Source organism: Mesorhizobium sp. CA6 (assembly GCF_020165035.1).
GTDB lineage: Bacteria > Pseudomonadota > Alphaproteobacteria > Rhizobiales > Rhizobiaceae > Mesorhizobium.
This window is the reverse complement of record NZ_JAIUHI010000023.1, coordinates 1-55,829: the sequence shown is the minus strand read 5'-3', so window position 1 is coordinate 55,829 and position 55,829 is coordinate 1. Positions and strand designations below refer to the sequence as shown.

Here is a 55,829-nt window from a genome sequence, read left to right as displayed (position 1 = left end):
GCCGAGGCGCTCGCCCTTCTCAGGGCCGGCAATGTCGATCTGTCCGGTGTCGGCGAGACCTTCGCCTCCACCGGCACGGCGTTGATCCTGGTCGGCGGCGACGGCGAAAACGTCATCGCCGTCGTGCCGGGCGCCAATGATTCGGTTGTGCCGGGCGATGTCGCCAAGGCCTATCTCAGGAAAGGCGACGTCGTGCTCCTGCAGCACGAGATCCCGTTGCAGACCGTCGAGGCCACGCTCGACGCGGCGCGCGCGGCGGGCGCCGTCAGCGTGCTCAACACCGCCCCCTTCCGTGCCGAAGCCGCCGACCTCCTCGGCAAGGCCGACTATGCCGTCGCCAACGAAACCGAGTTCGATCTCTATGGCGAGGCGCTCGCGCTTTCGGGGCGCGACCGCCCGGCCCGCATGCGCGACTATGCCAAAAAGATAGGCCGCATCATCGTCGTCACGCTCGGAGGCGACGGGGTGCTGGCCGCCACACCGGGCGATTTCCTTGCCGTTCCGGCGCTGAAGATCACCCCGGTCGACACGGTGGGCGCCGGCGATACGTTTTGCGGCTATTTCGGCGCCGGCCTGTCGTCCGGTCTCTCACTTCAGGATGCGCTCACCCGCGCCGCCGCGGCCGGGTCGCTCGCCTGCCTGAAGCCAGGCGCGCAACCGGCGATCCCACTGGCCAAGGATGTCGACGCGACTTTGGCGGGCACCCGTTGAGCGATGCGCCCCGTCACAAAACATGCCGTGCCGCCGGCCGGCGATATCTGCCGCCTCTCCGCCGTTGAGCTCGCTGAAGGCATCAGACGGCGTCGCTTTTCGGTTCGCGAGGTGGTCGGCGCGTTCCTCGACCGCATCGAGGCCGTGAACCCACAGGTCAATGCCATCGTCTCGCTGCGCGAGCACGCCGACATCCTTGCCGAGGCCGACAGGGCCGATGCTCATCTCGCCCGTGGCGGCGAGGCCGGATCGCTGTACGGCCTGCCGATCGCCATCAAGGACCTTGCCCAGACCAAGGGGCTCAGAACCACCTTCGGCTCGCCGATCTTTGCCGATTTCATTCCCGACACGGACGACTTCTTCGTCGAGCGCGTCCGCGAGGCCGGGGCCATCATCATCGGCAAGACCAATGTTCCGGAATTCGGCCTCGGCTCCAACACCTACAATCCGGTTTTCGGGCCGACGCTCAACGCCTTCGACCCGGCGCTGACCGCCGGCGGCTCGAGCGGCGGCGCGGCCGTGGCGCTGGCGCTCGACATGGTGCCGATCGCCGACGGCAGCGACTTCGGCGGTTCGCTGCGCAATCCGGCGGCCTACAACAATGTCTACGGCTTCCGTCCCTCGCAGGGCTTGGTGCCTGCTGGCCCGGACGTCGATGTCTTCCATTCGCAGATGGGCGTCGAGGGCCCGATGGGCCGCAGCGTGCGCGACATCGCGCTGCTCCTCGACGAACAGGCCGGCTATCACCCGTATGCACCGCTTTCGCACGACAAGACGGGCTCGTTCCTTGACGGTTTGCGGACCAAAGCGTCAGGCGGCCGCATCGCCTGGCTGGGCGACCTCGGCGGTCGCTTGCCGACGGAGCCGGGCGTGCTCGATCTTTGCGAGGCTGCGCTTGCCCGCTTCGCCGATGCTTCCTTCCACAGCGAGGCCTTGGTGCCGGATGTTGACTTCGAGGCGCTGTGGCAGGCTTTTGTCACCTTGCGCCAGGCGAGCAGCGGCTGCGGGCTGAAGGTGCATTATGACGATCCGGCAAAACGTGGGCTTCTGAAGCCGGAGGCTGTCTGGGAAGTGGAGCAGGCGATGCGCCTGACCGCGGCGCAGATCCATGCCGCGACCGTCCGGCGCACCTCGTGGCACCGCACGCTGCTGTCGCTGTTCGAGCGCTTCGACCTCATCGCCCTGCCGACCGCGCAGGTCTTTCCGTTCGACGTGACCACCCATTGGCCGCGCGAGGTCGCGGGGCGGACCATGGACAGCTATCATCGCTGGATGCAGGTCTCGGCCTTCGCCACGCTGGGCGGCTGCCCGGCGCTCAACGTGCCGGCCGGTTTCGACGGCAAGGGCCGGCCGATGGGCATGCAACTGATCGGCTGCCCGCGCGGCGACCTCGCCGTGCTCAAGGCCGGCGCCTCCTACGAGGCAACCCTGCCATGGGCGGCGGGAGCTGCATGACGGGCCGCCCTGCCCGGCCAGCTTGCGCCAGCGTCAATCCCGTGCATTGATCGCGCTCCGCCCAAGTCGGCGCTGTCCTGTTCGAGAGAAATCATGTCGTTGGAACTCTACGCCACCTATGTCATCGCCTGCATCGTCATCATCCTGGTGCCGGGACCCACGGTCACGCTGATCATCGCCAACAGCATCCGCCACGGCTCGCGCTCCGGCTTGGCCAACGTCGCCGGCACGCAGGCCGGGCTCGCCATCATGATTGCCATCGTCGGCATCGGCCTCAACACGCTGATCGCCGGCATGGGCCACTGGTTCGAATGGGTGCGGCTGCTCGGCGCCGCTTATCTCATCTGGATGGGCGTGCAGATGTTTCGCACCAAAGGCGCGCTGAACCCCGACGGCTCGGCCAAAAAGCCGCGCGGCGGCTTCTTCCTGCAGGGTTTTCTGGTGGCGATCTCAAATCCGAAGACTTTGGTGTTTTTCGGCGCCTTCTTCCCGCAGTTCATCGCCCCGCAGGGCAATTATACGCTGCAGATTGTCGTCATGGGCCTGACAGCGATGATCTTCGCCGCCATGTCGGATTCGACCTATGCCCTTGCCGCGGGCCGCGCCGGGCGCGTTCTGTCGGCCAGCCGCGTCAAGCTGATGTCGCGCATCAGCGGCAGCTTCCTAGTCGGCGGCGGACTGTGGCTGGCGTTCTCGAAGGCGAAGTAGCACCTCACCTTCTCCCCTTGTGGGAGAAGGTGTCGCCGAAGGCGACGGATGAGGGGTGTTCCAGGGAATGCCGACGTCTCACTCCGCTGGAGCACCCCTCATCCGTCTCGGCGCTTCGCGCCGATCCACCTTCCCCCACAAGGGGGGAAGGAAGAAGCGGCCCTTATAGCCGCCCGAGCCGCTCCACCAGCAGCGCGAAGAAGCCGTCATGATCGATGTCGCGCATCACCATCGCGTTCTTTTTGCGCTTGGCGACGCCCCACCAGTCGATCACCGTCATGCCCATGGTGAGCTCGGAGGTCGTCTCGACGCTGACATTGCAGTGGCGGCCCTTGAACAGCTCCGGCTTGACGAGATAGGCGATCACGCACGGGTCGTGCAGCGGCCCGCCATCAGTGCCGTATTTTTCCTCGTCATAGCGCTCGAAGAACTCCAGCATCTCGGCGGTCGCGGTGCCGACCTTGGTGCCGAGCTTGCGGAAGGCCTGGATGCGCTCGGACGTGGTCAGCGCCTTGTGGGTGACGTCGAGCGGCATCATCACGATCGGAATGCCCGATTTGAACACCAGATCGGCGGCCTGCGGGTCGACATAGAAATTGAATTCGGCTGCCGGCGTGACATTGCCGCCCTCGAAGAAGCCGCCGCCCATCAGGACGATTTCCTTGATCCGCGGCGCGATCCTGGGCTCGCGGATCAGCGCCAGCGCGATGTTGGTGAGCGGTCCGAGCGGGCAGAGCGTGATGGTGCCGCTTTCCTCGCGCATCAGCGTCTCGACGATGAAATCGACGGCATATTGTTCCTGCAACGGCATGGTCGGCTCGGGCAGCTGCGGGCCGTTCAGGCCGGTCTTGCCATGCACCTCCTCGGCGGTGACGAGTTCACGCGCCAGCGGCCGGATGGCGCCGGCATAGACCTTGATGTCGGGCCGGCCGGCCAGCTCGCATATCTTGCGGGCGTTGTTCTGGGTCAGATTCAGCGGCACGTTGCCGGCTACCGCGGTGATGCCGACGATCTCCAGCTCGGAACTGCCGAGCGCCAGCAATATGGCGACGGCATCGTCCTGGCCGGGATCCGTGTCGATGATGATCTTTCTGGACTGGGGCATTTCAATTCCTTTTGGGAAGTCTTTTTGGGCGGGTTTTAGAGCATGGTTCCCGGAAGGTGGGAACCGGTTTTCGGACGAAATCATGCTCCAATGAAAGGCTGGATGAAGATGACGGTTCGACGAAACGTCATCCTGATTTGGCGGCTTGAACTTGATCGCGCGACGGACCATATCAAGACCATCGGGAAAAATGCCATCCGGGTTTTTCCAGTTTGTGTCGCTCTTCAGAGGACAGTGTAACAATGAGTCGAATGACGCCTTTCTCCAGCCCGCTTCTCCTGGGTTTTGATGCCATGGAAAAGACGCTTGAGCGTCTGGCGAAGTCCGGCGACAGCTACCCTCCGTACAATATCGAGCGCCTCAATGCCGCCGACGGCAAGGCCGAAAGGCTGCGCATCACGCTGGCCGTTGCCGGTTTTGCAGAAAGCGACCTCGATGTCACCACGGAGGAAAACCAGCTGATCGTGCGCGGTCGTCAGACCGACGACACCGAGCGCGAATTCCTGCACCGCGGCATCGCCGCGCGCCAGTTCCAGCGCTGCTTCGTGCTGGCCGACGGCATGCGGGTGATCGCGGCGGAACTGAAGAACGGTCTGCTGTCGATCGATCTCGATCGGCCGGAGTCCGAGCGGATGGTACGGAAAATAAACATATCGGTGAAAGACTGACCTTTGCCGATGGCTCTATGCGAGGCGGCCGATCCTGGCGTCCTCGCGCCAAGGAGGCTTGAAATGACCAGAACTGACGAAACGATCACCATGACCAGCGGCGAACTCGCTCATCTCGGCGAAGGTTCGGTCGCTTATCTCAGGAAAGTGTCGAGCGACGACCTGCGCGGCCGCTTCCCCGGCCTCGGCGAGATCGCGCCCGGCCTGGAGCTGTGGGCGCTGTTTGCCGCCAACGGCCAGCCGATTCTGCTTTCCGACGCCCGTGACCGGGCACTGGCGGGTGCGTTGGAGAACGACCTGACCACTGTCGCCATTCACTAAGGCGATTGCTGGCAGCCTGAAATGGAAAGGGCCGCTCCCGGCGGCCCCTCTAGGGTTTCATCCCAAAACCAGGTTCGATCCCAAAACGTCAGGCCGCGTGCGAGGCCTGCGTATCAGACAAGAGCGCGTGGATCGCCACCGCGTCGCGCGTTCCCCTGATCTTGGCCACCGTGTCGGCATCGCGCAGCACGCGCGCGATGCGCGACAGCGCCTTGAGATGGTCGGCGCCGGCGCCTTCCGGCGCAAGCAGCAAAAACACCAGGTCGACCGGCTGGTCGTCCAGCGCCTCGAAATCGACCGGCGTTTCCAGCCGGGCGAAGACGCCGGCGATTCGCTTCACGCCGGCGAGCTTGCCGTGCGGAATGGCGATGCCGTTGCCGACGCCGGTCGAGCCCAGCCGCTCGCGCTGCAGGATGGTGTCGAACACCTCTCGCTCCGGAATCCCCGAAATCGCCGCCGCCCTCTCCGACAGCAATTGCAGAAGCTGCTTTTTGGAATTCGCCTTCAACGCCGGCATGATCGCCGGAACGCTGATGAGATCGCTGAGATCCATGCTTGAAAAATCCCTTGCTCGCCTGCCGCGCCAGTCGTCGCCCCCTTGCGCGGCTGGCTTTTTATCCTTGCGCGACTTTGGTCGTCGACGGATCGATCCAGCCGATGTTGCCATCCGGCCGGCGGTAGACGATGTTGAGATGGTCGGTTCCGGCGTTGCGGAACAGGAAGACCGGGCTGTCGCTGTTGTCGAGTTCGATGACCGCCGAAGCCACCGACATGGTCCGCAGCGTCAAGCTTGATTCGGCGACGATGACCGGAGCGAAGTCCTCCGGAATGTCTTCCTCGTCGTCGGCGAGGGGAGCCATCACGGTGTAGGCGATGTCGGTCGGCTCTTCGCCATTGCCGTTGCCGGTGTTGCGCGACTTCAGCCGGCGCTTGTAGCGCCGCAGCCGCGTTTCCAGGCGGTCGGCCGCCGCCTCGAAGGCAAGCGTCGGGTCCTGGGCATCGCCGGTCGCCTGCAAAGAAGCGCCGGAATCGAGCCGGACCATGCAGTCGGCGGAGAAACGCGACCCCGATTTGATGACCGTGACATGTCCTGAAAAACCCCGATCGAAATATTTCTCGATCGCCTCGCCGACCCGGTCGTTGATGCGCGTGCGGAACGCATCGCCGATGTCCATGTGTTTTCCCGAAATGCGTAGATTCATCTGAAAACTGACCTTCCTTGCTCAGGCTTCAAACTGTTCCCGAGTTTATACCCGTGGTGCGCGCGCACAAGCTTTGCAGCGGCATGCGCGCCGATTTTAGACCCGAACTTTCCGGTTGATCACAAGTCGCCTTCTTGGCCGTCCATGGCCGTGTCTGACGGACCCATTCGCTAGCGGGCATCACCGCCCTGCTCCATGCGGGCGGGCTTCTAGACACTTCATTGCGGCTTGTCAATGAAACTCGGGAATTGTGGGAAATCAGCACCGTCTCGCACCGGCCAGGGCTTGTCGAGATTCGCATCGGCCTAGCGGCCGGCGTTCGCGAGCGCCCGCTTCTCCCGCCGCCGCTGCACCGACGAGGGAATGTTCATGCCTTCGCGATATTTCGCGACGGTGCGGCGCGCGATGTCGACCCCACTTTCCTTGAGCATGTCGACGATGGCGTCGTCGGAAAGCACGTCGATGGGCTTTTCCTCGTCGATCATCTGCTTGATGCGGTCGCGCACGGCCTCGGAAGAATGCGCTTCGCCGCCTTCCGCGGAGGCAATCGACGCGGTGAAGAAATAGCGCAGCTCGAAGACGCCGCGCGGCGTCAGCATATATTTGTTGGCGGTGACGCGGCTGACCGTCGATTCATGCATGCCGATGGCGTCGGCCACCGTACGCAGGTTGAGCGGCTTGAGATGACGCACGCCATGGACGAGGAAAGCGTCCTGTTGCCGCACGATCTCGGACGCCACCTTGAGAATGGTCTTGGCCCGTTGATCGAGACTGCGCGTCAGCCAGTTGGCGTTCTGCAGGCATTCGGCGAGAAACTCTTTTTCCGCCTGGTCCTTGGCATGGCTCGAAATGCGGGCGAAATAGACATTGTCCACCAGCACGCGAGGCAGCGTATCGGCATTGAGCTCCACCGCCCAGCTGCCGTCATTGGCGGCGCGCACCTCGACATCGGCGACGATCGCGTCGCTCGCGCCGCCCGAAAACGCCAGGCCGGGCCGCGGATCGAGCGCGCGGATCTCGGCCAGCATGTCGAGCAGGTCTTCCTCGTCGACGCCGCAGATGCGTTTCAGCGACTGGAAATCCCGCCGCGCCAGAAGCTCGAGGTTGGCGACCAGCGCCTTCATCGCCGGATCGAGCCGGTCGCGCACCGCCAGTTGCAGCGACAGGCACTCGGCAAGGTCGCGCGCGAAAAGTCCTGCTGGCTCGAAGGTCTGGCACACGCCAAGCACCCGCGCCACCGCCGCGCCGTCCGTGCCGAGCCGAACCGCGATCTCGTCGAGTTCGGTGCGCAGGTACCCGGCTTCGTCGAGCCCTTCGGCCAGCTCACCCGCGATAAGGCGTTCGCCGGGGCTCAAGGAGGCAAGCGCGATTTGCTCGCCGACATGTTCGCGCAGCGTGATGGCGGCCGCGGCCATGTCGCCGACGTCGAACCCCTCGGACGATGCTGCGCCCGCGCCGCCCCCGGCGGCCGACTTCCATTGCGCCGTGAGATCCGGCCCCAGCCTCTCGCTGGTGCCTGGATCGTCGGGAAACAGGTTCTCCAGGGAAGAATCGAGCTTTTGCGAGATCGCTTCCGCGCTCCACTCCATCTCGCCCTCGAACCAGTCGCCGTCGGTGCCCTTTTCCGGCGATGTCTCGCTTTTCTGGGATAGATCGCCGGCGGCATCGTCCTGCGGCTCGGCCCGTTCCAGCAGCGGGTTGCGCTCGATCTCCTCGTCGATGAAGCGCTCGAGCTCGACATGGGTGAGCTGCAGCAGCCTAATCGACTGCATCAGCTGCGGCGTCATCACCAGCGACTGGGATTGTCTGAGCTGCAGTTTGGCTGCCAGCGCCATGATGGACTTCAAACGCCTCGTCTACGCGTCGACTGTTTTCGGTCGGGCATAGAAACTGGCCCGGCTTTTGCTTGTCAAGCAAAACGCTAGCAGTTGCGGCTTACCGGAGCGTTATCGAGCGCTAAAATGACCGAAAGCCGTGACGCGGCCATCCAAACCGCGTCGAAACCCGCGGTCAGAGCGTGAAACCCTCGCCGAGATAGAGACGCCGCACATCGGCGTTGGCGACGATCTCGTCGGCGCGGCCATGCGTCAGCACCTGACCGGCATGGATGATGTAGGCGCGGTCGATCAGGCCGAGCGTCTCGCGCACATTGTGGTCGGTGATCAAGACGCCGATGCCGCGCGCCGTGAGGTGGCGAACGAGTTGCTGGATGTCGGCGACGGCGATCGGATCGATGCCGGCGAAGGGCTCGTCGAGCAACATATAGGCAGGCCGCGTCGCCAGCGCCCGCGCGATTTCGAGGCGACGCCGTTCGCCGCCCGACAGCGACATGGACGGCGCTTTGCGCAGATGGCTGATGTGAAACTCCTCGAGCAGCTCGTCGAGCGTGCGCTCGCGTTCCTTGCGGCTCTTTTCCACCACCTCCAGCACGGCCCGGATGTTCTGCTCGACATTCAGGCCGCGGAAGATCGACGCTTCCTGCGGCAGATAGCCGATGCCGAGGCGGGCCCGCCGGTACATCGGCATCGAGGTGACATCGAAGCCGTCGATCTCGATCGAACCTTCGTCGACGGGAACAAGGCCGGTGACCATGTAGAAACAGGTGGTCTTGCCAGCGCCGTTGGGGCCGAGCAGGCCGACGGCCTCACCGGCGCGCACGCCGAGCGTCACCCCGCTCACCACCTTGCGGCCCTTGTAGCTCTTGGTCAGCCCCTTGGCGATCAGGGTGCCCTTGAACTTTGCCTTGTCGGCGCCGACCGTCGCCGGCGCAGCGGGTTGTGCGGCTGCCCGTCCCGGGAGACGGGCCAGCAGCGAAGTCACGCCGGCCATTACTTGCTCGACGCTCCCTGCTGCGCGTCCTGTTTCTGCGGCTTGAACATCATGATGACGCGAGGACAGCCTTCGACATTGCCGAGGCCGCTCTTCATCTGCACGGTGAGCTTGCAGCCCTTGAGCACATTGTCGCCCTGCGACAGCACCACTTCCTTGCCGGAAAGCACCAGCACCTGCGTCTTCATGTCGAATTTGCCGGTGTCGCCGGTGGCGATCTGGTCGTTCGATTTGATGTAGACTTTGTTCTCGACCTCGAGATGGTCGATATTGGCGGCGCCCGTCATCGCCGATGCGCCTGCTGCGGCACTTTTGCCGGCATTGGCATCCTTGACATAGTAGACCGTCATCTTGCCGGCCTTGAGCAGGGTCGGCCCCTGATTAACCGTCACATTGCCGCTGAACACGGCCATGCTTTCGGCCTGGCGGACCTCGAGCTTGTCGCTTTCGATCTGGATCGGCTGGTCACCCGACAGCTTGAGCCCGGGAATCTGGCTGGTCGCGCTCGACTGCGCGAACGAATGCGCCGTTGCCAAAAACAGCAATGCGGAAGCAGCGCCCGGAAGCCATGCGGATTTACTGCGACGCATTCTGTTCTCCACCGTTTACCCCCGCTGCCTTCAACGCAGTTGGATCTATGTTGACGCGAACCCGGTTCTCGAAGACCACGAGCCTGCCATTGTCCTCGACCGACATCGAATCCGCGGTGATGCGCGACCCGCCACGGCTGACGTCGACCGGATTGCTCGTCTTCATAGAGCCTTTGCCCATGTCTAGGAAGATCGATTTGAACTTCGCCATCAGGCCGTCCGTCGTCGTCACGCTGACGTCGCTGGTCAGATCCATCGTGTTGGCGTCGCGATTGTAGATACCGTGCGCGGCATCGACCGACACGATGTTGTCGGTGGCGACGGGCAGTTTGGCGTTGATGCCTTCGAGGTCGATGACGGCTTGCTGGCCGACATCCTGCGTCGCCCTGCTCGCCGTCAGCGAATATGGCAGCTTCTGCTTGGTGAAGCCGTTGAGCTTCGGATTGGCCATCACCAGCTTGCCGTCGGAAAACGCCGTGCCGTCGGCCTGCACCGATACCGACAGCGGCGCTTTGAGGTAGGAATAGACCGGAAAGGCGACGGCGATCGCGACCGCTAGCAGCGGCACCGCAAATTTCAGCACGCGGACGCGGCGCGAGTGCCGCCGGGCGCGGTTGAACGCATCGCCACGCGTGCCGCCTTGGTTCGCGGGAGCCGATGCCTCGCCGGCATCGCTCGTTTCGTCAGATCGCGCCAACATCACTTTTCTAATGGACCTTTGCCCGCCCAAACACCGCCTATAGGTGGTATGCCGGCACCTACAAGCAAGCACAAGCGGAGGAAAACTGCAAAAATGTGACAGCTGCCGCCCGCAAAATCGAAAGGAATTCGGCGAAATGGCCTGTACTTCATAGCAGATACGGACTGCTTGCGTTAATTTTTCGTGAGCCCGGCGTCACCGCCGGAGGCCGAAGCCGGGCCTTTCGGAACAGTTCCGGGAAAGCTGCGAGCGGTTTCCGACAGGAATTGCATCAGGACAAGAAAGTAGAGGGGTCACCGTTCTGTGAAGCGGATGACCCGCGCCAGGAAACGGTAGCCGTGCGTAGAAGCTTGCTTTAAAAGCGTGCTTTCCCACCACCCACGAGGCTGACAATGGCAATGAGAGCCGACGACTTGATCGACCGCCGCCGCTTGCGCCGCAAGCTGACGTTCTGGCGCGTGGTCGCGTTTCTGGTTCTGGCGGCAGCGATCATCGCTTTCTCGACCTGGGTCTATGACGACAATTTTACCGGCCGGGCGGTCCCCCACATCGCCAAGGTCAAGATTGAAGGCACCATCACCGAGGACGAGGAACTGCTCAAAAGGCTGGAATCGATCCGCAAGTCGCCGGAGGTGAAGGGCGTCATCCTGTCGATCGATTCGCCCGGAGGCACCACGGTCGGCGGCGAGTCCACATTCGACGCCGTGCGCAAGCTTGCCGGCGACAAGCCGGTGGTGGCCGAAGTCGGCACGCTGGCGGCATCGGCCGGCTATATGATCGCGAGTGCTGCCGACCACATCGTCGCCCGCAAGACATCGATCGTCGGCTCGATCGGCGTGCTGATCCAATACCCTGATGTCAGCGGTCTCATGGACAAGCTCGGCATCAAGCTGGAGGAGGTGAAATCGTCGCCGCTCAAGGCTTCGCCCTCGCCCTTCAAGCCGACCAATGACGACGAGCGCGCCATGGTGCGCAAGCTGATCCTCGACAGCTACGACTGGTTCGTCGGCATCGTCGCCGATCGCCGCAAGATGTCGCATGAGCAGGCGCTGGCGCTTGCCGACGGTTCGATCTTCACCGGCCGCCAGGCTTTGGCCAACCACCTGGTCGACGCCGTCGGCGGCGAGCAGGAGGCGATCGACTGGCTGGCGACGAAGGGCGTGGACAGCAAGCTCAAGGTCGTCGAGTGGAAGGACAAGGACAGGCGTGGCGGTTTCCTGTTTTCCCAGTCGATGGCAAAAGTGGCGGCCAAGGCGCTCGGCCTGCCGGATGCCGGCGGCGATATCATTCACGAACTTGGCGCCGACCGCTTGTTTCTTGACGGTCTCGTTTCGGTCTGGCACCCTTAAGGTGCCGTTGGGACGAGCCGAAAAAGCAATAAAATCATCCTGATAATCGGTTGCAGTGGTTTTACGGGGAATGTTCTATGATCAAATCCGAACTTGTGCAGATCATTGCTGCACGCAACCCGCACCTTTTCCTGCGCGACGTCGAAAACATCGTCGGCGCGATCTTTGACGAGATCACCGACGCGCTTGCGGAGGGCAACCGGGTCGAACTGCGCGGTTTCGGCGCCTTTTCGGTGAAGAACCGTCCGGCCCGCACCGGCCGCAACCCGCGCACCGGCGAATCCGTCGAGGTCGAGGAAAAATGGGTGCCGTTCTTCAAGACCGGCAAGGAGTTGCGCGAAAGGCTGAACGGCGGCAAATAGGCGCCGGGCCGGCGGGTCGAAACGGCATCTTGGCGCCTAAAGGCATGTCTCCCGAAAGTGGAGACCGGTTTCAGGACAAGGACATGCGCGATTCAAGAAGCCTCTCCATGGAGATTTGATGTTCAATCGCTTCATCCTCGTCGTGGTCTTCGTACCGCTGGCCGTCATCCTGATCGCGCTCGCCGTCGCCAACCGCGGTGCCGTCGCCTTCACGCTTGATCCATTTCATCCCGGCAATCCTGCGCTGACGCTGAGCCTGCCGCTTTTCATCTTCCTGTTCCTGGCTTTGGCCATCGGCATGGTCGTCGGAAGCCTGGCCACCTGGGTGAAGCAGGGACGCTATCGCAAGCTCGCGCGCCAGCGCGGCCTCGAGGCGGAAAACCTGCGCCAGGCGGTGAGCCGCACGCCCGTGGCGCCCAAGGGACCGGCGCTGCCCAACCCGACGAACTAATGCATGTCGCCCAGAAGTGCGCAGCGGTTCTGGGACAACGACATGCATCGAACAAAGACTTAAAGCGCGCCGCCTGATTCTGTTTCAGCGCGACGCGCTTTAGCAATTCCAGGCAAAGTGCGTAGCGGTTTTCCGTCGGAATTGCGTAGAAGACAGTCGAGCGTCCTTTCGACACCACGGAGCTTTCAATGTTGACCATTTCGGCCGCCGAGGTCGACCGCGCGCTGACCTTTCCCGGCCTTGTCGAGACATTGCGCACGGCTTTTCGCGATGGCGCCGTGCAGCCGGTTCGCCACCATCATGGCATCGAGCGGCCGGACGGCACCGCCTCGACCTTGCTTTTGATGCCGGCCTGGACCGACTTCAACGCCGCGGGCACCTCCGAGGGAGGCCATATCGGCGTCAAGATCGTCACCGTGTCGCCGGACAACAATGCCATCGGCAAGCCGGCGGTCATGGGCCTTTATCTTTTGCTCGACGGCGTCACCGGCGAGCCGCAAGCGCTGATCGACGGCCAGCGGCTGACGCAGTGGCGCACGACCTGCGCCTCCGCGCTCGCTGCCTCCTATCTCGCCCGCAAGGATGCCTCGCGGCTTCTGGTGATCGGTGCCGGCGCGCTGTCGCCCTTCCTTGCCAAGGCGCATTCGGCGGTCAGGCCGATCACATCCATCCGCATCTGGAACCGCACGCCGGCCAATGCCGAAAAAGTGGTGGCGGCCTTGCGCGCCGAAGGCCTTCCGGCAAGTGCCGCCAGCGATCTCGATGCGGAGCTTGCCGAGGCCGACATCGTCGCCTCCGCAACCATCTCGAACACGCCGCTGGTCAAGGGCGCGCTGCTGAAGCCGGGCGCCCATGTCGATCTCGTCGGCGGCTTCACGCCGACGATGCGCGAGAGCGATGACGATGCGATCAAGCGCGCCCGGGTCTATGTCGACACCCGCGCCGGCGCCACCAAGGAGGCAGGCGACATCGTCCAGCCGCTGGCCTCCGGCGTGTTGAAGCCGGAAGCGATTGTCGCCGACCTGCACGAGCTCGCGCGCGGCGAGAAACAGGGCCGGCAAACCGATGACGAGATCACGCTGTTCAAGTCGGTCGGCGCGGCGCTAGAGGATCTCGCCGCCGGCGTGGCCGTCTACAACGCGCTCAAATAGGCAGTAGGGATTGGGCAGTAGGCAATAGGGAAGATAGACCTACTGCCTACTGCCTACTGCCTACTGCCTACTGCCTACTGCCTACTGCCTACTGCCTACTGCCTACTGCCTACTGCCCATTCGGCCAATAGACGCGCAGGCGATGATTGTCAGGATCGAGGGCGACGAAGGTGCGGCCGAAATCGAGATCTAGTGGCGCCTGAAGTACCTTAAGGCCTCTGCCAGCCCAATCCGCATGGGTGGCGTCGACCGCTGCCGCGTTCTCGACTGCCATCACGAGCTCGCCGCCACCGCCCGCTGCCGCCGCAGCCGGTTCCACCGTGTGGCGCGACCAGAGGCCGAGCTTGAACCCCTTGTCGAGCACGAACATGACGAAGGTCGGCGAGGATTCGACCGGCTCGCGTCCGAGCAGCGAAGCGTAGAACGCGCCGCTCTTTTCCGGGCTGTCGACATAGAGGATGACGAAATTCGGCGTGGTCATATCTGATCTCCAAAGTGTCTGAACCTTGGAGACGATATGCGAACCTGCTGTCAGATTCTGGCAGCAGCGATCAGCCGGAAGCGTCTTTCGCGCCGTTCCGGCCGGGCGCGTCAAGGCTCGCCCGCCACTCCTTCAGCATCGCCTGGCGGCGGCGCGGATAGCGGATGTCTGTCGCTGTCAGGCCGGACATCCGGTCGGCGCGGAAATGCCGGAAATCCTGGCGCGTTTCGCACCACGCCACCATCACCCGCACCTTGTCGAAGAAGGCGAGCGCGAACGGCCAGACCAGACGCTTCGATGCCGCTCCCCCCGCGTCACGGTAGAGGAAGCCAAGCTTGCGCTCGTCCCGGATCGCCTGCCGCACCATGCCGAGGTCGATCGCTTCGGCATTTTCCGAGCGCGGCCCGACGAGCAGTGTCGTCGCGCCGAGATCGTCGCGCAGATCATCCGGCAGCACCGCCGCGATCTTGGCCAGCGCATCCGCCGCGGCGGCCGCCAGCCTTTTGTCCGGCTGCTTCGCCACCCAGCGCGAGCCGAGCACGATTGCCTCGATCTCCTCGTCGCTGAACATCAGCGGCGGCAGCATGAAGCCGGGCTTCAGCACATAGCCAAGCCCCGCCTCGCCTTCGATCGGCGCGCCCTGCCCCTGCAGCGTCGCGATGTCGCGATAGAGGGTGCGGATCGACACGCCGATTGCGTCCGCAAGCGTGCGGCCGCTCACCGGCCGGCGGTGGCGGCGAAGGATCTGGACGAGGTCGAGCAGGCGGGCTGAACGGGACATGAATGGCTAACCGGCGTGCCGGACAATAGGGCTGGCCTGCACATCGCGGCAAGCGACCTTCTGCCACGGAACGCCCGCGTCCCGTTCCCGTTCTCCCCACAATGGAGATGCGCGGGACCCTGCTGTTCTGGTCGGTGCTGACCGCTTTCGTCGCGGCGCTCAGCCTTGGGCCGTCCTTTGCCCATGTGCTGGAATCGCTGCCCAGGCTGACGAAATGGTCGCCGGCGCTCTGGCGAGAGGCGACGGTCTTCAACGGTCAGTTCCTGCTCTTTGCCGTCATTGGAGCGCCGCTCGATATCGCTGCGATCCTCTGCCCGGCGCTGCTTGCCTGGATGCTGCGCGGCCAAGCGACAGCCTTCTGGCTCGTGCTCGCCGCCACACTGCTTTATGCCGTCTCGCTGGCGCTCTGGTTCGGACTGGTCAAGCCGGCCAACGACATTCTTGCGACCTGGGCGCCCGGACCGATCCCGGACAATTTCGAGGCCGTCCGGCTGCGTTGGGAGACCGGCCACATGGCGGTGGCCGCGGCGAAGGCGCTTGGCTTCGTTTCGCTTTGTTTCGGCCTGCTCGGCATCCGGCATAGTTGATTACAGCACCATTGAATGAGCCAGGCTTTGTTGCGCCGGTGGGCTGAGCTGTGGCAGAAGCGGGCCGAACCGCCGGAGATGACCTTTCTTGAAATCTTTTCGCGACAAACGCCGCGATGGCCGACCGCATCCCGCAAGGGCGGAACAGTCCCGCCCGCGTGATGCGTTCGCGGCCGGACGGCAGCAGGCCGCACCTGCCGAGCGCCGTGAAACGAAACCGGCGGAGCGGCAGGAAGCCAAGCCGGCGCCGCGCGTGCTCGCGCGCCGCGAAGGCGCGTTGCCTGCCGAGCGCCTGCCGTTGATCCTCGAAGTCGCGCCAAACGCCGATTACGCCCTGCTTGACAGCGGCGCCGGTGAGAAGCTCGAGCAATACGGCCCGTACCGCATCGTGCGCCCCGAGGGCCAGGCAATCTGGCAGCGGGCCCTGCCGGCGAAGGAATGGGAGCGCGCCGACGCCATCTTCACCGGCGACACCGACGAAGAAGGCATCGGCCGCTGGCGGTTTCCCAAAACGCCGCTCGGCGAAACCTGGCCGATGAAGCATGACGGCATCGATTATCTCGGCCGCTTCACCTCGTTTCGCCATGTCGGCGTCTTTCCGGAGCAGGCCTCGCATTGGGACCATATGGCGGGATTGATTGCGTCGGCGAGACGCCCGGTCAAGGTGCTTAACCTGTTCGGCTATACCGGCCTCGCTTCGCTGGTGGCGGCTCGCGCCGGCGCCGAGGTCACCCATGTCGATGCCTCGAAGAAGGCGATCGGCTGGGCGCGCGAGAACCAGGAGATGGCCGGCCTTGCCGACAAGCCGATCCGCTGGATCGTCGAGGACGCGATGAAATTCGCCGAGCGCGAGGAACGCCGCGGCAGCCGCTACGACATCGTGCTGTTCGATCCGCCGGCCTATGGCCGCGGACCCAAGGGCGAGGTCTGGCAATTGTTCGAGGACCTGCCGGGCCTCACCGAGCTTTGCCGCTCGATCCTGACGCCGAAACCGCTGGCCGTCGTCCTCACCGCTTATTCGATCCGCGCTTCCTTCTTCGCCATCCATGCGCTGATGCGCGATACCTTCGCCGGTATGGGCGGCACGGTCGAATCCGGCGAGCTGATCATTCGCGAGAAATCCGCCGGCCGCGCGCTGTCGACTTCGCTGTTCTCGCGCTGGGTGGCTTGAATGACGGCACATGACGGCGCTCGCCCGGTCGGGCAGGTCAAGGAAGTCACCAGCCTTGCCAATCCCCTGGTCAAGGACATCAAGGCGCTGGCGCTCAAGAAATTCCGCGACCAGCAGAACGCCTTCATGGCCGAGGGCCTGAAGCTGGTCATCGATGCCCTCGACCTCGGCTGGTCGATCAGGACCTTGGTCTTCGCCAAGGCCGGACGCGGCAACCCGGCCGTCGAAAAAGTCGCAGCGCGGACCGTTGCCGCCGGCGGCATGGTGCTCGAAGTTTCCGAAAAGGTGCTCGCTGCCATCACCCGCCGTGAGAACCCGCAAATGGTGGTCGGCGTCTTTGCGCAGCAGACGGTGCCGCTGAAGGACATCCGCGCCAGGGACGGCGATGTCTGGGTGGCGCTCGACCGGGTGCGCGACCCCGGCAATCTCGGCACCGTGATCCGCACCGTCGACGCCGTCGGCGCCAAGGGCGTCATCCTGGTCGGCGACACCACCGACCCGTTCTCGCTGGAGACGGTGCGCGCCACCATGGGCTCGATCTTCGCCGTGCCGGTCGCCAGGGCGACCGAGCAGGCCTTCCTCGCCTGGCGCCGCGATTTCTCCGGCCTTGTCGCCGGAACCCATCTCAAGGGCGCGGTCGACTATCGCTCGGTCGATTTCTCCAGGGGACCGGTCCTGCTGCTGATGGGCAACGAGCAGCAGGGCCTGCCGAACAGTCTCGCCGAAAGCTGCGACCGGCTGCTCAGAATTCCCCAGGCAGGCCGGGCCGATTCGCTCAATCTGGCGGTCGCCACCGGCGTGATGTTGTTCGAGATCCGGCGCGGCGCGTTGAAGCTCGAGCCTGCCAATGACATCCGATGAGAACCGCCAAATGAAATACTGGTCGCCTTACGTCGTGCTGGTCGTCATCGCCATTGCGCTCGACCAGTGGATCAAGCAGCTGGTCGAGAACGGTCTCGCCTTTCAGGAGAAGGTCGATCTGCTGCCATTCCTGGCGCTGTTTCGCACCTACAACACCGGCATCGCCTTCTCGATGTTCCAGTCCTTCGGCGATACCGGCCTGGTGGTCATCGCCGTGCTCGTCGTCGCCTTCGTGCTCTATCTCGCCACGCGCACGTCGGCCGGCCATGTCGTCGCTCGTATCGGCTTTGCGCTGATCATCGGCGGCGCGCTCGGCAACCTCATCGACCGCGCCGTCTACGGTCACGTCATCGACTACATCCTGTTCCACACGCCCGTCTGGTCCTTCGCGGTCTTCAATCTCGCCGACACCTTCATCTCGGTCGGCGCAGCGCTTGTCGTCTTCGACGAACTGATCGGCTGGCGGCGCGAAGCCAAGTCCCAGGACCTTGGCAATTGACCTCACGCTGTTGAAACCGCAGACTTCCTCATCAGACAGAGGCGAGGAGAAAATCATGCCCGACACCTTCAAAGCCATCCTCGTCTCGCGCGATGCGGACAAGAAACAGTCCGTCGATGTCGTCGACCTCACCGAGGCCGACCTGATGGAAGGCGATGTCACCGTCGCCGTCGAGGCGACGACGGTGAACTACAAGGACGGGCTCGCCATCACCGGCAAGGCCCCGGTCGTGCGCCGCTGGCCGCTGGTTCCAGGCATCGATTTCGCCGGCACCGTGATCTCCTCCTCGCATGCCGACTGGCGCAAGGGAGACAAGGTGATCCTCAACGGCTGGGGCGTCGGCGAGACGCATTACGGCGCCTATGCCGGCCGCGTCCGCGTCAAGGGCGACTGGCTGGTGCCGCTGCCCGAGGGCATGAGCGCGCATGATGCGATGGCTGTCGGCACGGCGGGCTACACGGCAATGCTCTCGGTCATGGCGCTGGAGCGGCACGGAATCGTGCCGGACCGCGGTCCCGTGGTGGTGACGGGCGCTGCCGGCGGCGTCGGCTCGGTCGCCATCTCGATCCTGTCGAGCCTCGGCTACCATGTCATCGCCTCGACCGGCCGCAACGCCGAGAGCCCCTATCTGATCGACCTTGGTGCGGCCGAGGTGATCTCGCGCGAAGAGCTCAGCCAGCCCGCGAAACCGCTCGCCAAGGAGCGCTGGGCAGGCGGCGTCGACTCGGTCGGCAGCCATACCTTGGCCAATGTGCTGTCGATGACCTCCTATGGCGGCGCGATCGCCGCCTGCGGCCTGGCCGGCGGCATGGACCTGCCGGGAAGCGTCGCGCCCTTCATTCTGCGCGGTGTCTCGCTGCTCGGCATCGATTCGGTGATGGCGCCGAAGCCGGTACGCCTGGAAGCATGGCGCCGCATCGGCACCGGCCTCGACTCCAAGAAGCTGTCGACATTGTCCCGCACGATCGGTTTCGACGGCATTGTCGCCGCCGCGCGCGATATCGTCGAAGGCAAGGTCAGGGGGCGCGTCGTTGTCGATATGTAGCTCGCAACGACCTCGCGAAGCTCGGTTTCGCCCGCGCGTGCGGACAGCCGGAATCCGCTCAAATAGCTAAAATTCGAACGATCCCTCCCAGCCTTCCATAATTTCTGTCTGGCATGATCTGCGCATGGTCGCGGACTCCCACATCAGACAGGACAGCAAAGCCGCCGGCGCTCACAGGCTCATCGCCGATGCGCCGAAGCGGCAGGTGCTCGTCGCGCCGCCGTTGGCTCCCGAATTGCCCGCGGCCAGCCACCAAGGCTTGCCGTTCCTGACGATCGTTGCCATCGCCATCATGGCGGGGCTCGCGCATCTCACCGGAGCGCCGCTCATCATCACCGCCGGTCTCGCCGCCATAGCCTTTGCGGGCTTGGCCATGCATCTGCGCAGCCGTCGCGATGAGCGCCGCACCGCAGCGCTTCTCGACGAGACCGCCGCGCGCAGCCGCGCCGAGATCGAAACCCTCGCCGACCGCATGTGGGAGATGCAGGAGAGCGAGGAGCGCTTCCGCGGCCTGATCGACGCGCTGGGCGACCTCGTCGTCCATCGTGATCGCGACGGCCACATCGTTTATGCCAACAGCGTCTTTGCCTCGCTTGTCGAGCTCGATGCGCGCGATCTTGCCGGCAAGACCTTGTCCGAGCTTGGCATCGATGTCGGCATCGTTCCCGACGCCGCCTTCTCCGATCATGAATGCCTGAGCTCGACGGATGTCGCGATCCGCACCCCGAACGGACCACGCTGGTTCTCCTGGATCGAATTGTCGGTGCGCGACAAGGACACGGGCGCGGTCTCGCACCGGGCGATCGCCCGCGACATCACCGCCCGCAAGCGCGCCGAATCCTCGTTGATCACCGCGCGCGAACGGGCCGAATATGCCAGCCAGGCCAAGTCACGCTTCCTCGCCACCGTCAGCCATGAGATCCGCACGCCGATGAACGGCATCATGGGCATGGCGAAGCTGCTTGCCGATACCGACCTCTCGCCCGAACAGCGCACCTATGTCGGCGCCGTTTCCACCTCGGCCAGCGCGCTGCTCGCGCTCATCGAGGACCTGCTCGACTATTCCAAGATCGAGGCCGGCCGCTTCGAACCCGAGCCCCAACCGACCTCGCTGCGCGAGATCGCCGACAACATCATCGAACTTCTGGCCGCAAAGGCTTTCGCCAAGAACATCGGCCTCGGCTGCCATGTCGAGCCCGATGTGCCGCAGATGATCACCGCCGATCCAGGCCGCGTGCGCCAGGTGCTGCTCAACCTCATCGGCAATGCGGTGAAGTTCACCGACACGGGCGGGGTGCTGCTCACCGTGGCGCGCGCCCGCAGCGAAACCACCGACCGTATCTGCTTCACCATCGCCGACACCGGCCCGGGCCTGCGCGAAGAGGACATGGAGCGCATTTTCGAGGAATTCGAGCAGTCCGACGGCACCTCGACCAGGGTGCATGGCGGCGCCGGCCTCGGGCTTGCCATCTCGAAGCGGCTGGCGACGGCGATGGGCGGCTCGATCTCGGTTTCGAGCCGGCTCGGCGAAGGATCCGAATTCGTCCTGGAGCTTCCGGCGGTCGCCGCGACCGAGCCGCCGCCGCATCGCCACAACATCCTTGCCGACCGGCGGGCCGTAATCGTGTCGAAAAACGCCATCGAGGCCGATGCCATCGCCCGCGCGATCAAGGCCCATGGCGGCATCGTCGAGGTTGCCGCGACACCGGGCCAGGCCGCCACCTTTGCTGCGGGCTGCAACGTCCTTTTGATCGATGCCGCGCTCGAAAACAGCGACGGGAGGCTGCTCAAGCGGCTGCGCGATTCTGGCTTTGCCGACTGCGAGGCCATCACCCTGATTGCGCCGACGGATCGCGGCATGCTCGGCGAATTCCGGGCCAGCGGCTATGCCACCTTCCTGGCCCGGCCGGTACGGGGCGAGACCCTGCTGCGCGTGCTGTTGACCAGCCATGGCTCGGCGCTAGCCAAGCCGCTGCCGAAGCCGCGCGGCGCCCCCTCGGTGCGCAAGCGCGACCAGGGCCTGTCGGTGCTGATCGCGGAAGACAACGACATCAACGCCATGCTCGCCCGCGCCACGCTGCTCAAGGCCGGACACCGCGTCAAGATCGTCGGCAACGGCAAGGCCGCGGTCGATGCCGTTACCGATGCCGGCCTCAAGTTCCGCTTCGATGTGGTGCTGATGGACCTGCATATGCCTGTCATGGACGGGCTGGACGCGATCGCCGCCATACGTCGCCATGAAGAGTCCCTGGCCATGCCCCCGATTCCGATCATGGTGCTTTCGGCCGACAGCCAGGAAAAGACCCGGCATGCTGTGCTTGCCCATGGCGCCAGCGGTTTCGTGACCAAGCCGCTTGACCCGGACGCGCTCGTCCAGGCGGTCGAGGGCCAGGTTGCCGCCTGAGGAAATTTCTAACCGTTGAACGCCTTGGCTTGCTTGGCTTTCGCGATCACAAGATAGCCGGTTGAGTGTATTGCCCAGCCGACAAAGTATTGCCCGCCACGTCGTATCACGGTACTGTCACAATCCTGTTGCACCTACACCGTATCCCCGTGCCAAGAGGGATGGCTCGAAGGAGAATCACTCGTGCATACAGTCGTGCCTGAATGTGACACTCGGCCGAATGCCGGCGGCGCCCTGCTCGCCGCTCGTACCGCCGACGCCGTCGCAAGCGGCGCTCCGCTGGGCCGCATCGGCAATCTCGAAGTGCGGCTCGCGCGCAACGAGGCCGAGATCGCCGCCGCCCAGGAAGTGCGCTACCGGGTATTCTACGACGAGCTTGGCGCGAGGAAGGACCTGTTCCAGGCGCAGGACCGGCGCGACGCCGACCGGTTCGACCCGCTCTGCGATCACCTTCTGGTGTTGGACAATTCCCTTCCCGGCCCTGAGCACCGCCGCATCGTCGGCACCTACCGCCTGCTGCGGCAGGAAATCGCCGCGACGGCCGGCGGCTTCTATTCCGAGGGCGAGTTCGAGCTTACCAAGCTGATTGCGCGGCATCCCGGCCAGCGCTTCCTCGAACTCGGCCGTTCCTGCGTTCTGCCGGAATACCGCTCCAAACGCACCATCGAGGCGCTCTGGCAAGGCATCTGGGCCTATATCAACCACTACGACATCGGCGTGATGACCGGCTGCGCCTCGTTCCATGGCATCGTGCCGGCGGCGCATGCCGAGGCGCTGACCTATCTCGCCCATCATTGCCGCACCAACTCCGCCTGGGATGTTCGCGCGGTTCCGGGACGCTACTGTTCGATGGACCTGATGCCGATCGAGGCGGTGAACGCCAAGGCGGCGATCGCCGCCATGCCGCCGCTGGTCAAGGGCTATCTGCGCGTCGGTGCCCGCATCGGCGACGGCTGCGTCATCGACCACGAATTCTCGACCGTCGACGTCTTCGTCGTCATGCCGGTCAAGGAGATCGGCGCCCGCTACGTCAACTACTATGGCGGTGAAGGGCAGCGTTTCGCGGCATAGCGAATAGCGAATAGCGAATAGCGAATAGCGAATAGCGAATAGAAGAAAGTGGCGGGATCTGTTCCGTTCAACCCCTATTCGCTACTCCCTATTCGCTACTCGCTCCCTCAGGGAAGATCCTCCGGCCTTCGCCCCGGCCGGCTTTTATAGGCCGGAAATGACCAGCCGAATTTAAGCGCTCCGCCGCGCACCGCGAATGCGCCCGCGAAGCCGAGCAGGCTGGACGCCAGCGCCGGCAGGCCGGCAAGATCGCCAAGGGTGAAGATGGCGGCGCCGGCAAGCGCGGCCGTGACATAGACCTCGGGCCTGAGCAGCACCGATGGCTCGCCGGCAAGCAGGTCGCGCAGAATACCGCCGAAGGTCGCCGTCAAGACGCCGGTGATGACCGACACGACGGGCGAGCCGGTGATCGCCAGCCCCTTGGCCGCGCCCATCACCGAAAAAGCGGCAAGGCCGACGGCATCGAGCCACAGCAGCAGCTTGTAGCGGGATTCGAACCGGTGGGCGCTGAAGAAGACCAGCACCGCGACGACGGCGCAGATCAGTACATAACCGCTGTTGGCGACCCAGAACACCGGCAGGTTGAGGATGACGTCGCGCAGCGTCCCGCCGCCGATGCCGGTGACGCTGGCCAGGAACAGAAAGCCGATGATGTCGAGTTCTTTGCGCGATGCGGCAAGCGCACCCGTCGCCGCGAACACGGCGACGCCGGCATAGTCGAGCAACGCGATGGGATTCATGGGCGAGCGACTAGTAAGTAGCGAATAGTAAGTAGGGAAATAGCACGAAGCCGCGGATAAATATCAGCCCCTACTCACTACTCCCTATTCGCTACTCCCTCTCACGCATCCTTCTCGGCCTGCTCGTTCACCGGGCCTGGCTCGACCTTGGCCTCGGCGGCCGCCTTCGGGCCGCCCTTGGCGACGCCGACCATCGCTGGCCGCAGCACGCGCTCTCCGATCGAATAGCCTGGCTGCACAACCTGGACGACAGTGCCTGCGGGAACATCCGGATTGGGGACCTCGAACATGGCCTGGTGGAAGTTCGGATCGAACTTCTCGCCTTCGGGCGCGAGTCTCTTCACCCCATGGCGCTCCAGCGCCGAAAGCATGGCGCGCTCGGTAAGGTCGACCCCTTCGATCAGCGATTTGAAGCCGGCGTCGCCGCTGGCCTTCGCCTCGGCGGGAATCGCGTCCAGCGCGCGGCGCAGATTGTCGGACACCGACAGCATGTCGCGCGCGAAGTTGGCGACGGCATAGGCGCGGGCGTCCTGGACGTCGCGCGCGGTGCGCCGCCGCAAATTCTCCATTTCGGCCGCCGCGCGCAGCGCACGGTCCTTCAGTTCCTCGTTTTCCTTCAGCAGCCGCACCAACGCTTCGTAGTCGCCGTCGACGCCGCCCTCGGCACGCTCGCCGGAAGCCTCGGCGGCTTCGATCTCTTCGGGCGTGCGTTCGTCTTTTGCCTGGTCGCTCATCGCGTTTCCCGTCATTTCGAATTGCTCTGGATTTGCGCCCGATATCGAGGTTTGGAGGGCAAAAATCAAGGGGCAAGCGCAGGCGGCTGGTGGCAGGCTGCCGTTCCAAATTAATTCAAACTTTACCGTATCACGCAGCTTTGCTTGCTCTCGAGCACTGCCACGGGAACCATGAACTGCCTGCGGGAGTTTCGAAGCCGACACAGGATTTTGGGACGATGAACGGCAACAACGGCAACAGGCGCGCCGAATTGGCCAACGATATCAGGCGGCAGGCGGGCAGCGAAGCGACGAAGCGCTTTCTGCGCACCTTGCCGGTATTTCGCCTGGAAAGGGAGATGCCCCGGCAGTTGACCGACCTGCTTGACCGCCTCGACGGCGCCGAGGCGGAGAACGCGGACGACCCGCGGCGTCAGTAGCCGCGCGCCGCAACTGACAAGTTTCAGGCCGCCTTCCTGTCGTCGCGCATCAGCACTTCGCCGTGACGGATCTCGGTGCCGAGCACCTTCAGGCATTCCCGCATGAAGGCGGCTAGGCCCGGCCAGCCCTTGGCTGAAACCAGATTGCCGTCGACATGCGCGCCGGTCGGCGCGACATCGATATAGATGCCGCCGGCAAGCGTCACTTCCGGCTCGCAATAATGCAGCGCCGCCACTTCCTTGCCGCGCACCACGCCATCGACCGCGATCAGGATCTGCGCGCCGTGACAGATGGTGAAGATCGGCTTGCCGGTTTCATGGAAATGCCTGACCAGCGCCTGCACGCGCTTGTCGATGCGGATATATTCCGGCCCGCGGCCGCCCGCCGCATAGACAGCATCGTAGTCGGCTGGGTTCACTTCGGCGAAGGTCTTGTTGAGGATGTAATCGTGGCCGGGTTTTTCGGTATAGGTCTGGTGGCCCTCGAAGTCGTGCAATGAGGTCTTGAGCACGTCGCCGGCCTTCTTGTCCGGGCACACGACGTGGACGGTGTGGCCGACCGCGTGCATGGCCTGTTCAAAGACGAAAATCTCGTATTCCTCGCTGAACTCGCCAACGAGCATCAATATCTTCTTGCCCGCCATGCTGCTTCCTCCCTTAGCTGGCCGTTATTTCGTGGTACGAAGTAATCGCCCCTATCCTAAGGGCAGGTCGGCCGAAGCGGAAGCCCGAATCGCCAATGTGGTCTGACCAGACCAGCGCAGCGAGCTTTCCAAACCTATCTTGAGCTGAGCTGACCAACAAAATGCGTGACGCTGGTCGGACCACAGCGATTTCATTTGCCCTATGAAATGCCGCGTCAGCTGGGGCGCTTGCGCCGCCAGGAATATTTTGGACCCTTGGCCTCCGGTTCGACCGCCGGCTGGTAGTAAAGCGGCAATCCGCCGGTGCGGCCTTCCTCCAGCCGCTTCAAGAGCACCGGATTGGAGACCTCAAACTCGTCGAAGCCGAGCCGCAGCATATGCGGCAGCTGGTCGACCAGCACCTGTCCGGTGGCGCGCACCGCGCCCTTGAATTGATGCCGGGCGCGCAGCAATTCGCCCTTGGAAAAAGAGCGGCCGTCATTGAAGGCCGGGAAGGCCAGCGCCACCAACGACAGCTGGTCGAGCAGGCCAGTTATCTTGTCCAGTTCGTCGCCGGGCTGCAGCAGGACGCCGAGACGCTCCTTGGCCGATTTGCGAACGTCTTCATCCAGCCCGAGAAAAGCCTGCAGAGGCAGGATGAAACGGCCGTTGCCGGCAAGCGCCTCGGCGCTTTCGGCGTGGGTCCACTCATCCTCGCGAAAACCGTCACGGGTCCAGAGGCGGGTCCCCGCTGTCGTCGATCCAGTCATCAAAATTCCTAAAGTTCCAAAGAGTCCCAAGGATATGTCGAGATTCAGGTCAGGCCGAGCCGAAAATGGTGGCTTCCGAGAACCGGAGCGGAGCGTACTTGAAGTACGTGAGCACCGGAAGCGCAGGAAGTCGCCATTTGCAGGCCGGCATCACCTGAATATCGGCGTATCCTAAAGTGAGGCGTCGGTCAGCGACTTTTCCAGCCCCGACAAATGAATGCCGCACTCGGTCTTGGCGTGCCCCGCCCAGCGGCCGCTGCGCGCATCCTCGCCCGGCTGCACCGGCTGCGTGCAGGGAAAGCAGCCGATCGAGAGATAGCCATAGGCGACCAGCGGATTTTCGCGCAGCGCATGCGCCCGCATATAGTCGGCCTGGTCCGATGTCGTCCAATGCGCCAGCGGATTGATGCGGATGCGCGAGCCGACGGCCTCGAAGACGGGCAAAGCCGTGCGCGTCGAAGCCTGGAAGCGCTTGCGCCCCGTGAACCAGGCGCGGAACGGCTCGACGCCGCGCGCCAGCGGCTCGACCTTGCGCACATTGCAGCAGGAATCGGTGTCGGTCTCGTGCAGCCTGCCGGTCGGATCGACGCGTTGGAGCGCGGTCTCTTCCGGCTTGATCACCCTGATGTCGGTGAGGCCGAAATCGGCGACCAACGCGTCGCGATAGCCGAGCGTCTCCTCGAAATGCTTGCCGGTGTCGAGAAAGATGACCGGCAGCGCGCGGTCGATCTCCGAAATCATGTGCAGCAGCACGGCGGAGTCCGCGCCGAAGGAAGACACCGCGGCGACCGCGCCGCGGAATTCGTGCGCCGACCGTTCGATGATCTCGATCGGCTTCAGATAGCCTAACAGCGCGTCGAGCCCCGCTGCCTCGGCGGCAACGCCGGTCTCGACTTCGCCTGTCCGGTCAAGCGGCCTTGGTTTCGCCAGCATAGAGCGCCTCCTTGAACGGCGCGGGACCGACACGGCGGTAGGCGTCGATGAAACGTTCGTCAGGACTGAGCCGAAGGCCGAGATAGGTATCGACGATCTGCTCGATGGCATCGGTGATCTCATCGGAGGAGAAGCCGCGGCCGATGATCTCGCCGACGGATGTGTTTTCGTCGGCCGAACCGCCGAGCGTCACCTGATAGAGCTCGGTGCCTTTCTTCTCCACGCCCAGAATGCCGATATGGCCGACATGGTGGTGGCCGCAGGCATTGATGCAGCCGGAGATCTTCAGCTTCAACTCGCCGATTTCGCGCTGCCGCTCCAGCGAGGCGAAGCGGCGCGAGATTTCCTGCGCTACCGGGATCGAGCGCGCCGTGGCCAGCGCGCAATAATCGAGGCCCGGGCACGAGATGATGTCGCTGATCAGATTGGAATTGGCTGTCGCCAGGCCGATCTCGACCAGCGCGTCGTAGACGGCCTTGAGGTCGGCGCGCGCTACATGCGGCAGGATCAGGTTCTGTTCGTGGCTGACGCGCAATTCGTCGAAGGCGTATTTCTCGGCGATGTCGGCAACCGCTTCCATCTGGCTGTCCGTTGCGTCGCCGGGCACCTCGCCGATGCCCTTGAGCGAGATAGTCACCGCCGCATAGTCGGGATGGCGATGCGTCACGACATTCTGGTCGAGCCATTCCGAAAAGCTCTTCGAATCGAGCCTGGCCTGTTTCACCGCATCATCGCCTTCCGGACGGGAAACCAGCGCCGGCGGCGCGAAATAAGCATTGATCGCCTGGATATCGGCTTCCGGCAGCTTGAGCTCGGCATCCTTTAGCGCCTGCCACTCGGCCTCGACCTGGCGGGTGATCTCCTCCACGCCGGTCTCGTGCACCAGGATCTTGATGCGCGCTTTGAACTTGTTGTCGCGACGGCCGTAGAGGTTGTACACGCGCAGGATGGCCGTGCAGTAGGACAGCAACTCCGCCTCCGGCAGGAAGTCGCGGATCTTTCTCGCCACCATCGGCGTGCGGCCCTGGCCGCCGCCTATGTAGACGGCAAAGCCCAGCTCGCCGGCGGCGTTCTTTTTCAGATGCAGACCGATGTCATGCGTCTGGATGGCGGCGCGGTCGCGCTCGGCACCGGTCACCGCGATCTTGAACTTGCGCGGCAGGTACGAGAACTCGGGATGCACCGACGACCATTGGCGCAGGATTTCCGCATAGGGACGCGGATCGGCGACCTCGTCGGCGGCGGCTCCCGCGAAATGGTCGGCGGTGACGTTGCGGATGCAGTTGCCGCTGGTCTGGATGGCGTGCATCTCGACGCTCGCCAGATCGGCGAGGATCGCAGGGATGTCCGACAGCGCCGGCCAGTTGAACTGGATGTTCTGGCGCGTGGTGAAATGGCCGTAGCCCTTGTCGTATTTGCGCGCGATGTGGCCGAGCATGCGCAATTGCCTGCTGTTCAGCGTGCCGTAGGGCACGGCGATGCGCAGCATATAGGCGTGCAGCTGCAGATAGACGCCGTTCATCAGCCTGAGCGGCCGGAACTGGTCCTCGGTGATCTCGCCGGCAAGCCGGCGCTGCACCTGGTCGCTGAACTCGGCGACACGGGCGTGAACGAAATCCTGGTCGAACTCGTCGTAACGGTACATGCTTCGTCTTTCAGGGCGCGTCCGCCCGCTGCTTTTCTTGGGTTTAAGCCGCCCGCGCCGCTTCCGGGCTTGCCTGCTTGCCGAGATCGGTGCGGATGGTCGGGCCCGCGGCGCGGATCTTTTCGCGCAGCCGCACCGGCTCGACCAGGCCATCGACCACCGTGACGTCGATCAGGTTGACGTCGACCACCTCATTGTTGGCGCCAGCCGCGGCACCGATCGCTTCCAGCCGGTCCTCCGCCGTCTTGTCATGCGCGATATCGGCGTGACTAACCGTCTCCGCCCAGCCGCCGGCGGCGTACCAGACGGCGATGCCGTCGGAGAGCCTGTTCGCGGTGAGAACCTTCATTGCTCAACTCCTTCGGCGACGGTTGAAGCCGCGCCCTCATGCCTATGTGCCGCGAGCGGCTCGGATTGTCCGAAATTGGCGCCGGCGACGGCGTCGCCGATGATCGTCATCACCGGTCCGGTGAGATCGGCGCGCGCCTCCAGCGACGGCAGGTCGGCAAGCGTGCCGTGGAAACGGCGGCGGTTGACGAGGCTGGCATTCTCGACGACGGCAACGGCAGTATCCGGCGACAGTCCCGCTTCGATAAGCCGGCCGGCGACTTCGGCAGCGACCGAACGGCCCATATAGACCGCAACGGTCGCGCCCGAAATGGCAAGCTTGGCCCAGTCGGGCAGCGAGTTGCCCTTGAGGTCGTGGCCTGTGGTGAACACCATCGAGGACGAAACGCCGCGCAGCGTCAGCGGCAGCTCGAAATCAGCGGCGGCGGCAAAGGCGGCGGTGACGCCCGGAACCACCTCATAGGCGATCCCGGCCTCGCGCAGCGCCGCCATCTCCTCGCCGGCACGGCCGAACACCAGCGGATCGCCGGACTTCAGCCGCACCACGCGCTTGCCGGCGCGGCCCAGCTCGATGAGCAGCGCGTTGATCTCTTCCTGGCTCTTGGAATGGCAGCCCTTGCGTTTTCCCACCGGCAGGCGCTCGGCGTCGCGGCGGCCCATGGCGACGATCGCCTCCGGCACCAGCGCGTCGTAGACGATGGCGTCGGCCTCCAACAGCAGGCGATGCGCGCGCAAGGTCAAAAGGTCCTCCGCACCCGGACCGGCGCCGACCAGCGCGATATGTCCCTCGACCGGAGCATCGTGAGCCAAAAGCTCGAGCGCCGCGCCATGCGCCTCGGCGAGGTCGCCGGCTTCGATGGCCTTGGCCGGCGAACCGGCGAAGAAATCGCTCCAGAAGCGGCGGCGGCGATTGCCTTTCGGCAGCGTCTCGGCGGCGGCGCGGAAAGACGCGGCAAGTGAAGCCAGCCGGCCGAGCGACGGCGACAGCATGCGGTCGATGCGCCCGCGCAGCATCTGCGCCAGAACCGGTCCGGCGCCCTCTGTGCCGATGGCGATCGCCACCGGCGCCCGGTTGACCAATGCGGGCGTGAAGAAATCGCACAGCTCCGGACGATCCACGGCGTTGACCGCAATGCCCAGCCGCCGCGCGTCTTCGACGACGCGGCGATCGAGCGCCTCGTCGCCGCTGGCGGCGAACACCAGGGCGGCTCCTTGGAGATGCGCGGCCTGATAGGCTGCGTTGATGTGAACAGCGCCGGCCGACGCGATGAAATCCAGCAGGCCGTCGCTGGCATCGTCGGCAACGATGCGCAACACCGCGCTCGATTGCGAAAGCAGCCGCGCCTTGGCGAGCGCCTCCTCGCCATTGCCGATGATGGCTACGGCTTCGCCGTCGACCCGCATGAAGACGGGAAAGGCATTGAGCTTGGCGTTGGCTGACGACATGGCAATGAGCAATATTGGAATAGTTTGGCAGTTTTACGCGGCCACGCCCAAAATCAGAAGGCAAGCACTCGCGCGTCGCCGAACGGCAGGCAATCGCTTTTTCGCAACTGCGAAGGCCAAGAGAAAAAAATTCTACTTTGACGGTGAGACGGCCGGAGCGGCATAAGAAACAGCCTTGATCCGTCGTAATTTTTAGCGCCTGACCGAGAAAGCCGCAAAACAGTTTATTCTAAATTCTACTAAGTTAGTAGATTAAAGCTGACCCTGCGGGATAGGCGCTCGACCGAGTCTGCCGGAAGCGATCGAGACGCCATCGCCGGATCGGAACAATCATGCCTCGCGGCTCGTTTGCCTAGCAATCCATTTGCGGATCCCAAGCTCCATCTATCGGCAAGCAGCAAGCAAGGAGGAACGCCATGAGCATCAAGCTGAAACACGGACTGTGGGTCATCGTGGCTGATGGCGAAAAGGCGCTTTTCCTGCGCAACCAGGGCGACGCCAAGTTCCCGAACCTCGAAGTGGTGCAGGAGATGGAGCAGGAGAACCCCGCCACGCGTGAGCAAGGCAGCGACAAGCCGGGCCGCCAGAGCAACGAGGGTCCCCGCAGCGCCGTCGAGGAAACCGACTGGCACCGTCTCGGCAAGGAGCGCTTCGCCGTCGAGATTGCCGACCGGCTCTACAAGCTGGCGCATCGCGGCGCGTTCGACGCGGTCGTGCTGATCGCGCCGCCGCAGGTGCTTGGCGAGATGCGCCAGAAGCTGCACAAGGAGGTTTGCGAGAAGGTGCAGGCGGAAATCCCGAAGACACTCACGAACCATACGATTCCCGACATCGAGAACCTGTTGCAAGCGGCATAAGGCGCCGAAAAAAAGCGGCTTCGAGGCTGGGTCGCGTCCCGAAGCCGCCTCTTTGTCGGCGCGGCGCCGATTTCCGGTGCGCGCCGCCTTCAGCGTCGAATTCTGCGCGGCGGCGGTTGCATCATCGCCGCTGCGTCCATCATATTGCCGAAGGCGACGGCCTCGGCGGGCGCCCATCCGACATCGTGAATTTTCGAAAGGCGCGCAAAAGACAATGCCGCATGACACGCCCCTTATCGCCACCATCGTCGCCGGTCTGGGGCTTGCATTCGTCTTCGGGGCGTTAACCAACCGTTTCCGCATCCCGCCGCTCGTCGGCTATCTTGTCGCTGGCGTCCTTGTCGGTCCCAACACGCCCGGCTTCGTCGCCGACGCCAGCCTTGCCAATGAACTCGCGGAAATCGGCGTCATCCTTTTGATGTTCGGCGTCGGCCTGCATTTTTCGCTGAAGGACCTTCTGTCCGTCCGCGCCATCGCCGTGCCGAGCGCCATCGTGCAGATCGGCTTTGCGACCTTGCTCGGCGTCGGACTTGCCTGGCTGCTCGGCTGGTCGCTGGGCGCCGGCCTGGTCTTCGGCCTGGCGCTTTCGGTCGCCTCGACCGTGGTGCTTTTGCGCGCCTTGCAGGAGCGGCGGCTGATCGAGACCGAGCGCGGCCGCATCGCCGTCGGCTGGCTGATCGTCGAGGATCTCGCCATGGTGCTGGCGCTGGTGCTCTTGCCAGCGCTCGCCGGCGTGCTCGGCGGCCAGCCTCAGGTCAACGACCATGCGAGCCTGCTTTCGCTGCCCGCCAGCTATGGTATTTGGGGCGTGGTCGGCGTCACGCTCGCCAAGGTCGCCGCCTTCGTCGTGGTCATGCTGGTGGTCGGCCGCAGGGTCATTCCGTGGATCCTGCATTACGTCGCCCATACCGGCTCCCGGGAATTGTTCCGGCTCGCGGTGCTGGCCATCGCGCTCGGCGTCGCCTTCGGCGCGGCGAAGCTGTTCGGCGTCTCGCTGGCGCTCGGCGCCTTCTTCGCCGGCATGATCATGAGCGAATCCGAGCTCAGCCACCGCGCGGCGGAAGAATCGCTGCCGCTGCGCGACGCCTTCTCGGTGCTGTTCTTCGTCTCGGTCGGCATGCTGTTCGACCCGTTCAGCCTGATCAGCAACGGCCTGCCGATTCTCGCCACCTTGGCCATCATCATTATCGGCAAGTCGATCGCGGCTTTCGTTATCGTGATCGCCTTTCGTTATCCGATCGCGACCGCGCTGATGATTTCGGCGAGCCTTGCCCAGATCGGCGAATTTTCCTTCATCCTGGCCGAGCTTGGCGTCGGCCTGAAGCTGTTGCCCGAGCAGGGCCGCGACCTGATCCTGGCTGGCGCGATCCTCTCGATCCTGCTCAATCCGCTGATGTTCCTCGTTGTCGACTGGATGAAGCCGTGGCTGGAAAAGCGCGCCGGCAAGGCCGCGCCGGTCGACGAGCAAAGGCCGATCGGCCCGGCGACCGAGCCCGGCCAGGTCGCGTCGGTCCAGGCGGCTCCCGGCAAGGAAGATGGCCCGCCGCCGAAGACGACCCTCGCCGGCCATTCCATCCTCATCGGCTATGGTCGAGTCGGCAGCCTTGTGGGCGCTGCGCTGAAAGAAGCCGCCCTGCCCTTCCTGGTGATCGAGGACGCCGACAAGGCGCTGGCCAAGCTGCGCGACGACGGCGTCGAGACCATCGCCGGCAACGCCGCCAATGCGGACGTCTTCGCGGCCGCCAACCCGGAAGACGCCAAGCGGCTGATCTTCGCCATCCCCAATGCCTTCGAGGCCGGCCAGATCGTGCTTCGGGCCCGAGCCGCCAATCCGGCGATCAGCATCATTGCCCGCGCTCATTCCGACGCCGAGGTCGAGCATCTGAAAGGGCTCGGCGCAGACATCGTGATCATGGGCGAGCGCGAGATCGCCCGCGGCATCGTCGAGGTGGTGACCGGCAAGACCACCGATTGGGCCGGGCCTGCCGTGGAGATCAACCCGCAGCCTGCTTGATGGATGTCAGGCCAGGAACGCGGAGCCGCCATTCTGCGCGATATCGCTGAGGTATTTTGCCGGCGGCTTGCCCAGCGCCTTTTTGAACATGGTGATGAAAGCGGTCACGGATTCATAGCCGAGATCGCCCGACACCTGCTGCACGCTGGCGCCGGCGGACAGTTCCCTGAGCGCTACGATCAGATGCAGCTGCTGGCGCCAGCGTCCGAAACTTAAGCCCGTCTCCTTCACAACGAGCCGCGCCAGGCTGCTCTCGCTGAGCGCGACGCGGCCGGCCCATTGCGCCGCCGTGCTGCGATCGGCGGGGTCGTCGGCCAGCGCTTCGGCGATCCGCCGCAGCCGCGGCTCGGCCGAGATCGGCAAATGCAATTGCTGCACAGGCATACGCGGCAGTTCCGCGAGCAGCATGCTTCCCAGGAAGTTGCCGCGCGCATCGTTCGGCGCGCATTCCGACAGTTCGATGATCAGCTCGCGCAGCAGCGGCGAGATCGAAAGCGTGCAGCACCGGTTCGGCAGGTCGGCGGCGCCGGGCTCGATATAGACGAAGAAAATCCGCGCGTTCGCCGTCGCGATGTTGCTGTGTTCCATGCGGCTCGGCAGCCACACCCCGCAATGCGGCGGCACCATCCAAAGCCCGCTCGGAACGCGGCAGGTGACGCCGCCGCCGAGCGCGAAGACGAGCTGCCCCTTGCGATGCCAGTGCTCGCGCACCTCGGCCCTGGTCTCAGTGACATCGACGCCAACAGCGATCGCCGGCGCGGCCACGTCGTCCACGTCGAAATCCAGCCAGGGCCAACGGAGTGGCTGTCTCATACTTGACGCCTTTTAGCGATCATATGGATTTATCCCTAAATTCTTCGATGGCGAAAGTCGATAGGCTCCAGCCGTTTCGTCAATCGGTCGCGACTCCTAGCCAATTTCAAAAGGAGAGGCCTGTGCTCGCTCTCGCCATCTCTTCCGACAACCCCGACCGGCTGAAGCTCACTGAGGTCGATCACCCAAACTGCAATGGAAATGAAGCATTGGTGGAAGTTCATGCAACATCGTTGAATCGTGGCGAGTTGCGCCTGCTCGGCATACGACCCGGCGGGTGGATACCTGGCCAGGACATCGTCGGCATTGTCGAGCGCGCGGCGGCCGATGGCTCAGGCCCGACCGCGGGCACGCGCGTTGCCGCCTTGGTCGACCAGGCCGGCTGGGCTGAACGGGTCGCCGTTCCGACCGACCGCCTCGCCGTCATACCCGACGGAGTCAGCTTCGCCGCTGCCGCCACGCTTCCGGTGGCGGGCACGACGGCGCTGAGGACCTTGCGCCACGGCGGCGATCTCGCCGGACAGCGGGTCCTGATCACCGGCGCGAGCGGCGCGGTCGGTCGTTTCCAGGTCCAGATCGCCCGCGAGCAAGGCGCTTCGGTGACAGCGGTCGCTTCGGCCCGGCACCACGATGATCTTCGCGATCTGGGCGCCGGGCAGGTCGTCGAGTCGATCGAACTGGCCGAGGGACCTTTTTCGCTGATCACCGAGTCGGTCGGCGGCAAAAGCCTCGCCGGTGCGATCGAACGCATCGCGCCCGGCGGGACCATCGTCATATTCGGTTCGAGCAGCGGCGACCTCACGCCGATCGGCTTCCGCCAATTCGTTCCCGGCCACGAAGGCGCGCGGCTACAGACCTTCGCCTATTACACGTCCGGTTCAGCCATCGGCGCCGACATCGCCGTGCTGCTCGATCTTGTCGCGGCCGGCCGGCTGGAGACCCGCGTGGCCATGACCGTGCCGTGGGCGGACATCGGCCAGGCCCTGGACGCGCTGCGGCAGCGCAGCTTCAGCGGCAAGGCCGTTGTCACCATGACCTGAAGTCAGCCAATCAAACGTGCTGGCCGCCATTGATGTGGATTTCGGAGCCGGTGACGTAGGACGCCTGGCCCGAGCACAGGAAGAAGATGATGTCGGCAACTTCCGAAGTGGCGCCCAGTCGTCTCAGCGGGATCGTCTCGACTATTCTGTCGGTGCCGGGCGAAAGGATCGCCGTGTCGATCTCGCCCGGCGCGATCGCGTTGACGCGGATGCCGTGCGGGCCGAAGTCATGTGCCATCTCGCGCGTCAGCGAGCCGAGCGCCGCTTTCGATGTGGCATAGGCCGTGCCGGCGAACGGATGCACACGTGTGCCGGCGATCGAGGTGACATTGACGATCGAGCCCTTGGCGGCGGCGAGTTCCTTGAACAGCCCCCTTGCCAGCATGATCGGCGCGAAGAAATTGACCTGGAACACGTCGCGCCAGACATGCATCGGCGTCTCGATCGAGTCCATGCGCCTGCCGTCTTTCAGCTTCGGCGAAATGCCGGCGTTGTTGACCAGGGCGTGCAGCTGTCCGCCATGCGCCTCAAGCCGGTGACGGATTTCCGAAACGGCGATGCCGACATCCTCCTGGTCGGCGAGGTCGACCTTGATGTGGTCCTCGGGACCGGCCGGCCATGGACAGTCCTCGGCGAAGGCCTGGCGCGAGCAGGTGATGACGCGCCAGCCCTCGCGCGAAAAGCGCTTCACCGTCGCATGGCCGATGCCGCGGCTGGCGCCGGTGAGCACGATTGTTTTTCTGCTGTCGGTCTCGGCCATGGCTTGATCTCCGGCCGGACATGTAGCCGAAGGCGCTTGCCATTGCGAGAGGCGAAGTTGCCGCTCTAACCCCCGCCCAGAATATCGAGGATCGAAGTCTGGCGCTTTTTCGTCGGGCCGCCGACATTGCCGGGCGGCACCGGATGCTTGATCGAGGCGGTTTCGCCGCTGTCGCTCGGCATGCCGAAGCCGGCGGCATCGACGGTCTCGGCAGGTCGCGCGGTCCGCACCGGACGCGCGGGCGCCTGGGCGACAGGCTGCGATCGAGCAGCAGGCTGTGACTGGCCGACAGCCGCGGGCGGCGCAGGCGGCGGCTGCGAGGCATCGGCCGAGGGGATCTCGTCCGGCACGATCGTATCGGACGGCGTCGACTTCCAGGTGCCGGGCAGCGGCCGCACCGGCACGCCCTCATGCGCGGCCACCATGAATTCATGCCAGGCCTGCGCCGGCAAGGCGCCGCCGGTGACCTTCTTCATCGGGCTGCCGTCGTCATTGCCGAACCACACGCCGGTGGTGAGATTGGCGGTGTAGCCGACGAACCAAGCATCGCGCGAGTTCTGGCTGGTGCCGGTCTTGCCGGCCGACGGCCAATTGAAGGCCGCCTTCTTGGCGGTGCCGATCTCGACCGTGCCGGTCATCATCGAATTCATCATGCCGACGGTGTCGGCCTTGACCACGCGCGGCGCGCTGCCGCCGCTGTTCTCGTAAAGCACCTTGCCCTCGCCGGTGGTGATGCGCCGGATGAAATGGACGTCCGGCTTGTAGCCGCCATTGGCGAACGGAACGTAGGCGGAAGTCAGCTCCAGCGGCGTCACCTCCGAGGTGCCGAGCGCGATCGAGGTGTTGGCCTGCAGGTCGGACTGGATGCCCATGCGATGCGCGGCTTCCACCACCGCGTCGGGCCCGACTTCCATGGTGAGCTGCGCCGCCACCGAGTTCAGCGACTTGGCCAGCGCCGTCGCCAGCGTCACCTTGCCGTAGTATTTGCCGCCGTAATTGTCCGGCGTCCATTTGCCGATTTTGATCGGCGCGTCGTTGCGGATGCTGTCCGGCGTGCGGCCGGCCTCCAGCGCCGCCATGTAGACGAACGGCTTGAAGGCCGAGCCGGGCTGGCGCCGCGCCTCCGAGGCGCGGTCGAACTGGCTGGTCGAATAATCATAGCCGCCGACCATGGCGCGCACCGCGCCGGAATCGTCGATCGACACGAGTGCCCCTTGGCTGACGTTGAGCTTCTTGCCGCTTTCGTCGATCAGCCGGCGGATCGACTGTTCGGCAAGCTTCTGCAGAGTCAAGTCGACAGTGGTGTCGACGATGATGTCGCCGCGCACCTCGCCGATGAGATCGGGAAGCTCCTCCATCACCGTGTCGGCGACATAGTTCTCGGAGCCGGTCCAGTAGGACGGCGCGCGCGTCGCCGGCGCGCTCAGCGCCACCTTGTATTCCTTGTCGCTGATCTTGCCCTCCGCGCGCATGGCCGCGAGCACGAGCTGCGCCCGCTCCTCGGCCGCCTTCGGGTCGCGCGCCGGCGAAAGCTTGGACGGCGCCTTGAGCAGCCCGGCCAGCAACGCGGCCTCCGAAAGGCTCACGTCGCGCGCGCTCTTGCCGAAATAGCGCCGCGAAGCCGCTTCCACGCCATAGGCGCCGGATCCGAAATAGACCCGGTTGAGGTACATTTCGAGGATCTGGTCCTTGCTGTGCTTGTGTTCGAGCCACAGCGCGAGCAGCACTTCCTGCACCTTGCGCTCCAGCGTGCGGTCCGGCGTCAGGAACAGGTTCTTGGCCAGCTGCTGCGTCAGCGTCGAGCCGCCTTGCGAGAAATGACCGCCGAGAACGTTGGTGACCATGGCGCGTGAAAGCCCGATCGGGTCGATGCCGAAATGCGAATAGAAGCGGCGGTCCTCGATGGCGACGACGGCTTGCGGGATATAAGGCGACATTTCGTGCAGGCCGACGGCCTCGCCGCCCGACATGCCGCGATTGGCGATCAGCCCGCCATCGACCGACACGATCTTGATGTTGGGCGCGCGGTCGGGGATCGACCAGGTGGTCGCCGCCGGCATCTTAGCACCGTAATAGACGACGATGCCGGCCGCCGCGATGCCGCCCCAAATACAAAGCACGAAGCACCAGTAGACCAGGCGGGTTGCGATGCCGAGCAAGCCCCGCCGGCTGCGGTCGCGGCCGCGACCGCGTGATTTCTTTGCGGATCTGCCCTTTGCAGTGGATTTACGGCTGCGCGGCACGACGCGATCCTCCTCGCTCACCGAAAAGCCTTCGGAGGATTTCGCGCGCGGCGCCTCCTCGAAGCTCGGTTCGATGCGACTGTCTCTGCGGTTCGCCATGCGCTCTTGCTAGCCTGCCCCCGGGTGCCGATGGCGTTCGGGTTGAAGACTAGATGCGGCGATTTAAGGGCGGGTTAAAGCAGGGTTTATGCAGCCTTTTGAAAACCCTTAGGATTTTCTGAATCCAACGGTCTCGCGGTGTCGTTCGCAGCCAGGTCGACGGCCCTGCGGCAGTCTCATTGCGACGTTGCTCAAAGTCCCGCTGCCTTGGCCAGATAGGGCGCCAGCGCCAGCGCGTAGGTTGCCGTGAGATGATGGTTGTCGCGCAGCACGACGATGTTGCCGACCACCGCCGGGCAGCTGTCCTTGCTGCATAGCGCATCGTTCATGTCGACCAAGGTCACCCCGGCCACGGACCGGGCGGCGAGCGCGTAGATGTTTTCCCGTTCGACCTCGGCGCGCGGATTGATGCATTTGGCCGGGTCCGTGCCCAGGCAGGTGCGCGGGTCGAACAGGCTGAAAGGTGTGTTGCGGATGGCGACGACGCGCACGCCCTGACTTGTGAGCTCGCTCCAGACGCTGCGCAATCCCTCAATCATCGCACCCTGGGCAACGCTGGTATAGTTGCTCTGGCTGGTGATCACGAAATCGGGCTTCAATTTGGCGATTTCGGCGAGAACTTTCTCCCGCCACAGCGCGCATTGCTGATACGGCTTGCCGTCTTCAAGGATGGTGACCCGGGTTACCGGGCATGCCGCCTTGGTGAAGGTGACGAGCCTCCATTTTCTGTCTTTGGCGATTTTGTCGACAGCCGGCACCCATTGCGCCGCGTGGGAATCGCCCATCACGACAATGGTCCTCGTCCCCGCCGGGTCGCCGAGCTGGCAATCGGTCGCGTCGGTTCCCTTCTGCTGCTGATGACACTTCATCCTGTAGATGACGGGCACGTCGCTGCCGATCTTGCTCAAGGGCGGCAATGGCTTGACAGCGTCGGGAACGGCAGCATTCGCCAGCAAGGCAGCAGGTCCCGGATAATTCAGCGTTCCGATCAGTCCGGTGTCGATGGGCTGCCGGTCGATCGCGTAGACGAGTCCGCCGGCCACCGCTACGCACAACCCCACCGCCACCGTGCCGTCGAGCAGTGGCCGCCATGCCGGGGACGAGCGCGAATGGCGATAGGGCTGTTCGACGAAGCGGTAGGAGAGTTCGGAAACCATCAGGGTGACGACGATCAGCAGAACACCATCAACAAGGTCGATGGCGCCGCGCTGCGCGGCGTAAAAAATAATCAGCGGCCAATGCCACAGGTAGATCGAATAGGAGCGATCGCCGATATAGCGCAGCATGGCGATGTCGAGGCCGCGGAAGCGGCCCATGCGTACGCTGCCGGCCGCAATGATCAAGGTCGTGCCGAGTGTCGGCAGCAGCGCCTTGAAACCCGGAAAATCGGTCGACCTTGAAAACAGCATCGCCGATGCGAGCGCCGCCAAGATGCCGGCGACAACCATCGCTGTCCGCACGCGGCCGTTTGGCCTGAAGCGGTCGGAGGTCAGCGCCAGCAGCCCGCCGAGGGCCAGCTCCCAGACCCGCGTATGGGTGACGAAATAGGCCCAAGCCGGATCGGATCGGGTGAGAGCGACGGAAGCCGCGAGCGAGCCCGCCATGACCACGCCGAGCACGAAGACGAGCGTCTGCTTCGGTGAATGTCCGCGACGCCTGGCCCACCACAGCGCCGCCATCATCAGCAGCGGCCAGACGATGTAGAACTGCTCCTCGATCGACAGCGACCAGAAATGCTGCACGGGGCTCGGCGCGTCCTCGGCGCCGAGATAATCCACGGCCTGCTCGGCAAGCCGCCAGTTCTGCATGTAGAGCGCGCTTGCGATCACCTGTTTGGCGGTTTCTTCCCACCATGCGTCCGACACGAACAGCAGCGTTCCCGCGAGCGTGACCAAGAGGGCGACGATCGCCGCCGGCAGCAGCCGCCTGACCCGGCGCGTGTAAAAGCCGATAAGCGAGATGCCGTCCTCGCTCAGCGCCATGCGGGTGAGCAGGCCGGTGATCAGGAAGCCGGAGATGACGAAGAAGATGTCGACCCCGACATAGCCGCCGGGAAGCGCTGCCGGCCAGATGTGGAAAATCACCACAAAGGCGACGGCAAGCCCGCGCAGCCCCTGTATCTCCGGCCGAAATCCCCCCGGCGCAATGTCGTCTCGCAAAGCCGGTCTAGCCCCCCACCGCGCCGGTTTCCCGGCTGGCCACCATGGTCAATTCTGCTGGATCGAAATGCCTTTGTCGTCGATCTTGAGCTCGACGCCTTTCGGCCTGGTCTGCTCGCGATAGACATAGATGCCGAGCGCGATGACAATCGCGACCAGTGCCCCGATGATGAGATAGAGCGTGTTCTGTCTCATTGCGCCCCCTTGTTGCGGCCAAGCCTCGCACCCGCCCTGAAAATTGGCAGGTGAGGATCACCTACTGGCCGTCATCCCCATCATCGGTTGCCGGCCGCCAGCTCGTCGGTTCGACTTTCTTCTGCGTGTCGCTGTCGGTGTAGACCCACCAGCCGCCGTCGCGATATTGCCCGACGGATTCGTTGATGACGCCCTCTCGGTCCTTCCACATGATCGTGACTTTGGAGCCGTCCTTGGGCGCGCTCGCGATCGGTTTGCGCTCTGCCATTTCACTTCTCCACGGGCTGGGTCGACGGACCTTCGTCCCTCAACTATGCGCGAAAATATCTTCCTCAGCCCAGCCCATAAGGTCGAGCTTGGCGCGCGTCGGCAGGAAACGGAAGCAGGCATCCGCCTCCTTGGTGCGGTTCTCGCGCGCCAGGCGCGCGCCCAGCACCTCGCGCAACCTGTGCAGGTAGAGCACGTCCGAGGCGGCATATTCGAGCTGTTCGGGCGAGAGCGTTTCGGCCGCCCAGTCGGAGGATTGCTGCACCTTGGACAGGCCGATGCCGAGCAGTTCGCCGCAGAGATCCTTCAGCCCGTGGCGGTCGGTATAGGTGCGGGTGAGCCGTGAGGCGATCTTGGTGCAGAACACCGGCTCGGCCATCACGCCGAAGGCATGGTAGAGCACGGCGATGTCGAAGCGGCCGTAGTGAAACAGCTTGGTGATCGTGCTGTTTCGCAGCAGGCTGGCGAGGTTCGGCGCCTCCTTCTGGCCTGGTGCGATCTGGATGACATCGGCGCTGCCGTCGCCGGGCGAGATCTGCACTACGCAGAGCCGGTCGCGATGCGGGTTGAGCCCCAGCGTTTCCGTGTCGATGGCCACCGCCCCGACATTGTATCGCGACAGGTCGGGCAGATCGTTTTTGTGGAAACGGATATCGGTCATTCTCTTCTCCCGGTCGCGGCTGCGGCGTTGCGCATCCTCGCAACGCCGCGGCACTTCGCGCTAGCTAATTCGTCCTCGCCGCGATCCGAAGAAAAATCAACAGAAAGTTGAATTTCAAGGTTTTCGTGATTTTCGCTCAGCGGGTCAGCGCGTCGAGAATGCGCGCCCAGGACCGCTGCCCCTTATGGAACGAGGTCAGCTCATACTTCTCGTTCGGCGAATGAATGCGGTCGTCGTCGAGGCCGAAGCCGACCAGCAGCGATTCCATGCCGAGATAGGTCTGGAAATCGCCGACCACGGGAATGGAGCCGCCGCCGCCGGTGGTGACCGCCTGCTTCTCCCATTCATCGGACAGCGCATCCTTGGCCTTGGCCAGGAATGGAGAGTCGTAGGAAAGCTGGATCGCCGGCGAGCCGCCATGCGGGTGGAATTCGACCGAGCAGTCGCCGGGGATACGTTCGCGTACGAAGGCCTGGAAGGCGGCGCGGATCTTCTTCGGGTCCTGCTTGTGAACAAGCCGGAACGACACTTTCGCCGACGCTTGCGCCGCGATCACCGTCTTGAAACCCTTGCCGGTATAACCGCCGATGATGCCGTTGAATTCCGCGGTCGGCCGCGCCCAGGTGAGCTCGAGCACCGAGCGGCCCTTCTCGCCGGCGGGAATGGAAAGGCCGACCGGTCCGAGGAAGGTCTCGGCCGTCTCGCCAAGTCCCTCCCAGGATTTCAGCACCTGCGAAGGCGTCTCCTCGACGCCGTCATAGAAGCCCGCAATGGTGACGCGGCCGTCCTTGTCGTGGATGTCGGCCAACACCTTGGCCAGGATCCGGATCGGATTGGCGGCGGGACCGCCATAGAGGCCCGAATGCAGGTCGCGGTTGGCCGCCTTGACGGTGATCTCCTCGCCAACCATGCCGCGCAGCGACACGCAGATCGACGGCGTCTCGCGGTTCCACATGCTGGTGTCGCAGACCAGCGCGAAATCCGCCTTCAGCTCGGCCGCGTTGGCTTCCAGGAACGGCTTCAGCGACGGCGAGCCGGATTCCTCCTCGCCTTCGAACAGGATGGTGACGCGGCAAGGCAGGTTGCCATGCACCTGCTTCCACGCGCGGCAGGCCTCGACGAAGGTCATCAGCTGGCCCTTATCATCGGCCGAGCCGCGGCCGGTGATCACTTTGCGGCCGTGCTCGATCTCCTTGATCGAAGGCGCGAACGGATCGGTTTCCCACAATTCGATCGGATCGACCGGCTGGACGTCATAGTGGCCGTAGAACAGCACATGCGGCGCGCCCGCCGGTCCCTCATGATGCGCCACCACCATCGGATGTCCGGGCGTATCGCGCACACTGGCGTCGAAGCCGATCCGCTTGAGCTCGGCGACCAGCCATTCGGCGCCCGCGCGGCAATCGGCGGCAAAGGCCGGATCGGTGGAGATTGACTTGATGCCGAGCAGGCCGAACAGCCGCTCCAGGCTCTGGTCGAGATTCTGGTCGAGACGGTCGAGGACGGGGGAAATTCTGGACATGCTTTTTGCCTTTCGATTTTGGGCAGACCCTAAAGGGCCATGCCGAAAACGAAAAGCCCGCGATCATTGGACCAAGCGGCAAAGGCTTGCCTGAAGGCAAAAAAGAACCGCCGTGGTGGAGGGGGAACCACGGCGGTCTCTACTCGAAACGTTGCGGCAGCCCGGAGAGGGGGGATAGGCTGCCGCAGTTTGCCCGGGATAGGCGGGGGACGGGCCTTACTCCGGACTTCGGCGAAAAACTGCCGATGACGTGTATTTGGGTCTGTGAACATGGCGATTCAAGGGCACGAAAATTACACTTTTGTAACATACCCGTGAGCGGCAAATTTCCAGCCGGACAGGATGTGTCAGGGGTGTTGCCCGAACCGGTGGGTTCCACAGCCTTAGCCATGGACCGCGAAGCCGGGCCGCGCTATCCCTGCCGGCATGAAAAAAGGCGATCACCTCTTCCTCGTCGACGGCTCCGGCTACATTTTCCGCGCCTATCACGCGCTGCCGCCGCTCAACCGCAAATCCGACGGCCTGCCGACCAGCGCCGTGCTCGGCTTCTGCAACATGGTGTGGAAGCTGATGCAGGACGCCCGCAACACCGATGTCGGCGTGGTGCCGACGCATTTCGCCGTCATCTTCGACTATTCGTCGAAAACCTTCCGCAGCGATCTCTACCCCGAATACAAGGCCAACCGCTCTGCGCCGCCGGAAGACCTGATCCCGCAATTCGGCCTGATCCGCCAGGCGACCGCAGCCTTCAATGTCCCTTGCATAGAGACGGAGGGTTTTGAAGCCGACGATATCATCGCGACTTATTGCCGGCTGGCTTGCGAAGCCGGCGCTGATACCACCATCATCTCCTCCGACAAGGATCTGATGCAGTTGGTCGGTCCGACGGTCGGCATGTACGACCCGATGAAGGATCGCCAGATCGGCATTCCCGAGGTGATCGAGAAATGGGGCGTGCCGCCCGAAAAGATGATCGACCTGCAGGCGCTGACCGGCGACTCGGTCGACAATGTTCCGGGCGTGCCGGGCATCGGCCCGAAGACCGCGGCGCAATTGCTGGAACAGTTCGGCGACCTTGACGGGCTGCTGGCGCGCGCTTCGGAGATCAAGCAGGAGAAACGGCGCGAGACCATCATCGCCAATGCCGACAAGGCGCGCATCTCGCGCGAGTTGGTGACGTTGAAGAACGACGTGCCGCTGAAGGAAGGGCTGGACGATCTTGTCCTGCATGCGCCGGATGGCCCGAAGCTGATCGGCTTCCTGAAGACGATGGAGTTCACCACACTGACCCGACGCGTCGCCGAAGCGACCGCAACCGACATTGGCGACGTCCAGGCCACCGCCGTCACCATCGAGCGCGCCGATACCGCGCATGGCCCCGATGTCGGCGCCGGCGCCCCGCCGGTGCCAAGGCCGATCGCGTCCACACAGGGCGACGCCATAAAACCGGCTGCGCCGGTCAGGGGCGAGGACGCGCCGCCGCAAGGCGATACCCCATCGCTCCTCTCTGCCCTGCGGCTGGAGCAGGCAGCCGCCCGCAAGATCGACCCTTCGGCCTATGCGCCCATTCGCGACACGGCCGCGCTCGAGGCCTGGATAGCCGAAGCCCGCGAGGCCGGTGTCCTTGCGTTCGACGCCGAGACCAGCTCGTCCGACCCGATGCGGGCGGACCTGATCGGCCTGTCCATGGCGCTCGCGCCTGGCCGCGCCGTCTATGTGCCGCTTGCCCACAAGAGCGGCAATGGCGACCTGCTCGGCGGCGGCATGCTGGAGAACCAGATCCCGGTCCGCAAGGCGCTGGCGCTGCTGAAGCCGCTGCTTGAGGACCGATCGGTCCTCAAGATCGTCCAGGATATGAAATACGACATTGTCGTGATGAGCCGGCACGGCATCGAGATCGGTCCGTTCGACGACACGATGCTGATCTCCTACGTGCTCGATGCCGGCACATCCGGCGGTCACGACCTCGTCTCGCTGTCGGAGAAGTGGCTCGGCCACGCGCCGGCCTCGAAGAAGGAGCTCGCCGGCTCGGGCAAGAGCGCCATCGGCTTCGATCAGGTCGATATCGAACGCGCGACCGCCTACGCTGCCGAGCAGGCCGACCTGGCGCTGCAGCTCTGGCGGGTGCTGAAGCCGAGGCTTGCCGCCAAGGGCCTCGTTTCCGTCTATGAGCGTCTGGAACGGCCGCTTGTGCCCGTGCTTGCCCGCATGGAGCAGCGCGGCATCTCGGTCGACCGCCAGATCCTGTCGCGGCTTTCCGGCGAGCTGGCTCAAGGCGCGGCCCGCGTCGAGGAAGAGATCTACGGGATCGTCGGCGAGCGCATCAACATCGGCTCGCCAAAACAGCTCGGCGACATATTGTTCGGCAAGATGGGGCTGCCAGGCGGCTCGAAGACCAAGACCGGCCAATGGTCGACCTCGGCCCAGCTTTTAGAAGATCTCGCCGCCGAGGGCCACGAGCTGCCGCGCAAGATCGTCGACTGGCGCCAGCTCACCAAGCTGAAGTCGACCTATACCGACGCGCTGCCCGGTTTCATCAACCCCGGCACCAATCGCGTCCACACTTCCTATGCGCTGGCAGCAACCACCACCGGGCGCCTGTCGTCCTCCGATCCCAATCTGCAGAACATCCCGGTGCGCACGGCGGAAGGCCGCAAGATCAGGACCGCCTTCATTGCGGAGAAAGGCCACAAGCTGGTCTCGGCCGACTACAGCCAGATCGAATTGCGCGTGCTTGCCCATGTCGCCGAGATCCCACAGCTCAAGCAGGCCTTCGCCGACGGCGCCGACATTCATGCCATCACCGCGTCGGAAATGTTCAATGTGCCGGTCGAAGGCATGCCTTCGGAAGTGCGCCGGCGCGCCAAGGCGATCAATTTCGGCATCATCTACGGCATCTCGGCCTTCGGCCTCGCCAACCAGCTGTCGATCCCGCGCGAGGAGGCGGGCGCCTACATCAAACGCTATTTCGAGCGTTTTCCGGGCATCCGGGACTATATCGAGGAGACCAAGGCCTATGCGCGGGAGAACGGTTTCGTCGAGACAATCTTCGGCCGCCGCATCCACTATCCGGAGATAAGGGCTTCCAACCCGTCGGTGCGCGCCTTCAACGAGCGCGCCTCGATCAACGCCAGGCTCCAGGGCACCGCCGCCGACATCATCCGCCGCGCCATGGTGCATATGGAAGAAGCGCTGGACAAGGCGAAGCTCTCCGCCCGCATGCTGTTGCAGGTGCATGACGAGCTGATCTTCGAGACGGTGGAAGCGGAGGTCGAGGCGACGATCCCCGTGGTGCGCAAGGTGATGGAGAATGCGCCGATGCCGGCGGTCTCGATGTCGGTGCCGCTGCATGTCGATGCGCGGGCCGCGGATAATTGGGACGAGGCGCATTAGGCGTCTCACGTTCGTTCGTCATCCACGGGCGGAGCAAGGAGCGAAGCGACGCGCGCAGACCCGAGGATCCATGCCGCGACGCGCGCCGTAGTGCGCGGCGGTTGTGGATAGCTTGCCGAGCACGCCGCTTGTCAATGCAGATTCTGCACCGTGGCGGTGCGTGTATGTCACGGAATGGATACTAGGGTCTGCGCGCGTCGCTTCGCTCCTTGCTCCGCCCTAGTATGACGAAGTGAAGGCTTACGCAGCCTCAGCCCTGCACTTGGCGCACACACCGCGAAACTCGATCACCGCCTTCTTGGCGGCAAATCCCGTCGAGCGCACCCATTCGTCCAGCCGGTGGCCGACATCGTGGTCGGACATCTCGGTCACTTGGCCGCAATTGTCGCAGATGGCGAAGGCCGTCATCGAATGGCTGTGGTCGTGCGGCTCGGCGCAGGCGACGAAGGAGTTGAGGCTTTCGAGCCGGTGCACGAAGCCGGACTTCACCAGCGTGTCGAGCGCCCGGTAGACCTGCAGCGGCGCGCGGAAACCGCGCTCGCGCAGCTGGTCGAGCAAAGTATAGGCGCTGAGCGGTCCGCTGGACGCCTCGAGCTTCTCGAGCACGCAGAGCTGGTTCTTGGTCAGCGCATCTCTTGCCGTCATCTTGTTCGCCCAATCGACGCTCGCGGCAGATCTCGCGAACGACTTCCATTCCCCTGAGATAACGACGAACAAGCGATTTTGCCACTGTTTCCGCAGCGCATCCCTTCTGGTGCGCGCGCCGACGAGATGGTTCGCCAGCTGATCGCTACTTGCGCGGCGGTCCCTTGCGTTCGGCCGAAGCCGCCCAGAGGTTGATGTCGGACTCGCGGGCGTGGCTGTCGATCTCGGCGAGCTCGGCGTCGGAGAACTCGAGCGCCTTGAGCGCGCCGACGCAATCCTCGACCTGTTCCGGCCGGCTGGCCCCGATCAGCGCCGTGGTCACGCGGCCTTTGCGTAGCACCCAGGCCAGCGCCATCTGCGCCAAGGTCTGGCCGCGGCGGCCGGCAATGGCGTTGAGCGCCTTGATGTTGGCGATCGACTTGTCGTTGATGAAGGCCGGTCGCAACGACTTGCCCTGGGATGCGCGGCTGCCCTCGGGGATGCCGCCGAGATATTTGTCGGTCAGCATGCCCTGCGCCAGCGGCGAGAACACGATCGAGCCGATGCCGAGCCCCTCCAGCGTGTCGAGCAGCCCATCCTCCTCGACCCAGCGGTTGAGCATCGAATAGCTCGGCTGGTGGATGAGGCAAGGGGTGCCGAGCTGGCGCAAAATGTCGGCTGCTTCCCGCGTGCGCTGCGAGTTGTAGGAGGAGATGCCGGCATAGAGCGCCTTACCCGAGCGCACCGCGTGGTCGAGCGCGCCCATCGTCTCCTCCAGCGGCGTCTCGGGATCGAAACGGTGCGAATAGAAGATATCGACATAGTCGAGCCCCATTCGCTTGAGGCTCTGGTCGAGGCTGGCCAGCACATATTTGCGGCTGCCCCATTCGCCGTACGGACCGGCCCACATCTCGTAGCCGGCCTTGGTCGAGATGATCATCTCGTCGCGATAGGCGGCGAAATCGGTGCGCAGAATCTCGCCGAACGCGGTTTCCGCCGAGCCGGGCGGCGGGCCGTAATTGTTGGCGAGATCGAAATGCGTGATGCCGAGATCGAAGGCCTTGCGCACGATCGCCTGCTTGGTCCTGTGCGGCGTATCGTTGCCGAAATTGTGCCATAGCCCGAGCGAGATCGCCGGCAGCTTCAGGCCGGACCGTCCGCAGCGGTTATAGATCATCTTCTCGTAGCGATTTTCGGCGGCGACATAGGGCATAGGGAATCCTTGGGATCGAAACGGCGCGGCGACCATCGCCAACCTGATTTGAATCGATGCTTGCCCCTAACCCTTACCCTCTCCCGGCCGGAACGGGGAGAGGGGTTGCCACCTACTTTTTCTTCGCCAGCAACGCCTTCGCGTCCTTGACGCCGAGCGCGGCCGGCCGCTCGCAAGTCGTCTGCATGGCGACATATTTGCCGCTTTCGCCCGAGCGCAGGATGCCTGTCATGACATCGACGGCGTGCAGCGCCAGCTCCATCGAGCAGCGGTGCGGCCGCCCTTCGCCAATCGCGATTGCCATGTCGGCAAGGCCGGCGGTGCGATAATTAGCCATCATCCCCTGGCCGTGCATCTCGTTCGGCACGCCGAACGGATGGTTCCACTTGGGCAGCCTCTTCACCGGCTTGGCCGAGTCGGTGAAGCGTACATCGCCGCCGAAGAAATTCGGATCCGGCACGAAGACGGTGCCCAATTCGCCGTAGAGCTCCATCGGCGCGTGGCCATGGCTCCAGACGTCCCAGGAGGTGTTGAGCGTGATCACCGCGCCATTCGCGAATTCGAGCAGCGCATGGATGGTGGTCGGCGTGTTCACCGGGATCTTCTCGCCCGCCCGCGGTTTGGAGCTGATGGTGCGCTCCTTGGCCGGCGTCGTTGCGAAGGCGGCCACCTGCTTCACCGGCCCGATCAACTGGATCAGGTTGGTGACATAGTATGGCCCGATGTCGAGCACCGGGCCGGCGCCCGGCTGGAAGAAGAAATCCGGGTTGGGGTGCCAGTGCTCCATGCCATGGCCCATCACATGGCAGGTGCCGCTGGTGATCGCGCCCAGCTTGCCGCTGTCGATGAGATCGCGGACCAGTTGGTGCGCGCCGCCGAGGAAGGTGTCCGGCGCCGAACCGATGCGCAGGCCCTTCTTCTCGGCCCGTTTCTTGAGATCGAGCCCTTCCTCGATCGACAAGACGAACGGCTTTTCCGAATAGACATGCTTGCCGGCGTCGAGCACCGCTTTGGAGATTTCGTAGTGCACCGCCGGAACCGTCAGGTTGACGAGGATGTCGATCTCGTCGTCCTTGAGCAGGTCGTTGACCGTCTCGGCGCGCAGCTTGAACTCCTTCGCCCGCGCTTTCGCGGCCTCCATGTTGATATCCGCGCAGGCGCGCATCTTGATGCCGCGGAACAGCGGCGCCAGCGAGAAATACGCCTTCGAGATGTTGCCGCAGCCAATGACGCCGATGCCAAGTTTCTCTGCCATTTCGATTACTCCTGCCAGCTCTTGGCTGCTGCGATTGAGCGGCGGGCATAGCGCTCGATGTCGTTGGGGTTGTCCTGCTCCATGACGAAATACTGCGCCGCGCTCTTGGCGCGCAACGTCTTGAACAGGCCCGCCCAGTCGATCGTGCCGTGACCGACATCGGACCAGCCGTCCTCGTCCAGCCCCTCGCCCGGCTTCGCCATGTCCTTGACGTGGACGGCAACGATCCGCTTGCCATGCTTCTCGATCCAGGGCAGCGGATCGGCGCCGCCGCGCACCACCCAGGCGACGTCCATTTCCCAGCCGATGTCCGGTGCCGCGGACAGGATGTGGTCCTGCGGCAGCGAGCCGTCCGCAAGCGCCTTGAACTCGAAATCATGGTTGTGCCAGGCAAAGCCGTAGCCGGCCTTTTTTGCCGCCTCGCCCACCTTGGCCAGGCGCTCGCCGAAGCCGCGCCAGCCGGCGGCGTCGGACGGGCGCTGATCGGGCATCAGATAGGGGCAGATCACAAGCCTGATGCCGAGCGCGTCGGCGATCTTGCGCACGCCGTCGAAATCGTTCTCCAGCGCCTCGATCGAGAAATGCCCGGTCGGCATCGCAAGCCCGTTCTTGTCGAGCTCGGCGCGAAACGCCTTCGGGTCGTCATAGACGCCGCCAAAGCCTTCGACCTGGCTGTAGCCGAGCTCGCCGAGCATTTTCACCACGTCGTTCCATGGTTGAAAATTGCGAGCGCTGTAGAGTTGGAATGACCAGTTCATGTCCTGTCCGTTCTGCTTGGGAGGTTAAAGGCGGTTGCCGGTCTGGGCATCGAAGAGCGAAGCGCGCATCGGATCGAAGCCGACGGTCACCGCCTCATCATTCCGGGGCGTGCGCTCCGAGGTAACCCGGACGCTGAATTTCTGTTGGGCGAGCTGCAGCCAGACCAGCGTGTCGGAGCCCATAGGTTCCACCACTTCGACTTTGCTGGCCGCCGAGAATGGCCAGCCGGCGCCGCTGTTCAGACTCACATGTTCGGGCCTGATGCCGAACACGGCTGGTCCGGGTTCCGGCTGCCGATCGAAATCATAGGTACTGAGTGGAACCTTCAGACCATCGGCGAGAAAATGCCAGCGGCCATCCGCGTTTTCCAAATGGCCGTCGACAAAGTTCATCGCCGGCGAGCCGAGGAAGCCGGCAACGAAGCGATTGACCGGACGGTTGTAGATGGTCTGCGGCGCGTCGAGTTGCTGGATGACGCCGCCCTTCATCACCGCGATGCGGTCGGCGAGCGTCATTGCCTCGATCTGGTCGTGGGTGACGTAGATCATGGTGTTTTCGAGCTTGCGGTGCAACAGCTTGATCTCGACGCGCAGTTCCGCCCGCAGCTTGGCATCGAGGTTGGAGAGCGGCTCGTCGAACAGGAAGACGTCGACGTCGCGCACCAGTGCCCGCCCGATCGCCACGCGCTGGCGCTGGCCGCCGGAGAGCGCCGAGGGCTTGCGCTGCAACAGCGGCTCGATCTGCAGGATCTCGGCGGCGCGTGCGATGCGCTTGGCGATCTCGTCCTTGGCCAGGCCCGCAACGCGCAGACCGAAGGACAGGTTCTTCTCCACCGTCATCTGCGGATAGAGCGCGTAGGACTGGAACACCATGCCGATGCCGCGGTCCTTAGGCTCCTCCCAGGTGACGTTCTTGCCCTTGATGAAGATGCGACCTTCCGAAATGTCGAGCAGGCCGGCTATGCAGTTGAGCAAGGTGGATTTGCCGCAGCCGGACGGTCCCAGAAGCACGATGAACTCGCCCTCGGCGACGTCGAGATTGAGCGTCTTCAGCACCGACATCACACCGAAATTGAGCGACAGGTCCTGGATCGACACGCTGGGATTGGCGATTGCCGCTGCCATCATCATCCTTTCACTGCGCCGGCCGCGATGCCGCGCACGAAGAGCTTGCCGGAAATGAAATAGACGATGAGCGGAACGAGTCCGGTGAGGATCGTCGCGGCCATGTTAACGTTGTATTCCTTCACGCCCTGCACCGAATTGACGATGTTGTTGAGCTGCACCGTCATCGGATAGGTGTCGGGGCGCGTGTAGACGACGCCGAACAGGAAGTCGTTCCAGATGCCGGTGACCTGCAGGATGATGGCGACGACGAAGATCGGCAGCGACATCGGCAGCATGATGCGCAGATAAATGCCCCAGAAGCCGGCGCCGTCGACGCGCGCCGCGCGGAACAGTTCCTCCGGCATCGACGTGAAATAGTTGCGGAACAAGAGCGTCAGGATCGGCATGCCGAAGATCGAATGCACGATCACAAGGCCGGTCAGCGTGCCGTATATGCCGATCTCGCGCAGGATGATGACGATCGGGTAGATCATCACCTGGTAGGGGATGAAGGCGCCGACGATCAGGATGATGAAGAAGGTGTCGGCGCCCTTGAAGCGCCAGTTGGCCAAGGCATAGCCGTTCACCGAGGCGATCGCGATCGACAGCAGCACCGACGGCACGGTGATGCGCACCGAATTCCAGAAACCGCGCGAGAGCCCGTCGCAGTTGAGGCCGGTGCAGGCGGTCGCCCAGGCTTTCACCCAGGGTTCGAAGGTGATTTCCACCGGCGGCGAGAAGATGTTGCCGAGGCGGATTTCCGGCATGCCCTTCAGCGACGTGACGATCATCACGTAGAGCGGCAAAAGGTAATAGAGCGCCACGACGATCAGCGTGCCGTAGAGAAAGATGTTGCGGCGCGAGAGCGCATGCCGCGGCTTCGCGCCGGCAGGCCCGGCTTCGTCGCGCCGAAGGACGCCCGCATCGGATGGGGAGGCAGCGACATCAACCACGCCGGCGGCCTCCGAATTCGAGATAGGCCCATGGCACGATGACGATCATCACCGAGAGCAGCATCATGGTCGAGGCGGCGAAACCCTGGCCGAGATTCTGGGCGAAGAACATGTAGTCGTAGACGTATTTTGCCGGCACTTCGGAGGCGATTCCCGGCCCGCCGCTGGTCTGCGCCACGACGAGGTCATAGACCTTGACGATGCCGGCGGCGATGATGACCAGCGTGGTGATGAAGACCGGCCGCATCATCGGGATGACGATGAACACGTAGGTCTTCCACATCGGGATGCCGTCCACTCGCGCCGCCTTCCATATGTCTTCGTCGATGCCGCGCAGGCCGGCAAGCATCAGGCACATGATCAGCCCCGTGCCCTGCCAAAGCGCGGCGATGGAAATGCCGTAGATGACTATGCTGGAATTATAGAGCGGATCGAAGCTGAAGCCCGTCCAGCCGAGGTCGCGCACGACGCGCTGGATGCCGAAATCCGGGTTGAGCAGCCATTGCCAGACCAGCCCGGTGACGATGAAGGAGAGCGCGAAGGGATAGAGGAAGATGGTGCGGAACGTATCCTCGAAGCGGATCTTCTGGTCGAGGAGCGCCGCCAGGACGAAGCCGATCACCAGCGAGAACACCAGCGAGATCACGCCATAGATCAGGAGGTTCTCGATCGAGATCAGCCAGCGCGGCGTCGCCCACAACCGATAATACTGGTCGAGGCCGACGAAGTTGAGCCGTGGCAGCAGCTTCGAATTGGTGAAGGAGTAGAGAACCGTCCAGGCCGTGCCGCCGACGAACACCACAAGCGCGGTGAGCACCATCGGAATCGATGCGATCTTCGCATTGAGGTTACGGAAAAGCTGGTTGGGACGTTCGCTATTGCTCATCTCGACAGCCGGGCTGGGGCAATGAGGACATGATGCTCCCGACCCCTGTTAGGCAGGGACCGGGAGCTGGCGGGGCGCCGGTAGATCAATCGGCCGAAGCGATGATGGCGGCGAAGCGCTTCTGCGCCTCTTCGACCGTCATGTCCGGCTTGGCGAAGAACTCGGAGAACAGGTCCTCCTTCTGCTTCTGGCTGTCCTGCGAAAGCAGTTGGTCCGTCCACGGCATGACGGCGCCCTTGGCGAGGATGGCGAGGCCCTTCTTCATGCAGTCGTTCGCCGCGTTGAGGTCGACGTCGCCACGCACCGGCAGCGAGCCCTTCTTGAGGTTGAAGGCGACCTGGGTCTTCGGATCGAGCAAGGTCTCGGCGAGCACCGCCTGCGCCTTCGTCTTTGCCTCATCCTTGAGCAGCGGGAAGTAGAAGGCATCGCCGCCCGTGGCGATGACTTCGTTCAGGCCGAGGCCGGGCAGGCAGGTATAGTCCTTGCCGGCCGTCTTGCCGGCAACCTGGAACTCGCCCTGCGCCCAGTCGCCCATGATCTGGCCGGCGGCCTTGCCGGTGATGACCAGATTGGTGGCCTGGTTCCAGTCCTGCACATTGGTGTTCTTGGCCATCTTGCGGGCGTCGTCCGCCGCCTTGAACACCTTGGCGATCTCCGGGCCTGCCGCGAACGCGGCATCCTTGTCCTTGTAGACCTTGAGGAACGTGTCGGTGCCCCCGGTCGCGGCCATCAGCACGTCGAAGGCGCCCGAGGCTTGCCAGGCCTGTCCGCCGACCGCGAGCGGAATGATGCCCGCCTTTTCCAGCGCCGGCGCATCCGCCACGAATTCATTCCAGTCCTTCGGCACAGGCAGGCCGGCCTTCTGGAAGGCCTCGTTGGACAGCCACAGCCACTGCCAGGAATGGATATTGACCGGCACGCAATAGATCTTGCCGTCGATGGTGCAACTATCGAGCAGGCTCTTCGGCCGCACGATCTCCGTCCACTTGTCCTTGGTGGCGATATCGGTGAGGTCGCGCATCAGCCCGGCCTGCACCAACTCCTCGGCCTGGCGGCCGTGGTTGAACTGGGTGGCGCCCATTGGATCGCCGCCGGTGATGCGGCTGATCATGATTGGCCGCGCCGTGCCGCCGGAGCCTGCAATGGCGCCGTCGACCCAGTGGTTGCCCGTCGCGTCGAATGCCTTGGCAAGCTCGGCCACCGCTGCCGCCTCGCCGCCGGAAGTCCACCAATGGGTGACTTCCAGGTCGGTCGCGGCCGCCGGACCGGCGAAATTGAGCGCAACTGTCGCGGCAAAGGCAGCAGTCAGGAATTTGTATCGCATTTCGGCTCCTCCCAGAATCTGAAACGTTACAGATTTTCGATACGGCAAATGATCCGCCTAGGCAACCCCTCGCCTTGAGGCCGGCCAAGATTTTTTCGCGACGCGAACAAAATCTTTCTCCCGAGGCGGCAACGCCGGTATCAGATCAGTCGATTGGTGCCAAAAGCAGGCCCATACCGATATTTCTTTGTGATTCCAGCGACTTTCGGCTCCTCTCCGCATCCGCGATGCCGGCGGCGCGACCTTGCCGGTTGATCACGAAGATTGGCAATCTGTAACGTTTCAGTATATTGAGCCGAGCCGCAAACTGAAGGTCGCGCAAATGTCACCGCCGCACGATTGCCGGTCGGCCCCGCGACTGCTATGCGCCTGACGGGCGGGACGATGGATAGACGGATAACGAAGAAGGGCGACGACGACACGTCGGGCAAGGAACGGCCGACGTTGAAGACGCTTGCCTTCATGACCGGGCTGGGCGTCACGACAGTCTCGCGCGCGCTGAAGGATGCGCCCGAGATCGGCGCCGAGACCAGGCGCCGCGTCCAGCTCGTCGCCAAGCAGATCGGCTATCGCCCGAACCGCGCCGGCGTGCGCTTGAGAACCGGCAAGACCAACGTGATATCGCTTGTGCTGAACACCGAGCACGAGCTCATGAGCTTCGTCTCGGACATCATCTACGGCGTCACCGAGGTGATCGCCGACACGCCCTACCATCTGATCGTCACGCCCTATTCGCGCTCGCAGGATCCGCTGGACCCGGTGCGCTATCTGGTCGAGACGGGCTCGGCCGACGGCGTCATCATCTCGCGCACCCAGCCCAACGATCCACGGGCGCGCTATATGCTGGAGCGCGGCATTCCCTTCGCCACGCATGGTCGCACCGACATGGGGCTGGTGCATCCCTATCACGACTTCGACAATTATGCCTTTGCCGGCGAAGCCGTCCGCTACCTCGCCGGCAGGGGCCGCAACCGGCTTGCCCTGGTGACGCCTCCGGTCGGCCTCACCTATCACGGCCATACGGTCGCCGGCTTTGCCGATGCGCTGAGCGAGGTGGGTGCCAGCGAGGTGCCGTTCAACACCGTCTCCATCGATCAGTCGATCGAGCAGATCAGGATGCGGACCGCGCAATTGATGCGGCGCAAGGACCGTCCGGACGGCTTCGTCAGCAGCGCCGCCGCCGCGACGCTCGCCATCGTGGCCGGCATCGAGGATGCCGGGCTGAAGCTCGGCCGCGACGTCGACGTGGTGTCGAAACAATCGTCGGAACTGCTGCATCTGTTCCGGCGAGAGCTGCTCGTCGTCAACGAGAATTTCCGGCTCGCCGGTTCCGAGCTCGCCCGCGCCGTGCTCGGCTGGATCGGCGGCGCCGATCCAGGCACGCTGCAATCGCTCAGCACGCCGAGCGAGGTTTTGCCTTACCGCGGTTGATTGGCGCGACTTGAGGGGCAGGTCAGGCCGAGTCGAAAATGGTGGCTTCCGAGAACCGGAGCGGAGCGTACTTAAAGTACGTGAGCACCGGAAGC

55 protein-coding genes (1 of these 55 running past the window's edge) are annotated in these 55,829 nt (G+C 64.1%); 22 read left to right on the top strand and 33 right to left on the bottom strand.

All coding sequences use genetic code 11. The features are described from left to right. The 3 genes from LB526_RS26550 to LB526_RS26540 all read left to right on the top strand — a co-directional run. On the top strand, positions 1–711 hold the 3' portion of the coding sequence (locus LB526_RS26550) for a ribokinase (RefSeq protein WP_224630323.1). Its footprint begins 195 nt before the window's first position; the window shows 711 of its 906 coding nt (coding positions 196–906); the start codon falls outside the window, past its left edge; it ends in the stop codon at positions 709–711. Positions 712–714: 3 nt separating this feature from the next. After that, on the top strand, positions 715–2,166 hold the full coding sequence (locus LB526_RS26545) for an amidase (protein WP_224630322.1): 1,452 nt from the start codon (positions 715–717) through the stop codon (positions 2,164–2,166). Between the two features lie 93 nt (positions 2,167–2,259). Then, positions 2,260–2,874: a LysE family translocator gene (locus tag LB526_RS26540; protein WP_224630321.1), complete on the top strand. Its 615-nt coding sequence runs from the start codon at positions 2,260–2,262 to the stop codon at positions 2,872–2,874. A gap of 163 nt (positions 2,875–3,037) precedes the next feature. Here the strand turns inward: LB526_RS26540 and LB526_RS26535 are convergent, their stop codons facing one another. Then, on the bottom strand, positions 3,038–3,979 hold the full coding sequence (locus tag LB526_RS26535; RefSeq protein WP_224630320.1) for a nucleoside hydrolase: 942 nt from the start codon (positions 3,977–3,979) through the stop codon (positions 3,038–3,040). A gap of 242 nt (positions 3,980–4,221) precedes the next feature. Here LB526_RS26535 and LB526_RS26530 point away from each other — a divergent pair, with 242 nt between their 5' ends. Further along, positions 4,222–4,647 carry an Hsp20 family protein gene (locus LB526_RS26530; protein ID WP_095769269.1) on the top strand — a complete coding sequence of 142 codons (426 nt, stop codon included), beginning with the start codon at positions 4,222–4,224 and terminating at the stop codon, positions 4,645–4,647. A gap of 63 nt (positions 4,648–4,710) precedes the next feature. Next, positions 4,711–4,968: a DUF1150 family protein gene (locus tag LB526_RS26525; protein ID WP_036257920.1), complete on the top strand. Its 258-nt coding sequence runs from the start codon at positions 4,711–4,713 to the stop codon at positions 4,966–4,968. Positions 4,969–5,056: 88 nt separating this feature from the next. Here LB526_RS26525 and ptsN read toward each other — a convergent pair whose 3' ends face one another. The 6 genes from ptsN to lptC all read right to left on the bottom strand — a co-directional run bounded on the left by ptsN (position 5,057) and on the right by lptC (position 10,289). After that, complete coding sequence (ptsN, locus tag LB526_RS26520; protein WP_042641064.1) at positions 5,057–5,521, bottom strand: PTS IIA-like nitrogen regulatory protein PtsN; 465 nt, start codon at positions 5,519–5,521, stop codon at positions 5,057–5,059. Between the two features lie 61 nt (positions 5,522–5,582). Further along, positions 5,583–6,170: a ribosome hibernation-promoting factor, HPF/YfiA family gene (hpf, locus tag LB526_RS26515; protein WP_224630319.1), complete on the bottom strand. Its 588-nt coding sequence runs from the start codon at positions 6,168–6,170 to the stop codon at positions 5,583–5,585. A gap of 305 nt (positions 6,171–6,475) precedes the next feature. Continuing rightward, positions 6,476–8,005: an RNA polymerase factor sigma-54 gene (rpoN, locus tag LB526_RS26510; protein WP_095769267.1), complete on the bottom strand. Its 1,530-nt coding sequence runs from the start codon at positions 8,003–8,005 to the stop codon at positions 6,476–6,478. 175 nt (positions 8,006–8,180) lie between these two features. Next, a complete protein-coding gene (gene lptB / locus LB526_RS26505) occupies positions 8,181–8,999 on the bottom strand; it encodes an LPS export ABC transporter ATP-binding protein (RefSeq protein WP_095769266.1) in 819 nt (272 codons plus the stop codon). Beyond that, positions 8,999–9,589 carry an LptA/OstA family protein gene (locus tag LB526_RS26500; protein ID WP_224532219.1) on the bottom strand — a complete coding sequence of 197 codons (591 nt, stop codon included), beginning with the start codon at positions 9,587–9,589 and terminating at the stop codon, positions 8,999–9,001. Before LB526_RS26500 ends, lptB begins: the two co-directional genes overlap by 1 nt. Continuing rightward, a complete protein-coding gene (lptC, locus tag LB526_RS26495) occupies positions 9,576–10,289 on the bottom strand; it encodes an LPS export ABC transporter periplasmic protein LptC (RefSeq protein ID WP_224630318.1) in 714 nt (237 codons plus the stop codon). Before lptC ends, LB526_RS26500 begins: the two co-directional genes overlap by 14 nt. A 392-nt stretch (positions 10,290–10,681) precedes the next feature. Here lptC and sppA point away from each other — a divergent pair, with 392 nt between their 5' ends. The 4 genes from sppA to LB526_RS26475 all read left to right on the top strand — a co-directional run bounded on the left by sppA (position 10,682) and on the right by LB526_RS26475 (position 13,602). Further along, positions 10,682–11,638, top strand: coding sequence for a signal peptide peptidase SppA (gene sppA, locus LB526_RS26490; RefSeq protein WP_224630317.1), 957 nt, complete (start codon positions 10,682–10,684; stop codon positions 11,636–11,638). 77 nt (positions 11,639–11,715) lie between these two features. Beyond that, the gene (locus LB526_RS26485; RefSeq protein WP_027165368.1) at positions 11,716–12,000 is read left to right on the top strand and encodes an integration host factor subunit beta; all 285 of its coding nucleotides are present in this window, start codon (positions 11,716–11,718) and stop codon (positions 11,998–12,000) included. Between the two features lie 118 nt (positions 12,001–12,118). Further along, on the top strand, positions 12,119–12,451 hold the full coding sequence (locus tag LB526_RS26480; RefSeq protein ID WP_224630316.1) for a DUF1049 domain-containing protein: 333 nt from the start codon (positions 12,119–12,121) through the stop codon (positions 12,449–12,451). A 188-nt stretch (positions 12,452–12,639) separates the two neighbouring features. Then, positions 12,640–13,602, top strand: a complete 963-nt coding sequence (locus tag LB526_RS26475) for an ornithine cyclodeaminase family protein (RefSeq protein ID WP_224630315.1) — start codon at positions 12,640–12,642, stop codon at positions 13,600–13,602. A gap of 109 nt (positions 13,603–13,711) precedes the next feature. On the opposite strand, the gene LB526_RS26470 is transcribed toward LB526_RS26475, so the two are convergent. Continuing rightward, positions 13,712–14,083: a VOC family protein gene (locus LB526_RS26470; protein WP_224606893.1), complete on the bottom strand. Its 372-nt coding sequence runs from the start codon at positions 14,081–14,083 to the stop codon at positions 13,712–13,714. 70 nt (positions 14,084–14,153) lie between these two features. Further along, positions 14,154–14,864 (bottom strand): helix-turn-helix transcriptional regulator, encoded by a 711-nt coding sequence (locus LB526_RS26465; RefSeq protein WP_224606890.1) that lies wholly within the window; start codon positions 14,862–14,864, stop codon positions 14,154–14,156. 101 nt (positions 14,865–14,965) lie between these two features. Here LB526_RS26465 and LB526_RS26460 point away from each other — a divergent pair, with 101 nt between their 5' ends. The 7 genes from LB526_RS26460 to LB526_RS26430 all read left to right on the top strand — a co-directional run bounded on the left by LB526_RS26460 (position 14,966) and on the right by LB526_RS26430 (position 22,502). After that, entirely contained in the window at positions 14,966–15,451 is a 486-nt protein-coding gene (locus tag LB526_RS26460) for a DUF1772 domain-containing protein (protein ID WP_224606887.1), read from the top strand. 88 nt (positions 15,452–15,539) lie between these two features. Next, positions 15,540–16,622, top strand: a complete 1,083-nt coding sequence (locus LB526_RS26455) for a class I SAM-dependent rRNA methyltransferase (RefSeq protein ID WP_224606885.1) — start codon at positions 15,540–15,542, stop codon at positions 16,620–16,622. Then, positions 16,623–17,483, top strand: a complete 861-nt coding sequence (locus LB526_RS26450; protein WP_224606883.1) for a TrmH family RNA methyltransferase — start codon at positions 16,623–16,625, stop codon at positions 17,481–17,483. It begins immediately after the preceding gene. A 10-nt stretch (positions 17,484–17,493) separates the two neighbouring features. Further along, positions 17,494–17,982 (top strand): signal peptidase II, encoded by a 489-nt coding sequence (gene lspA, locus LB526_RS26445; protein WP_095769307.1) that lies wholly within the window; start codon positions 17,494–17,496, stop codon positions 17,980–17,982. Between the two features lie 55 nt (positions 17,983–18,037). Continuing rightward, positions 18,038–19,027, top strand: a complete 990-nt coding sequence (locus tag LB526_RS26440) for an MDR family oxidoreductase (RefSeq protein ID WP_224606879.1) — start codon at positions 18,038–18,040, stop codon at positions 19,025–19,027. A gap of 124 nt (positions 19,028–19,151) precedes the next feature. After that, the gene (locus LB526_RS26435; RefSeq protein WP_224606877.1) at positions 19,152–21,431 is read left to right on the top strand and encodes a PAS domain-containing hybrid sensor histidine kinase/response regulator; all 2,280 of its coding nucleotides are present in this window, start codon (positions 19,152–19,154) and stop codon (positions 21,429–21,431) included. A gap of 183 nt (positions 21,432–21,614) precedes the next feature. Beyond that, complete coding sequence (locus tag LB526_RS26430; RefSeq protein WP_095769253.1) at positions 21,615–22,502, top strand: GNAT family N-acetyltransferase; 888 nt, start codon at positions 21,615–21,617, stop codon at positions 22,500–22,502. A gap of 107 nt (positions 22,503–22,609) precedes the next feature. Here the strand turns inward: LB526_RS26430 and LB526_RS26425 are convergent, their stop codons facing one another. Then, on the bottom strand, positions 22,610–23,242 hold the full coding sequence (locus LB526_RS26425) for a trimeric intracellular cation channel family protein (protein ID WP_224630314.1): 633 nt from the start codon (positions 23,240–23,242) through the stop codon (positions 22,610–22,612). A 101-nt stretch (positions 23,243–23,343) separates the two neighbouring features. Next, entirely contained in the window at positions 23,344–23,976 is a 633-nt protein-coding gene (gene grpE / locus LB526_RS26420) for a nucleotide exchange factor GrpE (protein ID WP_095769251.1), read from the bottom strand. Between the two features lie 218 nt (positions 23,977–24,194). Here grpE and LB526_RS26415 point away from each other — a divergent pair, with 218 nt between their 5' ends. Next, positions 24,195–24,395, top strand: coding sequence for a hypothetical protein (locus LB526_RS26415; protein WP_140845241.1), 201 nt, complete (start codon positions 24,195–24,197; stop codon positions 24,393–24,395). Between the two features lie 23 nt (positions 24,396–24,418). Here the strand turns inward: LB526_RS26415 and LB526_RS26410 are convergent, their stop codons facing one another. The 6 genes from LB526_RS26410 to cysG form a co-directional block, all read right to left on the bottom strand. Continuing rightward, positions 24,419–25,039, bottom strand: coding sequence for a DJ-1/PfpI family protein (locus LB526_RS26410; protein WP_095769249.1), 621 nt, complete (start codon positions 25,037–25,039; stop codon positions 24,419–24,421). A gap of 215 nt (positions 25,040–25,254) precedes the next feature. Beyond that, a complete protein-coding gene (locus tag LB526_RS26405) occupies positions 25,255–25,788 on the bottom strand; it encodes a DUF934 domain-containing protein (RefSeq protein WP_095769248.1) in 534 nt (177 codons plus the stop codon). A gap of 171 nt (positions 25,789–25,959) precedes the next feature. Further along, positions 25,960–26,721, bottom strand: coding sequence for a phosphoadenylyl-sulfate reductase (locus tag LB526_RS26400; protein ID WP_224630313.1), 762 nt, complete (start codon positions 26,719–26,721; stop codon positions 25,960–25,962). Next, positions 26,696–28,366, bottom strand: a complete 1,671-nt coding sequence (locus LB526_RS26395) for a nitrite/sulfite reductase (RefSeq protein ID WP_140688229.1) — start codon at positions 28,364–28,366, stop codon at positions 26,696–26,698. Before LB526_RS26395 ends, LB526_RS26400 begins: the two co-directional genes overlap by 26 nt. Positions 28,367–28,409: 43 nt before the next feature. Further along, on the bottom strand, positions 28,410–28,715 hold the full coding sequence (locus LB526_RS26390; RefSeq protein ID WP_224630312.1) for a DUF2849 domain-containing protein: 306 nt from the start codon (positions 28,713–28,715) through the stop codon (positions 28,410–28,412). Beyond that, positions 28,712–30,160, bottom strand: a complete 1,449-nt coding sequence (gene cysG, locus LB526_RS26385) for a siroheme synthase CysG (RefSeq protein ID WP_224630311.1) — start codon at positions 30,158–30,160, stop codon at positions 28,712–28,714. The genes LB526_RS26390 and cysG overlap by 4 nt, the downstream gene beginning before the upstream one ends. Positions 30,161–30,576: 416 nt before the next feature. Between cysG and LB526_RS26380 the strand changes: the two genes are divergently transcribed. Then, positions 30,577–31,017 (top strand): host attachment family protein, encoded by a 441-nt coding sequence (locus tag LB526_RS26380; protein ID WP_095769243.1) that lies wholly within the window; start codon positions 30,577–30,579, stop codon positions 31,015–31,017. A gap of 214 nt (positions 31,018–31,231) precedes the next feature. After that, on the top strand, positions 31,232–33,031 hold the full coding sequence (ybaL, locus tag LB526_RS26375) for a YbaL family putative K(+) efflux transporter (protein WP_224630310.1): 1,800 nt from the start codon (positions 31,232–31,234) through the stop codon (positions 33,029–33,031). Positions 33,032–33,037: 6 nt separating this feature from the next. Here ybaL and LB526_RS26370 read toward each other — a convergent pair whose 3' ends face one another. After that, on the bottom strand, positions 33,038–33,844 hold the full coding sequence (locus LB526_RS26370; RefSeq protein ID WP_224630309.1) for an AraC family transcriptional regulator: 807 nt from the start codon (positions 33,842–33,844) through the stop codon (positions 33,038–33,040). A gap of 122 nt (positions 33,845–33,966) precedes the next feature. Between LB526_RS26370 and LB526_RS26365 the strand changes: the two genes are divergently transcribed. Then, positions 33,967–34,884 carry a zinc-binding dehydrogenase gene (locus LB526_RS26365; RefSeq protein ID WP_224630308.1) on the top strand — a complete coding sequence of 306 codons (918 nt, stop codon included), beginning with the start codon at positions 33,967–33,969 and terminating at the stop codon, positions 34,882–34,884. A 10-nt stretch (positions 34,885–34,894) separates the two neighbouring features. Here the strand turns inward: LB526_RS26365 and LB526_RS26360 are convergent, their stop codons facing one another. The 7 genes from LB526_RS26360 to LB526_RS26330 form a co-directional block, all read right to left on the bottom strand. Continuing rightward, positions 34,895–35,644 carry an SDR family NAD(P)-dependent oxidoreductase gene (locus tag LB526_RS26360; protein WP_095769240.1) on the bottom strand — a complete coding sequence of 250 codons (750 nt, stop codon included), beginning with the start codon at positions 35,642–35,644 and terminating at the stop codon, positions 34,895–34,897. A 65-nt stretch (positions 35,645–35,709) separates the two neighbouring features. Beyond that, positions 35,710–37,986: a transglycosylase domain-containing protein gene (locus LB526_RS26355; RefSeq protein WP_224630307.1), complete on the bottom strand. Its 2,277-nt coding sequence runs from the start codon at positions 37,984–37,986 to the stop codon at positions 35,710–35,712. Between the two features lie 191 nt (positions 37,987–38,177). After that, positions 38,178–40,145, bottom strand: a complete 1,968-nt coding sequence (locus LB526_RS26350; RefSeq protein ID WP_224630306.1) for an acyltransferase family protein — start codon at positions 40,143–40,145, stop codon at positions 38,178–38,180. Positions 40,146–40,193: 48 nt separating this feature from the next. Continuing rightward, complete coding sequence (locus LB526_RS26345) at positions 40,194–40,340, bottom strand: hypothetical protein (protein ID WP_095769237.1); 147 nt, start codon at positions 40,338–40,340, stop codon at positions 40,194–40,196. 61 nt (positions 40,341–40,401) lie between these two features. Continuing rightward, complete coding sequence (locus LB526_RS26340) at positions 40,402–40,608, bottom strand: hypothetical protein (protein ID WP_224630305.1); 207 nt, start codon at positions 40,606–40,608, stop codon at positions 40,402–40,404. A gap of 39 nt (positions 40,609–40,647) precedes the next feature. After that, positions 40,648–41,268, bottom strand: a complete 621-nt coding sequence (locus LB526_RS26335; RefSeq protein ID WP_224630304.1) for a ribonuclease D — start codon at positions 41,266–41,268, stop codon at positions 40,648–40,650. A 136-nt stretch (positions 41,269–41,404) separates the two neighbouring features. Further along, positions 41,405–42,790 carry a M20/M25/M40 family metallo-hydrolase gene (locus LB526_RS26330; RefSeq protein WP_224630303.1) on the bottom strand — a complete coding sequence of 462 codons (1,386 nt, stop codon included), beginning with the start codon at positions 42,788–42,790 and terminating at the stop codon, positions 41,405–41,407. 426 nt (positions 42,791–43,216) lie between these two features. Here LB526_RS26330 and polA point away from each other — a divergent pair, with 426 nt between their 5' ends. Beyond that, complete coding sequence (polA, locus tag LB526_RS26325) at positions 43,217–46,183, top strand: DNA polymerase I (protein ID WP_224630302.1); 2,967 nt, start codon at positions 43,217–43,219, stop codon at positions 46,181–46,183. Between the two features lie 240 nt (positions 46,184–46,423). Here the strand turns inward: polA and LB526_RS26320 are convergent, their stop codons facing one another. The 8 genes from LB526_RS26320 to LB526_RS26285 form a co-directional block, all read right to left on the bottom strand. Further along, positions 46,424–46,828: a Fur family transcriptional regulator gene (locus LB526_RS26320; protein ID WP_042640862.1), complete on the bottom strand. Its 405-nt coding sequence runs from the start codon at positions 46,826–46,828 to the stop codon at positions 46,424–46,426. Between the two features lie 145 nt (positions 46,829–46,973). Next, positions 46,974–48,020 carry an L-glyceraldehyde 3-phosphate reductase gene (gene mgrA / locus LB526_RS26315; protein WP_140635586.1) on the bottom strand — a complete coding sequence of 349 codons (1,047 nt, stop codon included), beginning with the start codon at positions 48,018–48,020 and terminating at the stop codon, positions 46,974–46,976. Between the two features lie 112 nt (positions 48,021–48,132). Next, positions 48,133–49,275 carry a Gfo/Idh/MocA family protein gene (locus LB526_RS26310; RefSeq protein WP_224630301.1) on the bottom strand — a complete coding sequence of 381 codons (1,143 nt, stop codon included), beginning with the start codon at positions 49,273–49,275 and terminating at the stop codon, positions 48,133–48,135. Between the two features lie 5 nt (positions 49,276–49,280). Beyond that, positions 49,281–50,033 (bottom strand): sugar phosphate isomerase/epimerase family protein, encoded by a 753-nt coding sequence (locus tag LB526_RS26305; RefSeq protein WP_224630300.1) that lies wholly within the window; start codon positions 50,031–50,033, stop codon positions 49,281–49,283. Between the two features lie 24 nt (positions 50,034–50,057). Then, positions 50,058–51,158 (bottom strand): ABC transporter ATP-binding protein, encoded by a 1,101-nt coding sequence (locus LB526_RS26300; protein ID WP_224630335.1) that lies wholly within the window; start codon positions 51,156–51,158, stop codon positions 50,058–50,060. 2 nt (positions 51,159–51,160) lie between these two features. Continuing rightward, positions 51,161–52,093, bottom strand: a complete 933-nt coding sequence (locus LB526_RS26295) for a carbohydrate ABC transporter permease (protein ID WP_224548178.1) — start codon at positions 52,091–52,093, stop codon at positions 51,161–51,163. Beyond that, entirely contained in the window at positions 52,086–52,979 is an 894-nt protein-coding gene (locus tag LB526_RS26290; RefSeq protein ID WP_224548181.1) for a carbohydrate ABC transporter permease, read from the bottom strand. Before LB526_RS26290 ends, LB526_RS26295 begins: the two co-directional genes overlap by 8 nt. An 85-nt stretch (positions 52,980–53,064) precedes the next feature. After that, positions 53,065–54,303, bottom strand: coding sequence for an ABC transporter substrate-binding protein (locus LB526_RS26285; RefSeq protein ID WP_095769227.1), 1,239 nt, complete (start codon positions 54,301–54,303; stop codon positions 53,065–53,067). 384 nt (positions 54,304–54,687) lie between these two features. On the opposite strand from LB526_RS26285, the gene LB526_RS26280 reads away from it, so the two are divergent. Beyond that, complete coding sequence (locus tag LB526_RS26280) at positions 54,688–55,734, top strand: LacI family transcriptional regulator (RefSeq protein WP_095769304.1); 1,047 nt, start codon at positions 54,688–54,690, stop codon at positions 55,732–55,734. The last annotated feature ends 95 nt before the right edge of the window (positions 55,735–55,829 follow it).

Excerpts from the sequence above, each read along its gene's own strand:
- LB526_RS26545 (WP_224630322.1), top strand. The coding sequence starts at position 715 with ATGCGCCCCGTCACAAAACATGCCGTGCCGCCGGCCGGCGATATCTGC.
- LB526_RS26540 (WP_224630321.1), top strand. The coding sequence starts at position 2,260 with ATGTCGTTGGAACTCTACGCCACCTATGTCATCGCCTGCATCGTCATC.
- LB526_RS26535 (WP_224630320.1), bottom strand. The coding sequence starts at position 3,979 with ATGCCCCAGTCCAGAAAGATCATCATCGACACGGATCCCGGCCAGGAC.
- LB526_RS26530 (WP_095769269.1), top strand. The coding sequence starts at position 4,222 with ATGAGTCGAATGACGCCTTTCTCCAGCCCGCTTCTCCTGGGTTTTGAT.
- LB526_RS26525 (WP_036257920.1), top strand. The coding sequence starts at position 4,711 with ATGACCAGAACTGACGAAACGATCACCATGACCAGCGGCGAACTCGCT.
- ptsN (WP_042641064.1), bottom strand. The coding sequence starts at position 5,521 with ATGGATCTCAGCGATCTCATCAGCGTTCCGGCGATCATGCCGGCGTTG.
- hpf (WP_224630319.1), bottom strand. The coding sequence starts at position 6,170 with ATGAATCTACGCATTTCGGGAAAACACATGGACATCGGCGATGCGTTC.
- rpoN (WP_095769267.1), bottom strand. The coding sequence starts at position 8,005 with ATGGCGCTGGCAGCCAAACTGCAGCTCAGACAATCCCAGTCGCTGGTG.
- lptB (WP_095769266.1), bottom strand. The coding sequence starts at position 8,999 with ATGGCCGGCGTGACTTCGCTGCTGGCCCGTCTCCCGGGACGGGCAGCC.
- LB526_RS26500 (WP_224532219.1), bottom strand. The coding sequence starts at position 9,589 with ATGCGTCGCAGTAAATCCGCATGGCTTCCGGGCGCTGCTTCCGCATTG.
- lptC (WP_224630318.1), bottom strand. The coding sequence starts at position 10,289 with ATGTTGGCGCGATCTGACGAAACGAGCGATGCCGGCGAGGCATCGGCT.
- sppA (WP_224630317.1), top strand. The coding sequence starts at position 10,682 with ATGGCAATGAGAGCCGACGACTTGATCGACCGCCGCCGCTTGCGCCGC.
- LB526_RS26485 (WP_027165368.1), top strand. The coding sequence starts at position 11,716 with ATGATCAAATCCGAACTTGTGCAGATCATTGCTGCACGCAACCCGCAC.
- LB526_RS26480 (WP_224630316.1), top strand. The coding sequence starts at position 12,119 with ATGTTCAATCGCTTCATCCTCGTCGTGGTCTTCGTACCGCTGGCCGTC.
- LB526_RS26475 (WP_224630315.1), top strand. The coding sequence starts at position 12,640 with ATGTTGACCATTTCGGCCGCCGAGGTCGACCGCGCGCTGACCTTTCCC.
- LB526_RS26470 (WP_224606893.1), bottom strand. The coding sequence starts at position 14,083 with ATGACCACGCCGAATTTCGTCATCCTCTATGTCGACAGCCCGGAAAAG.
- LB526_RS26465 (WP_224606890.1), bottom strand. The coding sequence starts at position 14,864 with ATGTCCCGTTCAGCCCGCCTGCTCGACCTCGTCCAGATCCTTCGCCGC.
- LB526_RS26460 (WP_224606887.1), top strand. The coding sequence starts at position 14,966 with ATGGAGATGCGCGGGACCCTGCTGTTCTGGTCGGTGCTGACCGCTTTC.
- LB526_RS26450 (WP_224606883.1), top strand. The coding sequence starts at position 16,623 with ATGACGGCACATGACGGCGCTCGCCCGGTCGGGCAGGTCAAGGAAGTC.
- lspA (WP_095769307.1), top strand. The coding sequence starts at position 17,494 with ATGAAATACTGGTCGCCTTACGTCGTGCTGGTCGTCATCGCCATTGCG.
- LB526_RS26440 (WP_224606879.1), top strand. The coding sequence starts at position 18,038 with ATGCCCGACACCTTCAAAGCCATCCTCGTCTCGCGCGATGCGGACAAG.
- LB526_RS26435 (WP_224606877.1), top strand. The coding sequence starts at position 19,152 with ATGGTCGCGGACTCCCACATCAGACAGGACAGCAAAGCCGCCGGCGCT.
- LB526_RS26425 (WP_224630314.1), bottom strand. The coding sequence starts at position 23,242 with ATGAATCCCATCGCGTTGCTCGACTATGCCGGCGTCGCCGTGTTCGCG.
- grpE (WP_095769251.1), bottom strand. The coding sequence starts at position 23,976 with ATGAGCGACCAGGCAAAAGACGAACGCACGCCCGAAGAGATCGAAGCC.
- LB526_RS26415 (WP_140845241.1), top strand. The coding sequence starts at position 24,195 with ATGAACGGCAACAACGGCAACAGGCGCGCCGAATTGGCCAACGATATC.
- LB526_RS26410 (WP_095769249.1), bottom strand. The coding sequence starts at position 25,039 with ATGGCGGGCAAGAAGATATTGATGCTCGTTGGCGAGTTCAGCGAGGAA.
- LB526_RS26405 (WP_095769248.1), bottom strand. The coding sequence starts at position 25,788 with ATGACTGGATCGACGACAGCGGGGACCCGCCTCTGGACCCGTGACGGT.
- LB526_RS26400 (WP_224630313.1), bottom strand. The coding sequence starts at position 26,721 with ATGCTGGCGAAACCAAGGCCGCTTGACCGGACAGGCGAAGTCGAGACC.
- LB526_RS26395 (WP_140688229.1), bottom strand. The coding sequence starts at position 28,366 with ATGTACCGTTACGACGAGTTCGACCAGGATTTCGTTCACGCCCGTGTC.
- LB526_RS26390 (WP_224630312.1), bottom strand. The coding sequence starts at position 28,715 with ATGAAGGTTCTCACCGCGAACAGGCTCTCCGACGGCATCGCCGTCTGG.
- cysG (WP_224630311.1), bottom strand. The coding sequence starts at position 30,160 with ATGTCGTCAGCCAACGCCAAGCTCAATGCCTTTCCCGTCTTCATGCGG.
- LB526_RS26380 (WP_095769243.1), top strand. The coding sequence starts at position 30,577 with ATGAGCATCAAGCTGAAACACGGACTGTGGGTCATCGTGGCTGATGGC.
- ybaL (WP_224630310.1), top strand. The coding sequence starts at position 31,232 with ATGCCGCATGACACGCCCCTTATCGCCACCATCGTCGCCGGTCTGGGG.
- LB526_RS26370 (WP_224630309.1), bottom strand. The coding sequence starts at position 33,844 with ATGAGACAGCCACTCCGTTGGCCCTGGCTGGATTTCGACGTGGACGAC.
- LB526_RS26360 (WP_095769240.1), bottom strand. The coding sequence starts at position 35,644 with ATGGCCGAGACCGACAGCAGAAAAACAATCGTGCTCACCGGCGCCAGC.
- LB526_RS26355 (WP_224630307.1), bottom strand. The coding sequence starts at position 37,986 with ATGGCGAACCGCAGAGACAGTCGCATCGAACCGAGCTTCGAGGAGGCG.
- LB526_RS26345 (WP_095769237.1), bottom strand. The coding sequence starts at position 40,340 with ATGAGACAGAACACGCTCTATCTCATCATCGGGGCACTGGTCGCGATT.
- LB526_RS26340 (WP_224630305.1), bottom strand. The coding sequence starts at position 40,608 with ATGGCAGAGCGCAAACCGATCGCGAGCGCGCCCAAGGACGGCTCCAAA.
- LB526_RS26335 (WP_224630304.1), bottom strand. The coding sequence starts at position 41,268 with ATGACCGATATCCGTTTCCACAAAAACGATCTGCCCGACCTGTCGCGA.
- LB526_RS26330 (WP_224630303.1), bottom strand. The coding sequence starts at position 42,790 with ATGTCCAGAATTTCCCCCGTCCTCGACCGTCTCGACCAGAATCTCGAC.
- polA (WP_224630302.1), top strand. The coding sequence starts at position 43,217 with ATGAAAAAAGGCGATCACCTCTTCCTCGTCGACGGCTCCGGCTACATT.
- LB526_RS26320 (WP_042640862.1), bottom strand. The coding sequence starts at position 46,828 with ATGACGGCAAGAGATGCGCTGACCAAGAACCAGCTCTGCGTGCTCGAG.
- mgrA (WP_140635586.1), bottom strand. The coding sequence starts at position 48,020 with ATGCCCTATGTCGCCGCCGAAAATCGCTACGAGAAGATGATCTATAAC.
- LB526_RS26310 (WP_224630301.1), bottom strand. The coding sequence starts at position 49,275 with ATGGCAGAGAAACTTGGCATCGGCGTCATTGGCTGCGGCAACATCTCG.
- LB526_RS26305 (WP_224630300.1), bottom strand. The coding sequence starts at position 50,033 with ATGAACTGGTCATTCCAACTCTACAGCGCTCGCAATTTTCAACCATGG.
- LB526_RS26300 (WP_224630335.1), bottom strand. The coding sequence starts at position 51,158 with ATGGCAGCGGCAATCGCCAATCCCAGCGTGTCGATCCAGGACCTGTCG.
- LB526_RS26290 (WP_224548181.1), bottom strand. The coding sequence starts at position 52,979 with ATGAGCAATAGCGAACGTCCCAACCAGCTTTTCCGTAACCTCAATGCG.
- LB526_RS26285 (WP_095769227.1), bottom strand. The coding sequence starts at position 54,303 with ATGCGATACAAATTCCTGACTGCTGCCTTTGCCGCGACAGTTGCGCTC.
- LB526_RS26280 (WP_095769304.1), top strand. The coding sequence starts at position 54,688 with ATGGATAGACGGATAACGAAGAAGGGCGACGACGACACGTCGGGCAAG.